Below are 55206 nucleotides of genomic sequence, written 5' to 3'. Positions count from 1 at the left end.
CGACGCCTGGGCCATACGGACAAGGTGAAGGGTATTCTGCAGCAGGTTATCAACCAGTATCCTGGCACCTCAGCCGCACAACTGGCACAGCGCGATCTGCAGAAGCTCTGAGCGTTACCGTTCGAAAGAAACCCGCGCCCGTCGCGGGTTTTTTCGTTAGACTCTGTGCCCTTTTTTCGTAAACACGCTGTCGCGGATAACGCCATGTCGAGTCCGTGACAGTGCCTGACGGAGGCGGTCAGCCTGTATAGCTGTCACGCCCGTGGCGATCATGCAAGACACATTACGCATCACCGAAGTCTTTTACTCTTTGCAGGGTGAAACACGCACGGCTGGGTTGCCCACCGTATTCGTGCGTCTCACCGGCTGCCCATTGCGGTGTCAGTACTGCGACAGCGCCTACGCATTCAGTGGCGGCACCGTACGCACTCTGGACGATATCCTGGAGCAGGTTGCCGGCTATCGTCCGCGCTATGTCTGCGTGACCGGCGGCGAACCTTTGGCTCAGCCCAATGCCCTGCCTCTGCTCAAGCGCCTGTGCGATGCCGGTTTCGAAGTTTCGCTGGAAACCAGCGGAGCGCTGGATATCTCGCAGGTGGATACCCGTGTCAGCCGCGTGGTCGACCTCAAGACTCCAGGCTCGCAGGAGGCTCATCGCAATCTCTATGCGAACATCGATCACCTCACGGCCAACGATCAGGTCAAGTTCGTGATCTGCTCGCGCGAGGACTATGACTGGGCCGTATCCAAGTTGATCCAGTACAACCTCGACCAACGCGTCAGTGAGGTGCTCTTTTCTCCAAGCCATCACCAAGTGAGCGCGACCGATCTGGCCGACTGGATCATCGCAGACAACCTGCCGGTTCGTTTCCAACTGCAATTGCACAAGTTGCTGTGGAATGACGAACCTGGACGCTGATCAAGAGAGTAAACGACATGACTGATAAACGCGCAGTGATCCTGCTGTCGGGCGGGCTGGACTCGGCCACGGTGGTCGCGATGGCCAAGGCTGACGGCTACAGCTGTTACACCATGAGCTTCGATTACGGCCAGCGCCACCGAGCCGAGCTCAACGCAGCGGCGCGCGTCGCCCGCGACCAAGGGGTGGTCGAGCACAAGATGATTGGCTTGAATCTCGATGGCATCGGCGGCTCGGCGCTCACCGACAGCAGTATCGATGTGCCCGAGGCGCCCACAGAAGGGATTCCGGTCACCTATGTGCCGGCGCGCAATACCGTCTTCCTCTCGCTGGCGTTGGGCTGGGCCGAAGTGTTGCAAGCGCGGGACATCTTCATTGGCGTCAATGCGGTGGACTATTCGGGTTACCCGGACTGTCGCCCCGAATTCGTCGAAGCGTTCGAGCGCATGGCCAATCTGGCTACCAAGGCTGGCGTTGAAGGGCAGGGATTCCGGATCCAGGCACCGCTGCAAAATTTGAGCAAGGCCCAGATCGTCCAGGCGGGTGTGGCGCGTGGTGTGGATTACAGCCTTACCGTGTCTTGCTATCAGGCTGACGACGACGGCCGCGCGTGCGGCAAGTGTGACAGTTGCCGCTTGCGTGCCGAGGGATTCAAGGCCGCAGGGGTCGCGGATCCGACACGTTATTTTTGAAAAAAATACGATGGGGTGTTGATTTCATGTGAGAAATCAGTAATATACGCGCCATCCAACGGGTCGTTAGCTCAGTTGGTAGAGCAGTTGGCTTTTAACCAATTGGTCGTAGGTTCGAATCCTACACGACCCACCATTTTCAAAGCGGTTGGTGAGAGACAGCGGAAAGGCGCAACCGTGCTGATGCCCATCTCGCATCCGGTGAGATTCATACGAGGAGCCCGCCCATTGGCGGGCTTTTTCGTGTCCGGCAATCCGTATTTCCCTCGGAGCGCTTCAAAACGGCATGGCCACCACCAACTGGCTATAGAGGTTGGTACCGCTGCCGCCCACCTGATTGCCGCCATCGTGCTCATCCTTGCGCGGCTGATACAGACCCACCAGCGGGGTGACGATCAAGTGATCGTTGATCGCCCATTCGACATACAGGTCCAGTTCCCTGGCTGCGAGGTTTGGTCGGTCGCGGGTGCGCAACGTATCGAACTCGAAGTACAGCGCGCCAACCGTCAGGTTACTCCTGGGCGTTGCCTTGAGCCCCAGATGATGCACGCCAGCATTGCTGTTGAAGGGACCGGCATAGTTTCCGGCGACTTCGCCTTGCAGCCAAGTGCCATAGCCGCTGGCCAGCCCGCTGAACAGCGAATCCCAGCCGGCTGAATAGCGGCTGTAGCGATAGGTGATCTGCGGCGTCCAAGGCAACTGGTCGAAGCCGTAGCCAGCCTGCAGATACCACGCCTGCTCAGCACCGCCGCGTGTGTTCTGGTGAGCGTACTCAAACGCGAAGTGGGCGTTGTCGATGCCCGCATTGCCTTCACCTCGAAGGCTGTACACGTCCATGTCCTTGCGAGCACTCTGTGAAACGCTGGCCCAGCGGTCGTCCACGTCGATGCCGTGAATCCAGGTCAGCCCCAGGGTGCCCAGTGCGTGGGTGTAGTCCAAGGTGCCGGCGGCCAATTCGGTATTGGCCTGGGCGCGATTGTCGGACTTCAGCCACAGCAGGCTGCCATGCAGGCCGTCATGACCGCCGATTCTGAGCCGAGCGGTGCGATCAAACGCGTGACGTGCCGCCAGGTAGTAAGCGCCACCACGGTTCAATGCCCCCTCGGCTGGGCCTTTGCCCAGGTTCGGACCGTCGTCGTTGATCAGAAAGCCGCTGCCCACGCGCAGGGTCTGGCGGCCTGCGGAGAAGTCGATGCCGTCCTTGCCCAGCGCAGGTAACAGGTCGCCCGAGCGCCAGCCCAGAAAAGCGTCCTCGATCTTGGTGGTGCGTTCGGACCCGTTCGTGTTCCCCGCAGCATCGCCATCACCCCAGGTGCCGGAGCTTACCCAGTTCAGGCTGCCATACAGCGCGCTCGTTGCGCCCAGGCGTTGGTCGGCGCTCAGGCCGTACTTGATGAACCCCTCTCGCCATGTGGAACCGCCCGACGTGCCGTCGTAGTTCTTGCGACTGTTGAACGTGCCCCACACGGCCGTGATGTCAGCGTTCACGTGACGATCTTCGTCGGCGTACAACTCAAGCGCCTGCACAGGGTGATTGGCGAGCAACACGGCGATGGCCACCGGCAGCATGCGTTGTGATCGGTTCATCTCTATTCCTGGGCGCGTCGGGCGCTTTTAGGGTCTGAACTGGGGCAGCATGCGTTTGAGGACGTCATCGCAGCGTCCCCAATGGTGGAAGGCCGCAGCGGCGATGTGCAGCGCGACCACGACCCAGGCCACCCATTTACCGAGGAAATGGTGGATGACATCCAAGGGCGCTTCGAACGCTTCGTAGCTCAGATCGAAAGTCTTGCTGATCCAGGCGAACAGTGCCGTGCTGTCGAAGCCGGTCACGCTGAACAGGCCGAAGTCTGTGGGCGCCCCCGTGCCGAGATAGCCGGTCAGCGGCAGTACGATCATCAGGCTGTAAAGGCCGCAATGCGCCACGTGGGCAAGCCGATGCTCGAGTTTGGAGCCGGGTGGCTCTTGGGGCTGGATTTCCAGTAGCCGCCAGAGCAGCCGCGGGAGTACGAGAAATCCGATCAGCAGGCCCAGCGCCCAATGGATGTTGAGGACCGGCAAGGATTCTTCGGACGTGTCGTCCATGAACCAGATCACGTAGTACACGACGATGTAGGCTGCGATGAAGGCCGCAGCGATCGTCCAGTGGAAGAATTTGGCCAGCACGCCAAAGCCCGTTGCGGTGTTACGCCATTGCATCGTAGGTACCTCGTGAGTCGACAGGACTAGGCAGTCTTCAGTGGGCCTTGAGCCCAGTGAGCAGACGCTCCAGTTCCTGAAGGGCCTGGGTCAGGCGCGGCTGTTGATCATCCTCGACCTCGGCGATCCAGAAGGATGCCTCCGTGACGGCGCCATAGAGCATGCGCGCAGTGACCTCCGTATGCAGCGCAGCGACGGTGCCGTCAGCCACCAGCACATCCAGCGAGGCCCGTAACGCTGCAATGCCGACTGACTGCGCCGCCTGTGGAACATCGCCGAACACGGCACGCGCATCTTGCAGGATGATGCGGCGAATCTCCGGCTCCACCGACAACTCCAGGTAAGTGCAGCAGCGCCGGCGAAAGCTTTCCCAGGGGGTGGGCGCCGCGTCCGCAACGGCCTGCAAGCGCTCGGCGACCTCAGCCTCGATTTGCTCGATGACGGCCAGCAGGAGGCCTTCCTTGTTGCCGAAGTGGTGGTAGAGCGCGCCGCGGGTCAGCCCGGCTTCAGCAGTGAAGTCATCCATGGAGGTGTGGGCGAAACCCTTGGTGGCGAACGCCAGGCGCGCCGTTTCCAGCAGCTTGGCGCGGGTTTGCTCGATCATCGTGGCGCGAGTGCGCCGTGTCTGTGGCGGCATGGAGCGTGCCTCGGTCATTGACATACGCGACGTATGCTATTTTGCATGCGCTGCGTATGTCAATGCTGGCACTGGGGATTGGCGACAGCGTCGCGGCACTACGGCCTGTTCAAGAGCCCGCTGAACACTCGGCGTATTTGCTGATTGCCAGCATCCACCAAGTGATTGTCATCGAAATAAAGGGGCACGCCGTCCTTCGAGCCGAGGCATTCGCCGTCAGGGCACAGGTAAGGCACGGGGTCGAGGGCGATGACATTGCAGTGCGCCGTGGCTGTCTCGATAGCCTTGAGTGCCAGCCGATTACGCTCGAAGTAGTCCTCCAAGGGCGCTGAGATATCCGTGCTGTCGCCAAAGATGCGCTTGTGCAGGTTCAGGCCCTTGAACACGTTGAACGGCATTTCTGGAACCGGTTTGAGCACATACACCGGGCGCTGTTTGGCCAGGCTGCAGACGGTATCGGTGTAGGCCTGGATGAACGATCGTTCGTAGTCCGGCGCTTTCTGATGTGTGTTCCCAGCGAAGTACAGGCTGTAGCCGCTGGGGCGGCGTTGGTCCGAGTACAGCCCGGCGCGACTGAACAGAAAGAGCGGCACGCCTGGGTAAGCCTGTTCAAGTTGAGAGAACTTGTCGGCATTGAAGCGTTTGCATTGCTCTTCGACCTCTTTGTTGCCCATCTGGAAGTCGAGCAGGGTCGGACAGCCTGCACGCGCCCAGCCGAGCGCAGCACCTGGGTTTTCCAGCATCAATGCGGCAGCGGTGGACTGGGCGTGACTGTCGCCGAGGATGATGGCGTTGATCCTTCCTTCGCCCAGCACGCACTCATCGGCGCCGAAGGCGTTGCTGTTGCAGTGCTGGGTGTAGAGCACGCTTTTATAGTGCGGTTGCTCTTCGTCTTGCACCCAGCGCAGAGCAGGTTGGTGTTTGATGACCGAGCCCGTGATCACCGCGATCGCGGTGACCAGCACGCCGATGCCTGCGTACCTCAGCAATCCCAGTGCGGGACGGGTAAGTGGGCGGGTCCTGGCCTCGACGGCGTGATAGGACAGTGCGCCGAGCGCGAGCGTCAGCAGGATCGCACAACCGACGGCCGTCGTGCTGTCGAGCAGGCCGCAGGTGTAGAGCACTACCACCAGCGGCCAGTGCCACAGGTAAACGGAATAGGAAATCTTGCCGAGATACTGCAGAGGGGGCGTAACGGCGAAGGCGCTGTTGGCGTTGGCCTGGATAACCAATGCTGCGCCGATCACGGGCAGTAGCGCCATGTAACCCGGCCACGCCGTGTCTGTCGATAGCACAATCATCGACCCGGCAATGACGAGAAGCCCTGCACTTTCGCAGACGCTTTTGCCGCGGGGCGAAAGGCTCAGTGGAAACAGGAATACCAGGCCGCCGGCGATCATTTCCCAGGCCCGCGTGGGCAGAAAGAAGAATGAGGCCACGGGATGGCTGAAGCTGTAGACAGATGACAGGGCTAACGAACAGACGCCCAGCACCGCGACCAGCCACTTCAGTGTGTGCATCGCGCAGCATTTGGCCAGCGCCATCAGAATCAGCGGGTAAAGCAGGTAGAACTGCCATTCCACCGATAATGACCAGGTATGCAGCAACCAGTTTTCATGCAAGGGCGCATCGAAGTAGCTGCCGTCCCGGGCGAAATAATGGTTTGAAGAGAACAGCAGACTTTCCTTGATGGTGCGCAGCAGTTCTCGATAGTCGTCGGTGGCGAGGAAGAAGTACCCGAGAAGGGTCAGCGTCAGACACAGCAGTGCCAGCGCGGGAATGATCCTTCGGGCTCTGGCCGCATAGAAGGCGATCAGGGAAAAGCGTTCGGCCTGCAATCCGCCGATGATCAAGCGGGTCATGAGGAAGCCGGAAATCACGAAGAACAGGTCGACCCCGATGAAGCCAGCGTCGAAACCGGGAATCTTGAAGTGATAAAGAACGACGAACACTACGGCCAGGGCGCGTAGCGAGCTGATGCTCTTGTAGAACGGCATGAGTGGGGAGTCCTGATCTGACCTGGGCCTTGAGGCCCCGCTTCCTTCGAGCTGACAGCCGATTTCACACCGGCGCGCGCGGCGCAGAGTAGCACATTGCCAAAGCCTGCCCGTGGAAGAAGGACGCTCGCTCGGCGCTCCAGATCAGCGGCGCTGGCCGCCATTGAGCTCACCTCTGCTCAGGCTGTCCACGCTGTTGCCCAGTGCGTCCCGGGTTTGAAGGTCAGCGCCGTGCTCGGTCAGAGCCTGCAGCAGGTCCTGACGGTTGAACAAGGCGGCATACATGGCTGCGGTCTGGCCGGCGCCGTTGCGTTGGTCTGTGCTGCACGGCGCTTCGATCAGACGCCGAGCGATGCGGACTTCGCCCTTGAAGATCGCGCCCATCAATGCCGTGTTGCCGCGCGTATCCTGCGTGCACGGGTTGGCGCCGGCGTCTATCAGTTGCTCGACCGCCGCCAGGTGGCCATGGTAGGCGGCAAGAATCAGCGCGGTGTAGCCGGTGCTGTCCTGCACATCGAGGTCATAGTGCGCCTTGACGAACGCCTCGAGCATGGCCTGGTCGCCGCGCCGGGCAGCGTCCAGGAAATACTCGCGCAGTTGATCCTGTACCGGCGGCGGGTCGCCGGCTTGAGCGCACAGCGCGCACAGGGACAGGCACAGTGCAGTGGTCCATTTGAGCATGATGGGGCTCCTGCAAGCATTGAAGGCCAGCCCGGCCAATCGCCAGGGCTGGCGCCTGAGGTCAGTCCTTCAACTGCGCTGCCAGGTCGCGCACGCGCTGCACATCGGCTTTGGCCACTTTGGCCAGGCCCGTGCCGTAGTCACTGTCGGCTTTGTAGAAGTAAGAGAGCATGATGTAGCGGCTTTGCTCATCGGTGATCGCCAAGGCCTCGCCGAGGCTCTGGATCAGGTCCTCACGGTCTTTCTTGCTGTAGGAGCGGAACAATTCACCGGTCTGCTTGAAGTTCTGCTCGCGCTGGATCTTCGCCTGCTGGGTGCTACCGTTCAGTGGCGTCTGCACGGCGCGGGCGCTGGCTTGTTCGTCCCGCGGTTGCAGACGGCTGGGTTGGTAGTTGACGCCGCTCTGGGTGTGGCCGGCATTCATCGCACCGTCCTGGTTGACGGTATTGACGTCGCTACGCGGGCGGTTGACCGGCAGGCTCAGGCCGTTGGCGCCAATGCGGTACATCTGGGTATCGGCATAGGCGAACAGGCGCCCCTGCAGCAGACGGTCTTCGGAGGGCTCGATGCCAGGCACCAGGTTCGACGGCGCCATGGCCACCTGTTCGGTTTCCTGGAAGAAGTTTTCGACATTGCGGTTGAGCACCATCTGGCCCACCTTGCGCTCGGGCACGTCAGGCCAGATCTTGGTGGCGTCCAGCGGGTCGAAGTCGAACTTGGCCAGGTCCTCGGACTTGAGCACCTGGATGTACAAGTCCCACTTGGGGTAGTTGCCCTTGCCGATCGCCGTCACCAGATCATGGGTCATGTGGCTGTAGTCGCGGGCCTGGATTTCGGCCACCTGCCGTGGGTCAAGGTTCTTCTGGCCTTGCAGGCTCTTCCAGTGGAACTTCACGTAATGCACGTCGCCCTTGGCGTTGACCAGTTTATAGGCGTGCACGCTGTTGCCATCCATCTCACGGTAGCTGGCCGGTGTGCCCTCATTGGAGTACAGCAGGGTCAGCGTACGCGTGGCCTCTGGTACGTGGGAGAAGAAGTCGAAGCGACGCGAGTCGTCGTCCAAGTTGGTGCGAGGATCGGGCTTGAAGGCGTGGACCATGTCGGGAAACTTGATCGCATCGCGAATGAAGAAGGTCGGGAAGTTGTTGCCGACCAAGTCCCAGTTGCCGTCAGCGGTATAGAACTTGGTGGCGAAACCGCGTGGATCGCGCAGCGTTTCCGGCGAGTGGTTGCCATGCACAACACTTGAGAAGCGCACGAATACCGGGGTGTGCTCACCTTGGCGGAAGACTTTCGCCGAGGTCAGGTCGCTGATGTCGGCGCTGGCCGTGAACTCGCCGTGGGCGCCAGTACCGCGGGCATGCACCACACGTTCTGGAATGCGCTCGCGGTCGAAGCGTTGCAGCTTTTGCAGCAGCTGTACGTCCTGCAGCAGTACCGGGCCATTGGCACCGGCGGTCTGTGAGTTCTGGTTGTCACCCACCGGCGCGCCGTTATCGCGGGTCAGCGGGGTGGCCTGGGCAGCGCTGCAGAACAGGCTGGCGCAGAAACTGGCTGTCAACAGCAGGCGGCTGGCGGGGTAGGGGGACGTCACGGGCTTCATGGCAGACACTCCTCAGGGTCATGGTCGTTGTTATGCAACGGCAACCTTAGGCAGCAGCGGTCAAGAAGCTAAATTGATTAAGCCAACCTTGGCGATAGATTTTTTTCATGTTGCGGTGTGATCTCAGGTGGTGCCTCACATTTCAACAACAAAAACTGCGCTGCCTCACACCGTTTCGTTTACCGGGAATGCTACCCTTTGCGACCAGCGCGACTCGCGCACCTTCCCAGCCCTATGGACAGCAAACGGTTCTATTCATGAAGAAATCAGTAGGCATTCTCTCCGGCCTGGCCGTCGCCATCGCCGTCGTCACTACCGCCGGCGCCTGGTACACCGGCAAGCAACTGCCCGCCGAGCTGGAGCAATCCATCGCGCGCGGCAATGCGGAGCTGCAGAAGGCCCTGGTAGGCACCGGTGGCACCATGACCATCGAACTGGTCTCGCTGGAGCAGCACCTGTTCACCAGTCAGGCCCAGTACCGCCTCAAGGCCAATGACCTGCGCCTGAACGAAGGTGAGCCGGTGAGCTTCGAGGTGGGTGTCAATGACCACATCGAGCATGGCCCCTTCCCCTGGTCGCGGGTCAAGGTGCTCAAGCTGCTACCCGTGATGGCCGTGAGCAATAGCCAACTGCAGAAGGACGACACGACTGCACCCTGGTTCGCCGCCGCCAGCGACAAATCGCCGGTCGTCGGTCAGGTCACTCTGGGGTATGGCGGTGGCGTGCAGAGCGATATCCAGCTGGCGCCAGCCAAGCTCGACGAGGGCGACGGCAACGTCATGGACTTCGGTGGCATGCAACTGCTGCTCAAGGGTGACAAGGAAGGCAAGGACCTCGAGATCCACGGCGAGTCCCAGCGTCTGGACATGACGCTGGTGGGCGATGACCACCCGCCGTTGAAGCTGCAGATGAGCGGCTTCAAGATGGGCGGCGAGCTCGGCAAGTCCGATCACGACATGCTCTATCTGGGCCATCTGGACCTGTATCTGGCCAATCTGCAAGCCACCCTCGGGCCCAAGCAGGAGGTGCTGGTGCTCAAGGGGCTGGAGCAGAACAGCCTGTCCACCGCCGAGGGCAAGGATCGCGTGGGCGGGCGCGTGGAGTACAAGGTGTCCGATATCACCTATGCCGGTCGCCAGGTGGGCAGTGGCCAGATGGTCATGAGCATGAAGTCGATCAACATGGCAGCGGCGCAGGCACTGCTCGAGTGGTACCAGAGCAAGTTGCCGGAGCTTCAGGCAGCCGCTGCCCAGGGCGAAGGGCAAATGGCGCCGCAGATGACCCCCGAAGAAGAGGCCAAGGTGAAGGCCGATCTGCAGAAGCTGCTGGCCGACAAGCCTCAGTTCGCGCTGGAGGAACTGTCGTTCAAGACAGCCAATGGCCAGAGTCGCTTCAATCTGAGCATGGACTTCGCCAACCCCACCTCCTTCGACCTGCCGCCTGATCAACTGATCAAGCAACTGGTCTCGCGCCTGCAGAGCAAGTTGACGGTGTCGAAGGCGATGGTCAGCGACCTCACCACCCTACAGGCGCTGCTCGACGGTCAGACCGACGCCCAGGCGATCGCCATGCAGTCCAGCCAGGCCGGCGAGATGCTTGGGGTGATGGCGTTGCAGAGCGGCATGGCCACTGTCGAGGGCAATGACGTGGTGTCGAGCCTGAACTACGCCGACGGCATGGTCGACTTCAACGGCAAGAAGATGCCGGTCGAGGAATTCGTCATGATGATGAGCGCGCAACTGGCAGTACTGTCGCCTCAAGGCTGATCGCTCAGGCGTTGTCTGGCGAGTCGCCTGTCCCCTACGGTGCAATGCCGCAGGGGGTGGGCGATTCAGCTGTCTGAAAAAGCGCTTTTGCATTGCCCCGATTGCCTGTAGCCTTCGCCGTCCGAATAACAATCCGTGCCCGCAGGTGGGCCGCGATGACCCGCCATCTGGGGTCTGCGGCACCTTTAGCCGATCTGCCAGGGCCGGGTGATACACTCGATCGACGCGCATGCAGGTCCAGCGATCATGACCCAGATTTCCGAACGTCTCCTGGTTCAAGCCCATCTTGACGCCAAGCAGCCCCATCCGCTGACGCCCGAGCAAGAGGCCGATTACCGTGCGGCCATCGCTGCCGAACTCAAGGCGCAGAACGCGGTGCTGGTCGCCCATTTCTATTGCGATCCCGTGATTCAGGCGCTGGCCGAAGAAACCGGTGGTTGCGTTTCCGACTCCCTTGAAATGGCCCGCTTCGGCAACAACCATCCGGCCGACACCGTGGTGGTGGCTGGGGTACGTTTCATGGGCGAGACGGCGAAAATCCTCACCCCGGAAAAGCGCATCCTGATGCCCACCCTCGAGGCGACCTGCTCGCTGGACCTGGGTTGCCCCGTGGAAGAGTTCTCGGCGTTCTGCGACCAGCATCCCGAGCGAACCGTGGTGGTCTACGCCAACACCTCGGCGGCGGTGAAAGCGCGCGCGGACTGGGTGGTGACGTCCAGTTGCGCCCTGGAAATCGTCGAGAGCCTGATGGACAACGGCGAGACGCTGATCTGGGGGCCGGACCAGCACCTGGGGCGCTACATCCAGAAGCAGACGGGCGCCGACATGCTGCTGTGGGACGGTGCCTGCATCGTCCACGAAGAGTTCAAGTCGCGGCAACTGGCCGATATGAAAGCGCTGTATCCGGACGCAGCGGTGCTGGTGCACCCGGAGTCGCCAGAGTCGGTGATCGAGCTGGCCGATGCGGTGGGCTCCACCAGCCAGTTGATCAAGGCTGCGCAGACCTTGCCCAATACCACCTTCATCGTCGCCACCGATCGCGGCATCTTCTACAAGATGCAGCAGTTGTGTCCGGACAAAGTCTTCATCGAAGCGCCGACCGCGGGTAACGGCGCAGCCTGCCGCAGTTGCGCGCACTGTCCGTGGATGGCGATGAACACCCTGGAGCGCACGCTGGACTGCCTGCGTCAGGGCAGCAACGAAATCTTCGTGGAGCCGGCGCTGATTCCCCGTGCGATCAAGCCGCTCAAGCGCATGCTGGACTTTACCCAGGCGGCGCGGATGAAGCTTTCCGGCAACGCCTGAGCAGACGTGAAAAGGGCCGCTGAGCGGCCCTTTTCGTTGATCAGCGCATCATCTCCTTGACCATGCGCTGCTGCTCCATGATCTCCCGCTGCCGCTGGTCGATCTGCGAAGCCAGTGGGAAGTTGGTGCCCGCCCGGCGCTTGGCGAAGTCCAGTTGCTGAATCGCCTGGTCGAAATCTCCGACCAAGGTGAAGTATTCGGCCCGCGCCCGGTGCAGGCCAATGGTATTGCCCGACAGCCCACGCACCTCGGCCACGTCGTACCAGACATCCGGATCGTCCGGACGATTCTTCACCAGATCGTCCAGCACCTTTTCCGCTTCGGCCGGTTTGCTCTGCTTGACCAACAGGTCGGCGCGTACTTGTTTGAGCGGGTAGTTCCCCGGATACAGGCCCTGCATGCGTTCGGCGCGCTGCTGGGCGTCGGCCAGGCGGTTGTTGGTGATGTCCAGGTCGATCTGCGCGAGGTTGTAGGTGATGTCGTTGGGTGCCTTGGCCAGCAGCGGCTTGAGGTTCTCGCGCGCTTCGTTGAGCTGGCCGCCCTTGATTTGCGCCAGCGCCAGGCCATAGCGGGCGGCATCGAGGTTGGGGTTTTCATCGAGCTGGGCGCGGAAACGCTTGGCTGCAAGCCCTGGGGTACCTTCGTAGGTCAGGGCGACGCGGGCGCGAATCAGTTGATAGCGCATGCTGTCTTCGACGCCGCCCTTGGGCGCCTGTTCGGCGCGGTTGCGGGTGTCGGCGATGCGCGATTCGGTGACCGGGTGGGTCAGCAGGAATTCCGGGGGCTTGGCATCGTAGCGGTATTGCCGGGCCAGGCGCTCGAACATGCTCGGCATGTTGCGTGGGTCATAACCGGCCTTTTCCAGATTGAGGATGCCGATGCGGTCGGCTTCCTGCTCGTTCTGCCGGGAAAAGCGTCGTTGTTCCTGCATGGCGGCCGCCTGGGTGCCGGCGATCACGCCGATGCCAGCATCGCCGCCACCGCCCGCGGCCAGCACGATACCGGCCAGGAGCGCGGCCATCATCGGCAACTGCATGCGCTGCTGGGCTTCCACGCCGCGGGCGAAGTGGCGTTGCGACAGGTGCGCCAATTCGTGGGCCAGCACCGAGGCATACTCGCCCTCGGTCTGGGCGTTGAGGAACAATCCGCCGTTGACTCCGACGATGCCGCCGGGCGCGGCGAAGGCGTTGAGCTCGCGGCTGTCGATGAGGATGAATTCCAGGCGGCGGTCCTGCAACTGGCTGGTTTCGGCCAGCTTGTACACGCTGGTCTCGACGTAGTCCTTGAGTTGTGGATCGTTGAGCTGATTGACCTGGCCACGCAGCAGACTCAACCAAGCGCGACCGAGCTGGTGTTCCTGCTGCGGCGAAACGATGGCGGAGCTGGCATCACCCAGCGACGGCAGGTCGTCGGCGTGGCCAGGAAGGGCCATCAGGCAGGCCAGCGTCAGCAGGGTGGGGCGCAGTAGGTTCATGCACGAAGCTCGCGTCGATCAAAGCGTTTACTGTAGCCCGCTCGCACCGCGCAGACCAGTGCAGGTATCCTAGCGGCCCTGCCTGTCGTCACACCCTGGAGCCCGCGCGATGACCGATACCCCGACCTGCGACGCCGAACTCGATGCCTGTGGGCTGAACTGCCCGCTGCCGCTACTCAAGGCCAAGATGGCGCTCAATCGACTGGACAGTGGCGCAGTGCTCAAGGTGGTGGCGACCGACGCCGGTTCGCAGCGCGATTTCCGCACCTTTGCCCAGCTGTCCGGTCACAGCTTGCTGGCCGAGGCTGCCGAGTCCGGTGTCTACACCTATTGGCTGCGCAAGGCCTGAGTCTTTTTCTGCAAGGATCGTCAATGTTCAAGGTGCTTCGTGATTGGATGCAGCGCTACTTTTCCGATGAGGAAGCGGTGGTGTTGGCGGTCTTGCTGTTTCTCGCTTTCACGGTGGTCCTCACCCTCGGCGGCATGCTCGCGCCCGTGCTGGCGGGCATGGTGCTGGCGTTCCTGATGCAGGGGCTGGTCAATGCCCTGGAGCGCTTCAGGGTGCCCACGCGTGCGGCGGTGTGGCTGGTGTTTGCGCTGTTCCTCGGGGCGCTGGCGGTGGTTCTGCTGGTGCTGGTGCCGTTGCTGTGGCATCAGTTGATCACCTTGTTCAACGAACTGCCGGGCATGCTCGGCAAATGGCAGTCATTGTTGCTGCTGCTACCCGAGCGCTACCCGCATCTGGTCTCCGACGAGCAAGTGCTGCGGGCCATCGAGTCGGTGCGTGGCGAAATCGGCAAGTTCGGTCAATGGGCGTTGACCTTCTCGTTGTCGAGCCTGCCGCTGTTGGTCAATGCCATGATCTACCTGGTGCTGGTGCCTATCCTGGTGTTCTTCTTCCTCAAGGACCGCGAGCTGATCGCCCGCTGGGTCAGCGGCTACCTGCCACGTGAGCGGCGATTGCTGACCCGGGTGGGTGATGAAATGAACCGGCAGATCGCCAACTACATCCGTGGCAAGGGCATCGAGATCCTGATCTGCGGCAGCGCCACTTACATCGCCTTCATTACCTTGGGGCTCAACTATGCCGCGCTGTTGGCGTTGTTGGTGGGGTTATCGGTGGTGGTGCCCTATGTGGGGGCGGTGGTGGTGACCGTGCCGGTCACGCTGATCGCACTGTTCCAGTGGGGCTGGGGCGATCAGTTCATCTACCTGATGGCGGTTTACGCGATCATCCAGGCGCTGGACGGCAACGTGCTGGTGCCGCTGCTGTTTTCCGAAGCGGTGAGCCTGCACCCGGTGGCGATCATCTGCGCGGTACTGCTGTTTGGCGGGCTATGGGGTTTTTGGGGGATCTTCTTCGCCATTCCGCTGGCGACCCTGTTCAAGGCGGTACTCGACGCCTGGCCGCGGCAGGAGCCTACGGTGGCGCCGATGCTCTAGGTTCGGGGGGCCGGGTGACGGGTTCACCCACCACCTGTGCAAGCTGCTCTTACGCCTTGCTCAGTGCCTGCGCGGCCGCCAGCACGGCATCCACGTGCCCGGGCACCTTGACCCCGCGCCACTCCTGCCGCAGCACGCCGTGCTGGTCGATCAGGAAGGTGCTGCGATCGACGCCCAGGTATTCCTTGCCGTAGAGCTTCTTCAGTTTGATCACGTCGAAGAGCTGGCACAGCGCTTCGTCCTTGTCACTGATCAGCTCGAAGGTGAAGCCCTGCTTGGCCTTGAAGTTCTCGTGCGATTTGATGCCATCTCGCGAGACGCCGAAGATCACCGTGTTGGCGGCCTCGAATGCCGGCTGCTGGTCGCGGAAACCCTGGCCTTCGGTCGTGCAGCCCGGCGTGCTGTCCTTGGGGTAGAAATACAGCACCACCTGTTTGCCTTGAAGTTCGGACAACGTGACGGTGCGACCGCCTGTGGCCTGGGCCTGGAAGTCGGTGACGGGTTGATCGAGGGCTACGGCCATGGGCATGACTCCTTAGACAGGGTTCTGTGGGCGCCAGGGTTCGATCAGCGCATCCAGGTTCAAGGCGTCGGCGAAGTCCAGGAACTGGTCGCGCAGCCAGCTGATCTGCGTGCCGGCTGGCAGGATCACGGTGAACTGGGCATTGAGCATGCTGCTGCCCGTCTGCGGCGCCAGGTAGGTGTCGCAGGTCATGGCGTCGAGTTCGACGCGGTGATCGAGGAAGAACTGGCACAGTTCATTGACGATGTCCGGGCGGTAGGCGGCGCTGACGTAGGCGACGTAGGGCAGGGCTTGAGGGCGGACCTCCTGCTCGGCGCTGCGCACCACATCGAGGGTCAGGCCATGCTTCTTGCCCAGACCTGGCAAGGTCGTTTCAAGGCGAGCCAGGGCATCCCAGCTGCCGCCGACCTGCAGCACCAGGGCGCTGGTTTCGCCGTGGCGCGACAGGCGCGAGGTGACCACCGCGCAGCGGTTTTCAAAAGCTGCGCGGCTGAGGACATTGGCAAGCTCCATGGGATTGGGGCCCAGGGCACTGATGACGAGGAACTGTTCGCGGGGAGCGGTGGACATGCAGCATTCCTAAAGCGATGAGCGGTCGGCGCAGGACGACGGCAGGCCTGCTCGTGGTCGGTGTGGGTAGCGCCCGAGGACGCTGAAACACCGACTGAAGGCACCGTCGACAGCCCGGCGGGCTGCACTGCGCCGATCAAAGGGTCAAGGGTAGCGAAAAGCGGCGCCGAGGGGAATGCTCCGCCCGCCAGCTTCGCTTGTGCAAGGTCGATGGCGCCAGTACCATTACCGCTCTCTTTTTCCGGCAGGAGCAGGTTCATGATCGCGGGCAGTATGGTGGCACTCGTCACACCCATGGATGCACAAGGGCGTCTGGATTGGGAAAGCCTCGATAAACTGGTCGACTTCCACCTGGAAAAAGGCACTCACGCGATCGTTGCCGTCGGCACCACCGGCGAATCCGCCACCCTCGACGTCGAAGAACACATCCTGGTCATCAAGCACGTGGTCGAGCGCGTCAAGCGCAGCCCGCGCCGCATCCCGGTGATCGCCGGCACCGGCGCCAACTCGACGGCCGAGGCCGTGCACCTCACGCAGAATGCCAAAAGCGCCGGAGCCGATGCCTGCCTGCTGGTCGTGCCGTACTACAACAAGCCGACCCAGGAAGGCCTGTACCAGCACTTCAAGCACATCGCCGAAGCCGTCGATATCCCGCAGATTCTGTACAACGTGCCCGGCCGCACCTCCTGCGACATGCAGGCCGAGACCGTGATCCGCCTGTCGAGCGTCAAGAACATCATCGGCATCAAGGAAGCCACGGGCGACCTGGCCCGTGCCAAGGCGATCATCGAAGGCGTCGACAAAGAGTTCCTGGTGCTGTCCGGCGATGATCCGACCGCTGCCGAACTGATCCTGCTGGGCGGCAAGGGCAATATTTCCGTCACTGCCAACGTCGCTCCGCGCGAAATGGCCGATCTGTGCGAGGCCGCCCTTGCGGGCAATGCCGAGAAGGCCCGCGAGATCAACGATCGACTCATGCCGCTGCACAAGAACCTGTTCTGCGAAGCCAACCCGATCCCGGTGAAATGGGCGATGGTTGAAATGGGTTTGATGCACAAAGGTATTCGCCTGCCGCTCACCTGGCTGAGCCAGGGTTGTCACGAACAAGTCCGTACTGCCTTGCGCCAGTCCGGCGTACTGGTTTAATCGAGGAAGTACACCGCATGAAGCGACTGGCTGGTCTTTCCGCTCTCGCCCTGATCATCTCCAGCACCAGTGGGTGCGGCTGGCTCTGGGGCGAAGATGGCTATTTCCGCGACCGCGGCAGCGATTACCTGCAGGCGCACTCCACTGCGCCCATGCAGCTGCCGCCGGACGCCACGCATGTCAAACGCATGGATCCGCTGCTGCCGATCCCGCGCAACGTGGCCGACGACACCGCCACCGGCGAGTTCGAGGTGCCTCGTCCGCAGCCGCTGTCGGCCAGCGCCGACGTCAGCGAGTTCACCCTGCAGCGCAGTGGCGCCAATCGTTGGGTGCTGGCTCAGCGCTCGCCCGCCGAGGTCTGGCCGGTTACCCGCCAGTACTTCGAGGACAACGGCTTCCGCATTGCCGAAGAGCGCCCGCAGACTGGCGAATTCAATACCACCTGGCAGCGTTTCGATGAGCTGTCCGCCTCGCTCGGCCAGCGTCTGGCCAGCACCTCCAGCAGCCCGAACAGCGAAGTACGTGTACGGGTGCGCATGGAGCCGGGTGTGCAACGCAACACCTCCGAAGTCTACGTGGTCAGCGTCGAGCGTCCGGCCGGCAGCAGTGCCGAGCCCGATTTCCCGAGCACGTCGAGCAACACGGGCGTCGATGCACTGCTGGTCGACGAACTGCTGGCCAGCATGAACCGCAGCGCCGAGAAGGGTGGTTCGGTGTCGTTGCTCGCCGAGCGCGACTTCGACGTGCCCAGCCAGGTCAGCCTGACCGAAGACGGCAGCGGCAACCCAGTGCTGTTCCTCGGTTCCGACCTGGACCGCGCCTGGTCGGGCGTGGGTCGTGCGCTGGAGCAGGGCGAGTGGCGCGTCGAGGACATCAACCGCAGCCTGGGCCTGTACTACATCAACCTGTCCGAGAAACCCGAAGACAAGAACGATCAGCCCGGCTTCTTCAGTCGCCTGTTCGGCAGTGCGCCGAGCAAGGAAGAACGTGAAGCTCGCGCCGAGCGTTATCAGGTCCGCCTGAGCAAGGTGGGTGAGAACGTTCAGGTCACCGTCGAGAAGAACATCAACACCGTGGCACCGGCCGATGTGGCCCGTCGCGTGCTGAGCGCCATCCAGGACCGACTGGGCTAAGTGCGCTTCGCGGTACTGGGAAGCGGCAGCCAGGGAAATGGCACGCTGATCGCCAGCGACGACACGTTCGTCCTGGTCGACTGCGGCTTCTCCCTGCGCGAAACCGAGCGGCGCCTGGCGCTGCTCGGGGTGTCGGCCGCACAGCTGAGCGCTGTGCTGGTGACCCACGAACATGCCGACCACGTGCATGGCGTTGGGTTGCTGGCGCGGCGCTACAATGTACCGGTGTACCTCAGCCAGGGCACGCTGCGCGGCATGCGCAAGCCGGTGGAGGTCGCCGGCTTTCTCGGTTGTGGCGACGTGCTGGAGGTCGGCAGCCTGCAGGTCAGCGCGGCGCGGGTCGAGCATGACGCGCAGGAGCCGCTGCAGTATGTGGTCAGCGACGGTCGCCGCCGCTTCGGCATGCTCACCGACCTGGGTAGCTACGACATGCGCCTGTTGCAACGCTACGAAGGCCTCGACGCCTTGCTGATCGAAGCCAACCACTGCCGTGATCTGCTGGCGCGCGGGCACTATCCGTACTTTCTCAAGCAACGGGTCGGCGGCAATCAGGGCCATCTGAACAACCATCAGGCCGCCAACCTGGTGGCCGAGCTGGGTTGGCGACACCTGCAGCATCTGGTGTTGGCCCACCTGAGCAGCAAGAACAACCTGCCACAACTGGCGCGTCAGTGCTTCGTCGACACCTTGGGGTGCGATCCGGACTGGCTCCAGGTGGCGAATCAGGAACACGGGCTCGACTGGCGCGAAATCGCCTAGCCCAACCATTCAAGCAAGCGGAGCCCATCATGGAAAAACGCGACGAACTTTACCGCGGCAAGGCCAAATCGGTGTACAAGACCGACGACGCCGACCGCCTGATCCTGCTGTTCCGTAACGATACCTCGGCGTTCGACGGCAAGCGCATCGAGCAGCTCGATCGTAAAGGCATGGTCAACAACAAGTTCAACGCCTTCATCATGCAGAAGCTCGAAGAAGCGGGCGTGCCGACCCAGTTCGACAAGCTGCTGGGCGACAACGAGTGCCTGGTCAAGAAGCTGGACATGATTCCGGTCGAGTGCGTGGTGCGCAACTATGCTGCCGGCAGCCTGGTCAAGCGCCTAGGCGTGGAGGAGGGCATCAAACTCGAGCCTTCCACCTTCGAGCTGTTTCTGAAGAACGATGAGAAGGGCGACCCCTTCATCAATGAATCTCACGTGGTGGCATTCGGCTGGGGCACCGCCGAGCAACTGGTGGAGATGAAGAAGCTGTCGCTGAAGGTCAACGACGTGCTGAGCAATCTGTTCGACGACGCTGGCCTGCTGCTGGTCGACTTCAAGCTGGAATTCGGCGTTTTCCACGGCCAGATCGTACTGGGCGACGAGTTCAGCCCTGACGGCTGCCGTCTGTGGGACAAGGAAACCCGCAAGAAGATGGACAAGGACCGCTTCCGCCAGGGCCTGGGTGATGTCATCGAGGCGTACGAAGAAGTCGCCAAGCGTCTGGGCGTGCCGTTGTAATCGGCGCCCTCACGCAAGCGCCTGATACCACGCGAATTTTTTCAAAAAAAGTTTGCTAGAAACGAAAACGCTGGTATGATGCGCGCCACTGGAGAGATGCCGGAGTGGTCGAACGGGACGGATTCGAAATCCGTTGTACTGGCAACAGTACCTAGGGTTCAAATCCCTATCTCTCCGCCATATTTAGAAAACCCCGAGTTGCTAATAGCACTCGGGGTTTTTTATTGGCTGAAATTTGATGAGGCACGAATCCTGCCTTTCCCATGATCTGCCCATCTTCGCCACGGCCAGGCCTCGAAAGGTGTCGGCGAGGTGCTCCATTGCGCTGATGGGCGACTCCAGCTATTGCCAGCATTGGCGCTTGCGCATTGCCCACGCGAGTGGAGCATCAGCGGAGCTGGTTCTGTCACTGCGGGTGATAGCTGCTATCGGGAGAACTAATTAGTTTTGTCCGACTTGCCTCTTTACGCTTTGTACTTTAAAGCGGCCGTTGCTCTGTCCGCGAGGGTAGCGGTTCACAGCCGCGTGCATTGGCGTACAAGAAGTTTTGAACCGCAGTGTATTGCTTCCCTCGCCGGATGGTTGCCATTCGGACATCGCTGTGTCGATCTTGTGGGGAAACATGAACAAACTGTCCGAGATGCAAAGTTTCGTCAGTGCGGTGGACAGCGGCAGTTTCGCTGACGCCGCACGTCGAATGGGAATTGCCAAATCCGTTATCAGCCAGCGCATTCGCCAGATGGAAATGCGGTTGCACTGCATTCTGCTCGAGCGTGGCAGACAACTGACCTTGACCGAGGCGGGCCAGACCTTCTACAGCCAGTGCGTGCGTATCCTCGAGGATGTCGCCCGCGCCGAGGATTCGATCTCGCTGCGTAGCACTCAACTGACCGGTAACCTGCGCTTGTCCGCGCCCATGGTCTTCAGTTGTGGCCACTTGGCCTCGATCATGGCGCAGTTCGCGAGCCTGTATCCGGCGCTGAATCTGGACATCGAGTTCGACGACCGCCATTTGCGTCTGCAAGAGCATGACTTCGACGCGGCTATTCGCATCGGTCAGGTGCAGTACAACACGTTGATCAGTAGAACCCTGGCACCCAATCGCCATGTGATCTGCGCCAGCCCCGACTATCTGGGTCGTCACGGCACTCCACGCAAGCCCGAAGACTTGGTGGACCACCATGCGATGCTTTATCTCAATCGCGAGCCCCATGGCATGTGGACCCTTGCGGTGAACGGCGAACTGAAGTCATTCCGAGTTCGCAGTCGACTACGCACCGACAATGGCTTTCAGTTGCTCGAATGCGCCAAGGCGGGCATGGGCCTGGCCATTCTCCCGACCTTCCTCGCAGCAACGGCGATCGCGTCTGGGCAGTTGCAGGTGGTATTGGCCGATCACCCGCCACCGGGTGGACACTTTTCGCTGGTCTATCGACCCTCCCGGCGCGATTCGCCCAAAATCAAAGCGCTCGCCACCTTCCTTTCGCAACAGATCAGCGAGCCCTCGCCGTGGGACAGCATGATCCTCGATGCCGACCGCCCATTACAGGAGGGTTCGGCCTAGACGAATCGACCGTTTGGTTTTCGCCGTCTTATGAGTCCTGCGTCTCTCTCCTAAAGTACCGGCTGTCCGTAGGTGAAACGATTGAGGATTTAGATATGACGGCAGAGATGGAAAATGCCATCGCGGACCGATGTGTGACAGATCCCCGCAGCGGCCGAATCCATTGCGACGTCGTCGGCGCCAGGGCTGTGCTTCTGCGGCGACTCAGCGAGAGGGGGAGGGGGCATGCGCTGTCGGTGGCGACGGGTCATTCATTCGATTTGGATCGGTGTCCGCCTCCCCTGGGCACCTCCCACCCTCCTACCTCGACCGTACCGGTGTGAACCCTGGCACTCCACCGCCTGTGGCCAATCCGCAGGCTCGTGTCAGTGGCCTTGAGGGACTGAGCGCGGTCGACCTTCCATTCTGTCTGACGTTCCGTCAGTAGCCACCACTATCACGGTGATCGCTCCGGCCGAGAAAATTGCCACGCTTTACGAGGGTAAGGAGTAGTACGGGTATGCAACCCATGATTGCTTTCAACTGGATCGACGGTGACTGGGTCGACAGTGAACAACAAAAGATGTCGATTGATCCTGCAACTTCAGAGTGCATTGGGCGCTACGCCGACGGCAGCCGTGAAGAGGCGAGGCTGTCTATCGAAGCCGCGCGCCGGGTGTTCAGGGGCAGCGCCTGGAAAGATGATCGGCTGCTGCGCGCGCGGGTGCTGTTGGAATTGGCCGATGCGTTCGAGCGCAATGCCCAGCCGTTGATCAGTTTGCTGGCGTTGGAGAATGGCAAGCTCAAGTCTCAAGCCGAGTTCGAGGTCTCGATGGTGCCGTCCAAGCTGCGCTATTACGCCTCGGCAGCCCGAACCGAGTATGGCCGCAGCGCTGAGCCTGCGCCTGGCAAGCTGTCGCTGATGATCCGCCAGCCGGTCGGCGTGGCCGGAATCATCGTGCCTTGGAACTCACCGGTAGTGCTGCTGATACGCTCCCTGGCCCCTGCACTGGCTGCAGGGTGCACCACGGTGATCAAGATGCCTGGGCAGACAGCACAGACCAACGCCTTGATCGCCCGCATCCTGTCCCAGTCCAAGTCGCTGCCCAAAGGCGTGATCAACCTGTTCAGCGAGTTGGGCATGGAGGGTTCCAAGTTGCTGGTGGAATCGCCCAAGGTTCCGGTTATCAGTTTTACCGGCAGCACGGCGACAGGACGGGCGATCTCGGCGGTCGGCGCGGCTCACCTGAAACGCTTCGGTCTCGAGCTGGGTGGCAAGACGCCAATGGTGGTGTTCGCCGATGCTGATCTCGATGCCGTGGTTCCGACCTTGGTGCAGGCACTGATCGTGTTCGCCGGGCAGTTCTGCATGACCGGTTCGCGTCTGCTGGTGCACCGCGATATCGCCACGGCGCTGATCGAGCGATTGGCGGCTGCGCTGCAGGCGATCAAGGTGGGGCCAGCAACGGACCCGGCCAGTGAAATGGGGCCGCTGATCGACAAACAGAATGTTCTGCGCGTCGAGCGTTTGGTCGAGGCGGCGATCGCCAGCGGCGCCAAAGTGATTGTGCGTGGTGGTGCGGTGACCGAGGGCCCTCTGAGCAAAGGTGCCTTCTATCGCCCGACGCTGCTTCAGGTCGACGACCCGGCGCTGCCTATCGTCCATCAAGAGGTATTCGGGCCAGTGCTGACCGTTCAACTGTTCGGTTGCGAGCCTGAGGCGATCGAATTGGCCAACGACAGCGAGTATGGCCTGGCGGCCAGCGTCTGGACGCGAGATGTCGACCTGGCCATGCGCGCGGCGCGTGACATCGAAGCCGGGACTGTGTGGATCAACGACTGGGCGGTGGTGTATGACGAGTTCGAAGAGGGTGGCTACAAGCAATCGGGTAAAGGGCGGCTCAACGGGCTAGCGGCGCTGGATGATTTCCTTGAGCACAAGCACATAGCGCTCAATCCAGGCGTGCGTCGCTGACGTGCCTGCCTCACCTAAACGACCCGGGCCGCGTCTGCGGGCTGTCCTGGTCGCCTCGAGCCTTTCGCTCTGCGCGGTACCCTTCCCGGTCCTGGCGTGTGAAGGACCTCGCGCGGTCGAATCTTCCTGCTGGAGCAGTTCGATGAATCAAGATACGCTTTATGACGCTTTGCTCGATGCGCTGTACGCAACGTTCGGTCAGCATCCGGGCTTTCGTGTCGCGCATGCCAAGGGCTTATTGCTCAGCGGTACTTTCGTTGCCAGTACACAGGCACGTACCCTCAGCCGCGCCGCGCATCTGCAAGACGAGCCGGTTGCAGTGATGGCGCGGTTTTCCAACTTCAGCGGCCTGCCGGGCACGGCGGACGGCGATCCCATGGCCAGCCCCCATGGTTTGGCCATACGCTTCGCGTTGCCCGACGGCAGCTCGACAGACATCGTCAGTCATTCCTTCAACGGTTTTCCAGTCGCGACACCCCAGGCGTTTCTGGCCTTTTTACGCGGGATCGCAGCCAATGGCGGCTCGACCCCCGATGAGCGTCCGCTGCAAGCGTTTTTGGCCACCCATGCCCAGGCCAGAGCGTTTCTCGAGACGCCCAAGCCGGCGCCACGCAGTTATGCCGGGATTGCCTACTACGGCGTCAATGCGTTTCAGTTCATCAATGATGAGGGGCAGTTGCACGTGGGGCGCTACCGCATCGAACCGATGCTGGCCTCAGGTGTACTCAGCCCGTCACAGGCCGCTGCGATGCCTGAGGACTACCTTCAGGAGGAGCTGGCCGCACGCTTGGCCGCCGGGCCGATTCGCCTTCGCCTGGTGTTGCAACTGGCCACCGCGCGCGACAACAGCGCCGATGGGTCGATCGCCTGGCCAGCCAGCAACCCACAGTTGGAGCTGGGTGAGATCACGCTCGAACGCCTGGTACCTGCTGCCGATCAGCTGCAGCGACAGCAGCGGATGGGGTTCAATCCAGGCAATCTGCCTGATGGTATCTCACCGAGCGCTGACCCCATGATCAAAGCGCGCCAGGGCATCTACCAGCGCGCACTGCTGCGCCGAGGCGTCACATCCCCTGCAGATGACTGACGCCTCGCCACGTGCTCATCCGTTCACGATTTGCGCGGCAGTTCCAGGGCGTTGCGCAAGTCCTGCAATCCTGCATGGAACAACTCCGCGAAAGCATGCCTGAGCGTATCCGTCTCTTTCGCACTTGCGCGAAATTCGCAGCTCCAGGTCACCAGAGTCGCATCCGGGCCGGATGCGGTAGCGCTCAAGGTGGCTTCATAGGCCTCTACTTGAAACGGTGCCGAGGTGATGGTGTAGCTGTAGAAACGATTTTTTTCCGAGTAGCCAAGAAGCCGTTCGACCACGCTGTCACCGTCTCGGGTCTGCAAGTAGCGATACAGCCCGTCGTCGGACAAGTGGCAGGTATTCACGCTGGAGCACCATGAGGCCAATGAGCCGAAGCCTGCGATTTTCTCCCAGACTTTATCCGTGGGTGCCCAGATGAGCAGTTGCGCATTGACTGTGGACATGAGGGGTACCTCGCCAGGGGGCAACCGCCGCCTGGCTCAGGGGAATGATTGGAAGGGGCTGACGGTGCGTCAGCCCAAGATGACGGCGCCTATCAACTGAAGCGAATGTCCAGCGAGCGGAGGTAGGTCTGCAGACCGGCGTCCTGGATTGGGATCAGGTAGGCATCCTGGTCCTTGGACTCGTTGTAGTGCGCGTGCCAGTAGCCAGGCGGGGTGACGAAGGCCAGGCCAGGCTCCCAGTCGACTCGGGTCGGGTTGACGATCTGACCGTTGTCGTCCAACGCGGTACCCACGAGGGTGTAGCAGCCAGGTGGGCAGTCGATGATGAAGTCCAACGCCACGGATTGGTGACGGTGCGGTTTCTGCACCGCACCGGAAGGCACGATGCCGTACATGGCCCAGAGCACGTGGGTCACGGTACGGGTCTGAGGGAAATGTTTGTTGCCCAGTAGGATACTGACCCGGCTACGGTCAGATGCACGCGGGTCGTTCGCAGCTTCCTGAAGCTTGGCATTGGCCACTTCGGCCGGGTAGAGCGTCGGGGTGAAGCGTTCGCTGGCGCTCTTGACTCCGAGGTAGCGCAGCAGCGGCTCGTCATGCACGTAGTACAACCGCGCGTCCTGGGTGGCTTTGAGAACGGTGTCGCGCAAGCCCGGCATGGTGATGAAGCTGCCACGGTCCCAGTCGAAGGATTCGTTGCCATAGGTGAAGCTGCCAGCACCTTCGATGACATAGAGCACTTGAGACGTGGCATTGGGTTGCAGCGTCAAGCTGTCGCCGGCATTGAGACGGATGAAGTTGGCGCTCAGCCCCGGGCTGGTGGCAGGGCCTTCGGTGCCCAGGCGCTCGCTCAGGTCCAGTGCCACGATTCGGCTCGGGCCGTCGCTGTAGAGCGAGCTGGGAAAGGTCTGGAAGGGAACCTGGGAAATCAGCTTGGCGGCGATGGGGTTGGCGGCCTTGCTGTACTCGAAGTACTCGGCGTCCTGTACCGGAGTCTGGGAAACAGGGAGATTATGGACAGTGCTCATGGTCTTTTCCTCATCAGGGGTGGGTCAGTTCGATGTTGCACGTTGGGGGCCGGGTTTGGCCGGACTACCAGGCTCGAGTGCCAGCACGTTGACCCGCTGGCCACGCGTTGAGCCTTTGTTTGGAGAAGCGTAGGAGACGTAGAACGCCAGGCCGACGAAAACGATGCCGCCCACGGCGTTGCCTAGCAGGACGCTGGACAGGTTGGCCAGTACCTGGCCAACGCTCAGGTCGCCGGCGAACAGCGCCGCCGACAGCAGGAACATGTTGGCGACCACGTGCTGGAAGCCGATGGCGGCGAAGGCCATGATCGGGAACCAGATGCCGAGGATCTTGCCGGTCATGTCCCGAGCGACATAGGACATCCATACCGCCAGGCACACCAACCAGTTGCAGCCGATGGCCGAGACGAAGGTCGGCACGAACGTCGGTTCAACTTTGCCGTGGGCGGCGTGCAGGGTGTGCTCCAGGTAGATCCCTTCGCTCAGGCCCACCACGTAGCCAAAGGCGTAGGCGACGAACATCGCGCCGAGGGCATTGGACAGACCGACGATCAGCCAGTTGCGGATCAAGTGCCTGAGGGTGATGCGCCGCGCAAGGCGGGCCAGGAACACGCTCATCAGGTTGCCGGTGAGCAGTTCGCCACCGGCGAGGATGATCAGGACCAGGCCGACCGGAAAAACGGCCGCGCCCAGAAGCGTCGCCAGCGACGCCCACTGCTCGGGGATCACCGTGCTGACCCGGATGGAGAGCAGATAAGCCATGCCCACCAGCGCACCCGCCATGAAACCCAGGATCAGCATTTTGTGCACAGGCAGATGGGCTTTCTTGACACCGGATTCGATCAACGCTGCAAGCGTTTGCTGAGGCGTGTTCAGGCTCATGTCATGACTTCCTGTTCAGACGGTTGAGTGCGATGTCACCGGCATCGCGTATGTGTGAGTCTTCCTGCCAACCGCCGCCCAAGGCCTTGTACAGGTTGACTTCGCTGGTCAGTTGCGAAAGACGTTCCAGAATCAGCGCCTGCTGCGCGCCGAACAGGCTGCGCTGGGCGTCGAGGAACACCAGGTGGTTATCCACGCCCAGGCGATAGCGTTGCTCGGCCAACTCATAATAGGTGCGGGTTTCACCGACCAGGTCGCGTTGGGCCCGCAACTGCGCCGCATAGGTAGTGCGTGCCGCCAGCCCGTCGGCCACTTCCTGGAAGGCGGTCTGGATAGTCTTCTCGTAGCGGGCGATGTCGATGTTCTTCTGGATCTTGGCGTAATCCAGATTGGCCTTCAGGCGGCCTGCGGTGAAGATCGGCAGGTTGATGTGCGGTTGGAACAGCCAGGTGCCCGATCCGCCCTTGAACAGCCCACCCATATCCGGGCTCAATGTGCCGGCATTGGCGGTCAGACTGATGCTCGGGAAGAATGCCGCGCGTGCCGCGCCGATATTGGCATTGGCGGCTTGCAGCAGGTGTTCTGCCTGGAGGATATCGGGGCGTCGAGTCAACAGGTCCGAAGGCAGACCCGCCGGTACCTGCGCTATTTGAGCGGCCTCCAGCTCCAAAGGCTTGGCGAGGTCGTCCGGGATGCCGGTACCCAGAAGTAGCGCGAGCTGATTGCGGTCCTGTGCAACCTGGCGCTGGTATTTCGAGTAACTGGCGCGGGCGCTTTCGACGGAGGTCTTCGCCTGGCTGACATCCAGTGCCGTTGCGGTGCCGATGTCATGGCTCTGGCGGGTTAGCTCGAAGCTTTCCTGGTAGGACTGCAGGGTGTCCTGGGTCAGCGCGAGCAGAGCCTGGTCGGCCTGCCAAGTGAAATAGGCGTTGGCGACGCTGGCGACCAGCGATATCTGGATGGAGCGGCGGGCTTGTTCGGAGGACAGGTAGGTCTGCAGGGCCTCTTCGCTGAGGCTGCGCACCCGACCGAACAGATCCAGCTCATAAGCGCTGACACCCAAGGTAACCGCGTACTGACTGTCGATGCCGGCGTTGCCGCTGTCCCTTACCCGCGCAGACAGTCGTTGACGGCTACCATTGGCGTTGGCCGAGACCTGTGGCACCTGTTCGGCGCGCTGGATGCGGTACTGGGCGCGATAGGCCTGGATGTTCAAGGCGGCCACGCGCAGATCGCGGTTGTTGAGCAGCGCGGTCTGGATCAACTGCTTAAGTGCCGGATCCTGAAACACCTGGCGCCAGCCTTGTTCGGCCGCCGCCACCTGCGCTGCTGCGGCTGGCGAGTCAGCCGGGCCTTGCGGCCATTGGGTAGCGACGGGCGTCTCGGGCCGGTGGTACTCGGGAATCAGTGAGCAACCGCTCAGGATGAAGGCTGTCAGGCCCACGGACAGCAGTGATCGTTTCATGGCGAATCTCGCTCGAAAATGGAATGCCAGGTCTGCTCTCGGCGGTGAGGGCAGGTATCGGTCAGGCGGCAGGTTGGTCGCTCATCAGTTGGGTGAGCGCATCGGCGAATTTCTCTGGGCGCCCCAGGTAACGGCCCAGAGGCAGCACCTGCAATTGCCCATCGCGCTCAAGGGCGAAGGTCGGAAATCCGCTGGCGGCCAGCGCTCGGAGCTGGGCGTTGCTGGCATCGATGTGCATTTCGACCCGATCACCCAGTAACCGATCCAGGGCGTCGCCAAACGCTTTGGGCTCCAGGCCAATCGCTTGCGCGGCTTCGAGCAGGACTTCGCGCTCGGCAATGGCGCGGCCTTGCTGGTAGTACATATGCTGTAATTGCTTGACCATCTCGACGCCTTGGTCGGACAACTGCTCGGCAGCCAGCATCGCGGCGATCGGCGGTGTGGAGTCCAAGTGGATATCGGTGCGCATCTGCACGCCGTCGACGTAGGGCGCTCCGAAGGTCTGGCCGCTCAGGGCGGTGATTCGCTGTTCGTGGGGTCTGACGAAGTCGCGCCATTGCGCGCTCATGTCGATGGCTTGATCGCCCGAGAGCATGCCCACGCCGTGGGGCTGCACGGTCAAGCCGTCGATGGCCTGGGCGGCGCTGACCATCGGGGCGGCGGCGTAGCACCAGCCGCAGAAGGGATCGTAGAAATAATGGAGAGTCGAAGGCTTCATCAGGTGTGCTCCACAAAGATTCGATGGCATCGACGAGGCGGTAGCATCTGGCTATCCGCCGCGTCTTCGGTATGAATCAACTTTATGGCTTTTGCCCCGCCCTGATAATCCGGTTAAATAGCGAAGCATCTATGCGTACAACGCACAGACCCCTCTCACTGTATGGATCGGCCTCATGGATACCTTCGCTGCGATCAAAGCATTTGTCACCACTGTCGAGCATGGTGGGTTCGCGCCTGCCGCTCGCCATCTGAAAGTGGCCACATCGTCGGTCATCCGCCAGGTCGACAGCCTGGAGCGCCACTTGGCGACCTTCCTGCTACATCGCACTACACGCAAGGTGTCGCTGACCGCGGCAGGGGAGGTGTACTACGAGCATGCGCAGCGTCTGCTCACGGACCTGGAAAGCGCACACCGCGAGGTCGCCGAAGCCGACGGCCCGCCCACTGGCCTGTTGCGCGTGAGCTTGCCGGTAGCGTTCGGACAATTGCATGTCTCGCCGATCTTGCACCGGTTCATCGAGCGATACCCCGGTATCAGCCTGGATATCGACCTCAATGACCAAGTGGTCGACCTGGCTGCCCAGCGCTTGGACCTGTCCATTCGCCTGGGTGGGATCAATGCGACCAACGTCATTGCCCACCGCCTGGCGCCTCATACCCGTCTGTTGTGCGCCAGCCCGGCGTACCTGCTCAAACATGGTATTCCTGAGAACCCTGTGGATCTCGAGCAGCACCAGTGTCTGCGGTTTTCGTACAGCACTGGCGGCCAGGTCTGGCAGTTCACCAATGGGCACGTTGAGTCGGTCAAGGTCTCTGGGCCGCTGCGTGCCAACAATTCGCAGATGCTGCGTGAGGCCGCGCTCAATGGTCTGGGTATCATTCTCATGCCGAGTTGGCTGGTGGGCGAAGATATTCGCGCCGGACGCCTGGTGCAGGTACTGGGGCAGTGGCGTGCGGGGATCGACAACGACGATGAGTCGGTGCATGCCCTGTACCTGCCGACTCGTCGAGGTTCGAAGAAGGTTCGCGCCTTCATCGATTTTCTCGCCGAGCAATTCGGAGATCCGCCTTATTGGGAATGCAAGGATACTCAGGGCTGAACGCACAGCGCGCCGGTCGATAGACTGGCGCGCTGTGCGTACGCTTGGGTAACAGGCCGCCCTTGCGGTCAGGTGTACAGACTCGCGTCTTCCAGCTCGCGTTCACGCTGCGACTTGTGCCCGCCATTGTGGTCGACGGCGATGAACGAGTAGGTCACCGGCACCACGAACAGGGTGAAGAGGGTGCCGACCAGCATGCCGAACACCAATACCACACCCAGGTCGTGCCGGCTGTGGGAGCCCGCGCCACTGGCGAAGATCAGTGGAATGAGCCCGACCACCATAGCAGCCGTGGTCATCAGGATGGGCCGCAGCCGTACCTTGGCGGCTTCGATCACGGCCTGCACCTTGCCCATGCGCTGCTCGTGCTGCAGCTCATTGGCGAACTCCACCATCAGAATGCCGTGCTTGCTCACCAGGCCGATCAACGTGACCAGGCCGATCTGGGTGTAGATGTTGATGGTGCCCATTCCCAGTGCCAGCGGCACCAGTGCCCCGAACACCGACAGCGGCACGCTGATGAGGATGATCAATGGGTCACGCAGGCTTTCATACTGAGCGCTGAGCACCAGATAGATGACGATCAGCGCGAACACGAATGCCAGGCTCAGCGAACCCCCTTCATATTTGTACTGGCGGGCGTCGGACAACCAGTCATAGCTGTAGCCTGGGGGCAGCTGAGTTTTCATGTACTGTTCGAGGAAATCCACGGCTTGGCCGATGGTGACGCCGGGGGCTGGCACCGCCTGGAAGGTCGAAGCGTTCATCTGATCGTACTGGGTCAGTTTGTTGGGCGCAGTGAAGTACGAAATGCTCACCAGGTTTGACAGCGGCACTTGGCCGCCGAAGCTGCTCTTGACGTAGTAACCGGTCAGCGACTCAGCGGTCAGGCGCTGCTCACGGACCGCCTGGGGAATCACGTCGTAGCTGCGGCCCTGCATCTGGAAGCGGGTGATGTAGTCTTCGCCGACCAGCACCGACAAGGTGTCGCCAATGTCCTGCATGGTGACGCCCAAGCGGTTGGCTTTGGTCCGGTCGATGTCGAGCCTGACCATGGCGTTGTTGAAGTCCAGGTCGCTGTCGACGACCGCGAACAGTCCGCTGGCGCGGGCGGCTTCCTTCATCGACTCCATCACCTTGTACACCGCCTGGTGATCGGCTGGGCCCTTGACCACGGTCTGCACCGGCAGCCCGCCCGTGGATCCAGGCAACGGTGGCAATTGGAAGGAGAACACGTTATTGCCCTCAATGCTCCCCACGCGCTCCTGCATGTCGGCCTGGATCTGCCCGGCTTCGCGGTGACGCTTGGACCAGTCCACCAGGTTCACGCCGCCGATGCTGTTGGAGATCCCGTCGCTGCCGTTGATGAGCCAGGTGAAATCGCCTTCGGGAATATCTTTGAGGGCATCGTTCCATTTACGCGAGAAGGCTTCGACGTAGTCGATGTTGGCGTTCTGCGGCGATTTGACCATGGTGAATACGATGGCCTGGTCTTCGACCGGTGCCAGTTCGGTCTTGATGTGGCTGAGCAAGACCGGCAGCGAGGCAATCAGCGCTGCGGTGAACACTACCGTGATCCAGCGGTGGCGCAGCGAATGCTGAATGATGCGCTCATAGCCTGTGCTCAGGGTGTGGAAGAAGGACTCTGAGATTCGCGACACGAAGCTTTGTTGGCCGTGGGCTTTGAGCAGGTAGGAGCTCATCACCGGAGAAAGGGTCAGCGCAATGAAACCGGACACGATGACCGAGGAGGCCAGCGTGAAGGCGAATTCCTTGAACAGCTCGCCTGTCAGGCCTCCCATGAATCCGATGGGCGCGTAGACGGCGGCCAGGGTCAGGGTCATGCCGATCACCGGTTTGGCCACTTCGCGGGCACCGATCAACGCAGCAATGGTGGGCGATTTACCTTCCTCGATATGACGGTGCACGTTCTCCACGATGATGATCGCGTCATCCACCACCAGACCGATTGCCAGCACCATGGCCAGCAGGGTCAGAAGGTTGATGCTGAAGCCCAGCGCGACCATGAAGATGGTGGCGCCAAGCATTGACAGCGGAATGGTGACCACGGGCACCAGTACCGCTCGCAGGTTGCCCAGACTCAGGTAAATGACCAGGATGACGATCACGATGGCCTCGATCAGGGTGTGCTGCACCTGATCGATCGAGGCACTGATGAAGCGCGCCTGTTCGTAGGGAATGGCAATGGTCATCCCGGCGGGCGCACTGGCCTTGATGCTGGGCAGAGCCTGGTTGACATCGGCTACGATATCCAGCGGGTTGGCGCTGGGCGCTGCGTTCAGGCCGATGTAGACCGCGTTTTCGCCGTCCATCAGCGCGCTGCTGTCCACCGACGCTGAACCCAATTCGACCTTGGAGATGTCACGCAGGTGGATGATCCCTTCGGGTGTATTCTTGACCACCATGTCGCGGAAGTCGTCGACCGATTTCAACTCGGTGTTGACGCTGATGTCGTTGACCGTGAAGTAACCCTTGGCGCGGCCAGGCGCGGCTTGCACGTTGTTGGCCTTCAGCGCGTCGGACAACTCGCTGGCCGAGATGCCATGGGCCGACATGCGGTCGGCATCGAGCCAGATGCGCATGGCCATTTTCTGCGAGCCGGGCATGATCACGCTGCCCACGCCTTTGATCGAAGACAACTGCGGTTTGACCTCGCGCTCGATGTAGTCGGAAATCTCGGCGGTGGTCATGGTCTTGCTGGCGAAGCCGACGTAGATCACTGCCAACGCTTCACCGGCGCTCTTCTCGATCACAGGGTCGTAGGCTGCCTGCGGTAACCGGTATTTGACCTCGCTGACTTTGGCCATCACCTGGGTCATGGCCTTGTTCGAATCGGCGTTGAGCTTCAGGCGAATGGAGATCAGACTCTGGCCCTGGATCGAGCTCGAGGTCATGTAGTCGATGTCTTCCACGGTCGCCACCGATTGGGCGATGGTCTGGGTCACGAACGCTTGCATGGTGTCCGGCGAGGCGCCGGGGAACTTGGTGGTGATCGTCAGCGTGGCGCTGCTGATCGCCGGGTATTGCCGGATGGGCAGTTTGCTGGCGGCGACCAGGCCCAACAACAGCACCAGTAGGCTCAGCACCAGCGACACCACAGGGCGTCGGACGAAGATGTCTGTGAATTTCATGGGGGACTTTTCCTGGTCGCCGAACTATTGGAGGGAACGCTTGGCATCGCTCTGGGCGATCGAGACGATATCGCTGGGCAGCACCTCGACCTTGGCTTTGTCGTACAGGCGCAGTTGTCCGGAGGTCACCAGTTCCTGGCCCTCCTCGATGCCATCGAGCAACTCGACCTTGCCGTCGAAGTGCTCACCCACCTTGACGCCGCTGACTTTCCTGACCTGCGGTGGGGTCTGGCTGCGGTCGACGACAAAGACGTAATCGCCGTAGCTGCTGTAGCCTATGGCCGTATCCGGCGCTGTGATCACGCTGTAGCGTTGGGCCTTGGTGATGACACCGTTGACATACAGTCCCGGCCGCAATGCCCGGTCGGAGTTATCGAAGGTGGCCTGGACTTTGATTGTGCGCGTTTGGGGGTCGATCATCGATTCGACAGTGGTCAGCACGCCGTTGAAGATCTTCCCTGGGTACGCGTCGCTGCGCACCGCAACCTGTTGCCCCACCGTCAGATCGGCGAGCACCGCCTCGGGCATGATGAGGTTGGCGTACATGGTGTTCGGGTTGACCAGAGAGACGATGGGTGCGCCGGATCCGACGTATTCACCCAAATTCACGCGGCGCACGCCCAATTGACCGTCGAAAGGTGCGCGGATCTGTTTCTGATCGATGCTGGCCTGGATGTTACGGATGTCGCCCTGGAGCTGCTGGTATTCGGCTTTCTTCTGCTCCAGGTCTTCGACGGTCGAAGCGCTCAGCGCCTGCAAACGCACTGCGCGGTCGTAGCGGTTCTTGGCATTGGGCAGGCGCGCTTGGAGACTGGTCAGTTGACCTTGTTCGGGCGCATCATTGAGCTGGATCAGCAGGTCGCCTTTTTTCACCGTGTCGCCGGCCTTGAACAGGATGCGTGTTACCTTGCCGCCGGTTTCAGCCGTGATCAGCACCTGTTGCGCGGCCTCGATTTCACCGATCCCGCTGCGCTGTACGAAACGCTGTTCGCGCGTGGCGGGCGCAACGGCGACCTTGAGCGGGGCGATCAGGGCCGGCGTCGAGTCGCCTGCGCCAAACAGGCCGTTGGGAATCGTCAGTTTCAAGGCGACGGCGATCACGCCGAGTGCCACGATCGACGATAAGGCTATTTTCTGTGATCTGTTCATGACTGCATCTCATCAGGGGAATCGGGAGCGGGCGCTGGCGATTGCGAGCGTCCTCGTGATGGATTCAATGGTATGGAAGCGGCAATAGCCTGATAAGCGAGGGGATACGGCTAACAGCGTTGCGCGTTATGCATAGATTCCCTTGAGAATTGCCACCCGTAGAAGGCGCGTGACCTGTTGGGCGGTGCATGGAAACACCATCGGCCAAACGTCTGGGCAGTCGTTTGGCCGAAAGTGGGCAGCTTGAGCGGGGGGCGCGCGCAGGCGCCAAGCACATCTAAGCGGTGATGTTCATGATCCGATTACCCATGTCGATACCCCAGTCACTCATTGCTGTGCCCTCCTGCAGTGCGCTGACTTCCCAGCGTTTCAGGGCTGTGCTCAGGTCGTCGTGGCCCGCCAGTGCTTTGGCCAGGCTCACGGCGTTATGCGCCGCTTTGGCGGTGCTGCCTGCAGTGTGCGGGCGCGGGATGAATGCAGCATCGCCCAGCAGCAGCACGCGGTCGAACACCATGCGTGGGACTTTGAGGTCGAGGATCGACTGCACGAAAATGTCTTCGGTCAGTTCGATCAACTCCAGGAAGGCCGGGTTGATCTGTTCACGCGCGCGCTCGATGAACCGGCGGGCCTGCTCGGGAGCGATGGCGCCCGGTGGGATGGAATGTTCACGACGGCACCCGTTCTTGTCGGTGAGAATGGCATCGAGTTCGGGGCCAGGTGCCGCCTTCAGGTACCACAGCCAGTTGAAGCGGCGGCGCTGTACGTCGCTCGCGCCATCGACACCAGGGACCATGTACTCGAGCATCAGCGACTCCGCGTCTGGCTGGAACACGAAGTCCTCGTAGATCAGCGCCTTGGACGTTTCGGAGAGTCGCGGTTCTTCGACCAGCCCCCGCCACACCACGTATCCGGAGTAGCTCGGCACCACTCCCGGCAGTACCTGCTGACGTACTTGCGAGTGGCCGCCGTCCGCGCCGATCAGTAGATCGCCACGCACGCTCGTGCCGTCCTGGAAATACGCGACCACGGTGTCCCCATCCTGCTCGAAGTGGGTGAAGGTCTTGCCTCGGTGATAGTGATGCTCGGGCAACGCCTGATAGAGGTGGTGGTAGATGGTGTTCCACGAGGTCTGGGTTTGTGGGGCGTACTGCTTGCTCCGCGTATCACCGCGGCGGTTGAGTACGGTGCGGTTATGGGATCGCACGCCTACTGCCTGGTCCGGTTCGATGCCGGAGAATTTGAAGGCCGTGAGCACTTCAGGTTGCAGCACCACGCCACCACCGCGGCTGTCCAGCGCGGCAGGCGAGCGCTCGTAAATATCCACGTTCCATCCGATCGAGCGCAAAGTGTTGGCGACGAAAAGGCCGCTGAGCGAGCCTCCGATGATGATAGCGTTGGGTTGCTGTGCAGGGGTCATGCGGTGTTCCTCCAATTCGTCCGGCGAGGCCTGATCCAGGCGTGGCGTTCAAGCGTGATCAACGGCCATTTGCAAGGCATGCAGGAAAGCTTCCGGAGCCTGTGCGCCGCTGATCACGCCGGTGCCGATCTCGACCAGTGGCACGCTGCGTACCTGGCGTTCGCGCGCTTGGCGGTCCAACTCGAAAATGCGGTCGCGTCCCTCGTCACTGCGCAGGTAATCAGCGGCCTGTTCGGCGTTCAGGCCGACTTCTCCGGCCAGCGCGGCCAGTACCGCCACATCGCCGATATCGCGGCCTTGTTCGAAGTAGGCGCTGAAAATGGCGCCGGCCAGCGCATGGGCCTGGCCCTGAGCATCGGCCCAGAGCATCAGGCGGTGCGCGGCCAGCGTGCTGGGGGTACGGCGCATCGCCGGATAGTTGAAGGTCAGCGCATCGCCTTTGGCGGCGGCGACCGTTTGCGCGTCGAGCATCTGGCTGCGTTCCCAACTACCGAACTTGTTCGAGCGGTAGACCTTGCGGTCCATGCCTTCGGCCGGCATGTCAGGGTTGAGCAGATAAGGACGCCACTGATACTGCACCTCGGGTTTTTCCTCAAGGCTGTCCAGCGCCTGTTGCAGGCGGCGCTCGGCGACGAAGCACCACGGGCAGATGAAGTCGGAGGTCAAGGTAATGGTTAGATTCATGGCGTACACTCCATAGCGTTTTTGAGGTGAGTCGATGTTGGCACGGACCCCAGTGCCTGATAACAGGGGGGCATCGCTATTGAGCTTTGCGTGTTGCGCAATGCTTGGTTTAGAACTCGGGATCGACGGCGGTTTCTCGCATGACGGCTTCAGGCGTGCGATAGCGCTCGGCCATGGTGCGTTCCATGTCGCTCAGCAGCTGTGCTTGCATGTAGGCGCCCAAATGGCGCGCGTGCTGCACGATTGCTGCGCCATAGGGCGTACGACGCTGGCTGTACGACGCCAGTGCAGCGCTCACATCGGCCGTGCTAGCCAACGCGTTGACCAACTCCATGGCATCCCCGGCGGCTTTCGCCACGCCCATCCCGCAGTGCGGTCGAGCGACGAAGGCCGCATCGCCCAGCAGCGCGATTCGGCCGTGATTCATGCGCGGCACTTGCAGGTCATAGATCGGTTGGAACAGTGGTTGCGAGGTCTTCTCCACCACCTCGGTGAATGCTGGTGCCAGCAACCGATGTGCTGCCTGTCTCATGTCTTGAATGACCTGGCGGCGGATGAGTCCAGGTGGAATTCCATCGGGCCAGCGTTTTCCATGCTCGTCGGTCAGCATGTCGGCCAGTGCCTGCTGTTCATCGGTGGCGCGATACCAGACGAAGTTATAGCGTCGCTGGCCCACGCGCGTGCTGTCGAGTGCGCCAGCCACTGGGTAACCGAGGATTTGCTCGTGCGGTGGCAGGCAGAAGGCGAAGCGGTCGAACAGCGTTTGGCGCGTGGTGTCCGAAAGGTCCTGTTCCTCGACCAGGCCGCGCCAGGCGACATAGCCGGCATACTGCAACTGAGCCTCGGGCATCAGTTGTTGGCGGATTCGCGAGCGCAGTCCGTCAGCAGCGACCACCAGATCAGCCTCATGGACGCTGTTGTCATCGAGGATCACCCGCGCCCGGTCCGGTAAGTGCTGGACTGCACGTACGCTGCGTCCGGTCAGGTAGTGCTCGGCCGGCAGCGCCTGGTGCAGTACGTGGTACATCCTGCTCCAGGCCGTGAGTAGTTGCGGTAGCTCGTGTTCGGCCTCCACGGTGCCATCCTGGTGCAAGGTGACGCGGGTCGATACTCGTACCCCAAGGTCGTCGTCTACTTTCACGCCGGCCTTGAGCAGCCCATCGAGTAGTTGCGGATGGGTCACGATCCCCGCGCCGCGGCCTGTCAGGGCATCGGCTACACGCTCGAACACTTGCACTTGCCAGCCGTTGCGCAGCAGCAGATTGGCGGTGAACAGGCCGCCGAGTGAGCCGCCGACGATGATTGCGCGACGAGATGCTGAAGTCGTGTTCATGGGTATTTCTCCTTGGCGTTGAGCGGATCAGCGAGGCGTGTCGAGGCCAGCCGCTATCGCTTCGCTGGCTGGGAAGTTGAGTTCGAGGGTCACGCCGGAGGGGTCTTCGACGAACAGTTGATGCAGACCCAGGCTGGGAACCAGACGATCGCGCCAACGGTGACCGGCTGCCTTCAGTCGCTGGTGGAAGCCCTGCAGGTCGGTGGCCAGGAAGGCGATATGGTCCAGGGTTCCGGTACCTTCTGCCTGATCGCTTGCTCCGCCTAGATAGTCCAACAGACCGTGTGGATTGTCGGCGTCGATACCGATGATGTGCACCACGCCGAATTGCTGTTCGTCGTCTCCCAGGTACAGCCATACGCCTGGAAAATCGAACGGCGGGCGATAGCCCTCGCGCAGCCCCATCACGTCGATGTAAAACCGTCTGGAGGCTTGGAGGTCGGCGGTGCGAATCGAATAGTGAGCCAGTGTGTGCAAGGCCATGACGGGTGTCTCCGAAAAGGACGCCGACCGCTGCAGTTACCTGAATCGGCAAGCGTTGGCGTGTAGCCGGTTCAGGGGTGCAAGGGATAGTCGGTGTAGCCGCAGGCGTCGCCGCCGAAGAATGACTCTGGGCTGGGTGCGTTCAAGGCGAGTCCCTCGCGGATGCGCCGTGGCAGATCAGGGTTGGCCAGGAACGCCCGGCCGAAGGCGATCATGTCGGCGCGCCCGCTGGCCAAAGCCTGCTCGGCGCTTTGCGGGTCATAACCGCCGGCGACGATAAGTGTCCCCAGCCATGACTCGCGCATGAGTGACATCATTTTGTCCCAGGCAGGGTCATGCTCCTCTGCCCGGGTAGTCCCCACTACGGCGGGCTCTACCAGATGCAGGTAGGCCAGCGGCCAGCGGTTGAGTTGACGCGCGGCGTAGGTGAAGGTGGCTTCGGGCGTTTCGTCGCCCATGCCCATGAAGCGCCCCATGGGCGTCATGCGTACGCCGACCCGCTCGGCGCCAATCTCGCCAACGACCGCCTCGACGACCTCCAGCAGAAGCCGCACGCGCGAAATGATGCTCCCGCCATAGCGATCATTGCGCTGATTGCTGCTGCTGTTGATGAACTGGTCGAGCAGGTAGCCGTTACCGGCATGGATCTCTACGCCGTCCATTCCGGCACGTAAGGCGTTGCGTGCGGCGACGCGATAGTCGTGGATGATGGCGGCGATCTCCTCGATCGTCAGTTCGCGTGGCACGGGAATGTCGGCCCAGGTTCCATTGCCGTTGGCGTCGAGGATGAATGTCTGGCCGGGCACCGGTAGAGCGCTGGGACCGACCGGACGGCCGTTGTACGGTTGAAAGCAGGGATGGGACACGCGCCCCACATGCCAGAGCTGCATGAAGATCAGCCCCTTCTCCTGGTGAACGGCTTGGCTCACCGCACGCCAGCAGTGGACCTGCTTTTCTGTGTAGATGCCCGGCGTCCAGGCATAACCCTGGCCCTGCTGCGAAATTTGCGTGGCTTCGGTGATGAGTAGCGCCGCACTGGCTCGCTGACGATAATATTCAACGTTGAGTGGGCCTGGCGCCGCTGTGTGTCGATCAGCCCGGGAGCGCGTGAGCGGGGCCATGGCGATGCGGTGGGGGAGCATGAACGGGCCAAGTTGCAAAGGGCGTAATAGATGCTGGGTCACGGTAGCGATCTCTGGGGTGTGACAGCAGGGATTTGCCCGAATCCGCGAGCGCAGAACGAGCGCTTTTTATGACTCCACGCTAATTGAATTCAGGTTTGCTGATAATCCTGGTATAGAGCGAAGAATCTTTGCGTTTTTTGCGTAGAGTCTCGGCCTGCTTATTGCGTGAGTGCTTGGCCGTGGGCGGATCCAAAGGCCGTCGCGATATGGCTAAACCGCTACTAGGACCAAAAATCCAGCCAAGTCTTTGATTTGGCGGGCCCTCTTTCCTTGCCCGATTGTGCCGCCCGTCCGCCAGGTATAGACTTTGCACACTTTCACCAAAGGTCCCCTTTGGTCCTCGCGACCGCCAGCCAGCATGAAACCGATCCAGTTGCCCCTGGGTGTGCGCCTGCGCGATGACGCCACCTTCATCAACTACTATCCGGGCGCCAATGCCGCAGCATTGGGCTATGTCGAGCGGCTGTGCGAAGCGGACGCTGGCTGGACCGAGAGTCTCATCTATTTGTGGGGCAAGCAGGGGGCAGGGCGCACGCACCTTTTGCAGGCTGCCACTCACCGCTTCCAGCAACTCGGCGAGCCGGCGGTGTACCTGCCGCTGGCGCAATTGCTCGAGCGTGGCGTGGAGTTGCTCGATCACCTGGAACAGTACGAGCTGGTGTGCATCGACGACCTGCATGTGATCGCCGGCAAGGCCGATTGGGAAGAGGCGATGTTCCACCTGTTCAATCGCTTGCGCGACAGCGGCAGGCGTCTTTTGCTGGCGGCTTCCAGTTCGCCGCGCGAGCTGCCGATCAAACTGGCCGATCTCAAATCGCGACTCACCTTGGCGCTGGTGTTCCAGATGCGCGCCTTGTCCGACGAAGACAAGCTGCGCGCTTTGCAATTGCGTGCCTCGCGCCGCGGTCTGCACCTGACCGACGAAGTCGGACACTTCATTCTGACCCGTGGCACGCGCAGCATGAGTGCATTGTTCGATCTGCTCGAACGTCTCGATCAGGCCTCTTTGCAGGCCCAGCGCAAGCTGACCATCCCCTTCCTTAAAGAGACGCTTGGCTGGTAGTTCTGGAGGTCGCCGACGCCTTAGAACACAGAAGTCACATTTTCTTCGATAAAATTTGCAAATGATTCCGATAGAAGGCATAGTTTCCCCCTTCCAACGGATCCCAGACACGGTCGTGCCCATGCTGAAGCGCTTCGCACCCCTCGTGCCCCTCGCACTCGTGACCCTGCTTTTTGGCTGCGCGGCCCAAGGCCCAGTTTCCCAGCCCCAGGATCGCCCCTCGGTGACCGCGCAGAGCGCGGCCAAAGCCAAGGCTTCGCACTCGTCGGTGTTCGACGAGGAAGACCTGGCCACCGAAGAAGACCTCCAGGCCTTTTCCCGCAATAGCAAACCCTACGAGCTCCCGGTGCTGGCTGACAGCATTCTCGAGCGTGGCATGGCGCTGATCGGCACCCGCTACCGCTTCGGTGGGACCTCGGAGCAGTCCGGTTTCGACTGCAGCGGCTTCATCGGCTACCTGTTCCGCGAAGAGGCGGGCATGAACCTGCCGCGCTCCACCCGCGAGATGATCAACGTTGACGCCCCCAAAGTGGCGCGCAACAAGCTCAAGCCAGGCGACCTGCTGTTCTTCAGCACCAATGGCCGTGGCCGTGTCAGCCACGCCGGCATCTACCTGGGCGACAACCAGTTCATCCACTCCAGCAGCCGCCGCAGCGGTGGCGTGCGCATCGACAGCCTCGGTGATCGCTACTGGAGCAAGACCTTCCTCGAAGCCAAGCGCGCCTTGGCCATGGCACCGACCACCACGTTGTCACGAAACTAATAGCACTTTGCTGTACTCTCAACACGGCGACTGGCTGAAAAGCGAGTCGCCGTGCGCATTTACGAATAGCGTCTAATCTAAATTCTCAACTCTTTCATCGGCTGCGGCCGATCGGTTTCAGACAGGTTCTGACCCATGGCGATCATGACGCGCTTCGCATTCCTCTCGATGGTGGCCCTGCTCGCCGCCTGTTCCAGCCGTGCCCCCACTCCGCCACCCGCCGTCAAGCCGCCGGTGGTCTTCGTCGATCAACCGTCCTCTTCGCCAGTGGCCGACGATGTGCTGATCCGTGCCATCGGCCTGGTCGGCACGCCCTACCGCTGGGGCGGCAATACCCCGGACTCGGGCTTCGATTGCAGTGGTCTGATCGGCTATGTGTATCGCGATGCGGCAAACATCAGCCTGCCGCGTTCGACCCGCGAGATGATCGTCATGCGCGCGCCGACGGTGAACATCAACGCGCTGCAGTCGGGCGATCTGGTGTTCTTCGCCACCGCGGGCGGTTCCCGGGTGAGCCATGCCGGCATCTATGTGGGCGAGGGGCGGTTCGTGCATGCGCCGTCCAGCGGTGGCACCGTGCGCCTGGACTACCTGTCCAACAGCTACTGGTCCAGGGCCTACCTTCAGGCCAAACGAGTGCTCAATCCCTCGGGCCATCTGGCACAGAATCCCTAGCGGGCGGACGTGGGGCCGCTGACCGGCCCCTAGTGCTTCACGCCTGCTTGATCAACACCGCCACACCCGGGTGATACTGCCCTGCTTCGTTGTGCAGCTTGCGATAAGCGTAAGGGAAGTACCAGGCGATGGCGCAGGCCGTGTGCTTGCTCAGGTCGTCGACCATGTCCTGCAACTCTTCCGGGCTGGCATGCTGGCCGGCCTTCCACGGACTGATGAACAGAGCCCCCGCCTTGAACTGGCTGGGGTAGACCGACAGGCGCGCCAGTGCGGCGGTTTCTTGCAGGGCGGTGGCGAGGTCCAGTCGGGCGATCTTTGGCCAACGCTGCGCGGTAATCAAATGCAGGGATTGTTCGGCATCGGCGATGCACAGGTCGCAACGTCCCTCGCGGTCACCTTCGTCACGTTGTTTCTTGCCCTGATACTGCTGCAGCGCGACACGCTCGGCCTGCCAGGCGGCAGCGGCCAGCAGGCCGGCATTGGCCTGGGCGCCATGCCAGTAGGGGGCGTCGCTTTCACCGTGGATCTGATTGAAGCGGTCGATGCATTCGACCCAGCGCTCGAATACCGGTCGCAGGAACTCCAGGTGCGGGTTGTGGATGATCAAGCCTTGCATGACGCGTTCTCCTTTTATTTATGATCGCGTTCAGCCGATTGATGGCTATGTGATATCACTGCCTTGTTCTTCAGACAAGCGCCCTGAAGACTCGTTCGCCATCCGTGTTCAATTGACGCTCCCGGTGCAACCCTCTAACCTTCGCCGCGTGTTTCAGGTGCTCTGCGGACAGCCTCCGGCAGAGTGAAACTGGGAAGCCGGTGGGCGCCGCAGGGCGCGAGTCCGGCGCTGCCCCCGCAACGGTAGGTGAGTCAAGGCCGCGCATGGCCACTGGGCAGAGTCCGGGAAGGCGCGCGGTTTCGGGCCAGAGCCCAACTCATGAGCCCGGAGACCGGCCTGTCACTGCCAACGGCATCACGGAGGGTGATGCGCGCGGTCCCGTGGTCTGTCCGCGGCCATTGCGTGCTCCCGTCTGCGCCTGCCTGCCTTGATTACCTGTCGCTGCCTGGTGCCCACCCGCGAGTGCCCGACCGGCGCGTCGACAGCTTGCGGAGTACCCACATGAGCGAATCCCCCGAACGCGACGAACGCCACCTGGCGCGCATGCAGCGCAAGAAGGCGGTGATCGACGAACGCATCGCCAACTCCCCCAACGAATGCGGCCTGCTGTTGGTGCTCACCGGCAACGGCAAGGGCAAGAGCAGCTCGGCGTTCGGTATGCTCGCCCGCGCCATGGGCCACGGCATGCAGTGCGGTGTGGTGCAGTTCATCAAGGGCCGTAACAGCACCGGCGAAGAGCTGTTCTTCCGGCGGTTCCCCGAGCAGGTGCGTTATCACGTGATGGGTGAGGGCTTCACTTGGGAAACCCAGGACCGTCAGCGTGACATCGCTGCCGCCGAAGCCGCCTGGGAGGTGTCACGCGCGCTGCTGCAAGACCCTGGCGTGCAGTTCGTGGTGCTCGATGAACTCAACATCGCCCTCAAGCACGGCTATCTGGAGCTGGATCAGGTCCTGTCCGATATCCAGGCACGGCCACCGATGCAGCATGTCATCGTCACCGGCCGCGGCGCCAAGCCGGAAATGATCGAACTGGCCGATACCGTCACCGAGATGGGTATGCTCAAGCACGCCTTCCAGGCAGGAATCCGCGCGCAAAAGGGCGTCGAGCTGTGACCCCAGGCACTCGGCAATGCCCGGCGGTGCTGATCGCAGCCCCTGCCTCCGGCCAGGGCAAGACCACCGTCACCGCCGCCCTGGCGCGTCTGCACCGCAACCTTGGACGCCGGGTGCGAGTTTTCAAGTGCGGGCCTGACTTTCTTGATCCTATGATCCACGAGCGGGCCAGCGGCGCGCCGGTATATCAGTTGGACATGTGGATGATCGGCGAGGCCGAAAGCCGTCGCCTGTTGTGGGAGGCGGCTGCCGAGGCCGACCTGATCCTGATCGAAGGTGTGATGGGCCTGTTCGACGGCACGCCCTCGAGCGCCGATCTGGCGCGACATTTCGGCGTGCCGGTGCTGGCGGTGATCGACGGCACTGCCATGGCCCAGACCTTTGGCGCCCTGGCCTTGGGCCTGGCGCGCTATCAGCCCGACCTGCCGTTTGCCGGCGTGTTGGCCAACCGCGTAGGCAGCCTGCGTCATGCGCAACTGCTCGAAGGCAGCCTGACCGAAGGCCTGCGTTGGTACGGTGGGCTTTCCCGCGAGCGCGGCATCGAGCTGCCCAGCCGTCATCTGGGGCTGGTCCAGGCCAGCGAGCTGAACGACCTGGACGCACGCCTGGATGCCGCTGCCGAGGCGCTGGGCGCCAGTTGCGATGCAGCCCTGCCGCCACCGGTGAGTTTCGTCGAACCGCCGGCCCAGCGGCGGCAGGCCAGCCTGGCCGGCGTGCGCATCGGCGTGGCCCGCGACGAGGCTTTCGCCTTCCTCTATGGCGCCAACCTCGATTTACTGCGCGAACAGGGCGCCGAACTGGTGTTCTTTTCGCCGCTGCATGATAGCCAGTTGCCGATGGTCGACAGTCTGTATCTGCCAGGTGGCTACCCCGAGCTCCATCACCTTGCCCTGGCAGCCAACACGCCGATGTGCCAGGCGATCCGTGCGCATCATGCGCAGGGCAAGCCGTTGCTCGCCGAATGTGGTGGCATGCTTTATCTACTCGAGACCTTGACCGACGTGTCCGGCGAGCGCGCCGAGCTGCTCGGCCTGCTGCCAGGCGAAGCGGTGATGCAGAAGCGTCTGGCCGCACTGGCGCTGCAGACGGTCGAGTTGCCCGAGGGTGCGCTGCGTGGCCACACCTACCATCACTCGCTGACCAGCACCGACCTGGTTCCCATCGCCCGGGGCCAGAGTCCCAACGGTGGACGCGGCAACGAAGCAGTCTATCGACAGGGCCGGCTGACGGCCTCTTACGTGCACTTCTATTTTCCTTCCAATCCAGAGGCGGCGGCGGCGCTGTTGCGACCATGAACCCACATGCCTTCAGTGCGGCCGAGCGCGCGGCGGTCTATCGCGTCATTGGCGAGCGTCGCGACATGCGTCACTTCATCGGCGGCGAGGTGGCGCCGACGCTGCTCGCCCGGCTATTGGCGGCCGCGCATCAGGCACCCAGTGTCGGTCTGATGCAGCCGTGGCGTTTCATCCGCATCAGCCAGCCCACGCTCCGCGCGCGCATCCAGGCACTGGTCGAGCAGGAGCGAGTGCTCACCGCAGAGGCGCTCGGCGAGCGCTCCGACGACTTCATGAAGCTCAAGGTCGAGGGCATCGGCGAGTGCGCTGAAGTGCTGGTCGCGGCCTTGATGGATCAGCGTGAGCCGCACATCTTTGGCCGTCGCACGCTGCCGGAAATGGACTTGGCCTCGATCGCCTGCGCCATCCAGAACCTGTGGCTGGCCGCCCGCGCCGAGGGGCTGGGCATGGGCTGGGTGTCGCTGTTCGACCCGCAGGCGCTGGCCGAACTGCTGGGCATGCCGGCCGGTGCCCAGCCGGTGGCCGTGCTGTGCCTAGGCCCGGTGGCGCAGTTCTACGAGGCGCCGATGCTGGTGCTGGAGGACTGGGCCCACGAACGCCCGTTGAGCGAGATGCTCTACGAGAACCAGTGGGGGACGCCGGCATGAGCATTGCCTTGCTGACCGTGGCGGGCGTCGCGCTGGACGCGCTGCTGGGCGAGCCGCAGCGACGCCATCCATTGGTGGCCTTCGGCAACTTCGCCGCCCGTTTGGAGCAGCGCCTGAACGCCGGCGGACGGGGGTGGCGCAGCCACGGGGTCAGCGCCTGGTTCCTGGCGGTGGTGCCGCTGACCCTGCTGGCGCTGATCCTGTCCTGGCTGCCGGTCATCGGCTGGCTGGTGGAAGCCTTGGCATTGTACTGCGCGCTGGGCATGCGCAGCCTGGGCGAGCACGTGCTGCCAGTGGCCCAGGCCCTGCGCCAGGGTGACCTGGACGAAGCGCGGCGGCGCGTGGGCTACCTGGTCAGCCGGGAAACCGCCGAGCTGGATGCTCCCGCCGTGGCCCGCGCCGCCACCGAATCGGTGCTGGAAAATGGTAGTGATGCGGTGTTCGCCGCGCTGTTCTGGTTCGTCGTGGCCGGTGCGCCCGGTGTGGTGCTGTATCGCCTGAGCAATACCCTGGATGCTATGTGGGGCTACCGCACGGCGCGCTTCGAGCGCTTTGGCTGGGCGGCGGCGCGCATCGACGATGTCCTGAACTATGTGCCCGCTCGTTTGGTGGCGCTGACCTACGCGCTGCTCGGCAAGACCCGTCTGGCGCTGCGCTGCTGGCGCAACCAGGCGCCGCACTGGGACAGCCCCAATGCCGGCCCGGTGATGGCCGCCGGCGCCGGCGCCCTGGGTGTCGAGTTGGGTGGCCCGGCGGTGTATCACGGCGAGCTGCACGACCGTGCGCGGCTGGGCGAAGGGCTGGCGGCCGACGCCGACGCCATCGAGCGTGGCTGGAGCTTGGTGCAGCGCGGTGTCTGGCTGTGGTTGCTGGTGATCTGCCTGGGAGCCTGGCTGTATGCTTGAACACGGTGGACGTTTGTTGCGCGCGGTACGCGAATACGGCATCGCGCGTCAGGACTGGCTCGACCTGTCCAGCGGCATCGCGCCGTGGTCATTCCCCATTCCTGAAGTCCCGGCGCAGGCCTGGGCGCGGCTGCCCGAAGTCGAGGACGGCTTGGAGCAGGCGGCGCGCAGCTACTACGACGTGGCGCAACTGCTTGCCGTGGCCGGTTCGCAGGCGGCGATCCAGGCGCTGCCGCAACTGCGCCCGCGAGGTCGGGTCGGCGTGCTCTGGCCCTGTTACGCGGAGCATACACAGGCTTGGCGCCAGGCCGGACATCGCCTGCTGGAGCTCGACGAAACCCAGGTCGAGGACGCCCTGGACAGCCTCGATGTGCTGGTGCTGGTCAACCCCAACAACCCGACCGGACGCTGTGTGTCGCGCGAGCAGTTGCTCGACTGGCATGCGCGTCTGGCCCGGCGCGGCGGTTGGCTGGTGGTGGACGAAGCGTTCATGGACAACACGCCGGCCCTCAGCGTGGTCGATCAGGCCGGGCGCGCCGGGCTGATCGTGTTGCGCTCGTTCGGCAAATTCTTCGGCCTGGCCGGTGTGCGGCTGGGTTTCGTGATGGCCGAAGCACCGCTGCTGCAAGCACTGGCCCACGCGTTGGGGCCGTGGACGGTCAGTGGCCCGGCCCGTATCGTCGGCCAGGCCTGCCTGGACGACGTCGAGCAGCAACGGGCGCAGATCGAGCGCTGTGCTCAGGCCAGCGCGCGACTCGCCACGCTGCTCGAGGGCTGCGCGTTGCCGGTCAGCGGCGGTTGCGACCTGTTCCAGTACCTGCGCCATCCATGCGCCGCGCAGTTGCAGGACTTCCTCGCCCGTCGCGGTATTCTCGTGCGCCTGTTCGAGACGCCCTCGGCGCTGCGCTTCGGCTTGCCTGCCGATGCGGCGGACGAACAGCGCCTGCGTCAGGCCTTGCAGGCTTATCACAAGGAATCGGCATGACGACCCTCATGGTGCAAGGCACCACTTCCGATGCTGGCAAGAGCACGTTAGTCACCGCGCTGTGCCGCTGGCTGCTGCGCCAGGGCGTCGCCGTGGTGCCCTTCAAGCCACAGAACATGGCCCTCAACAGCGCCGTGACCGCCGACGGCGGCGAGATCGGCCGGGCCCAGGCGGTGCAGGCCCAGGCCTGCAACCTGGCGCCGCACACCGACATGAATCCGGTGCTGCTCAAGCCCAACAGCGATACCGGCGCGCAGGTGATCGTCCATGGCCGCGCGGTGACCAGCATGAACGCGGTCGCCTACCACGACTACAAAGCCATCGCTCTGCAAGCGGTACTGGCTTCGCACCAACGCCTGAGTGCGGCCTATCCCGTGGTGATGGTCGAAGGTGCCGGCTCGCCGGCCGAGATCAACCTGCGGGCCGGCGACATCGCCAACATGGGCTTCGCCGAGGCGGTGGACTGCCCGGTGATTCTGGTCGCCGACATCAACCGCGGCGGGGTCTTCGCCCATTTGGTCGGCACCTTGGAACTGCTTTCTCCGAGCGAGCAGGCGCGGGTGAAGGGGTTCGTCATCAACCGCTTTCGCGGTGACATCGCCTTGTTGCAGCCGGGGCTGGACTGGTTGGAGAAGCGCACCGGCAAGCCGGTACTGGGGGTGTTGCCCTACGTCACCGACCTGCACTTGGAAGCCGAGGACGGCATCGATCGACGCCAGTCGACCAAGGGCGATCGGCTGCTCAAGGTGATCGTGCCGGTGCTGCCGCGCATCAGCAATCACACCGACTTCGACCCGTTGCGCCTGCACCCGCAGGTGGACGTGCAGTTCATCGGCCCCGGCCAACCGATTCCGCCGGCCGACCTGATCATCCTGCCCGGCTCCAAGAGCGTACGTGGCGACCTCGCCCAGTTGCGTGCGTGTGGCTGGGAGCGCGCCATCGCCCGTCATTTGCGCTACGGCGGCAAGCTGATCGGCATCTGTGGCGGTTTGCAGATGCTCGGCCGGCACGTGCACGATCCGCTGGGCCTGGAAGGTCCGGCCGGGAGCAGCGAAGGCCTGGGTTTGTTCGACTACGCGACGGTGCTGGAAGCCGACAAGCAGTTGCGCAACGTCAGCGGCGTGCTGAGCCTGGAGCAGGCGGCGGTGAGCGGCTACGAGATCCATGCCGGCGTCACCCAGGGCCCGGCGCTGGAGCAGCCTGCACTACGGCTGGCCGATGGCCGCGCCGACGGTGCCCTGAGTGCGGACGGACAGATACTGGCCACCTACCTGCATGGCCTGTTCGAGGGCAGCGATTCGTGCGCGGCGTTGCTGCGCTGGGCCGGGCTCGAGGCGGTCGAGCGCGTCGACTACCACGCCTTGCGCGAGCGCGACATCGAGCGTCTGGCCGACCTGGTCGAACAGCATTTGGATACTGCGCATCTGCGTGCACTGTGTGGAGTCGCCTGACATGCGTAACCTGATTCTCGGCGGTGCCCGCTCGGGCAAGAGTCGCCTGGCCGAACAACTGGCCGTGGCCAGCGGCCTGCCGGTCACCTACATCGCCACCAGCGAGCCGCTGGACGGTGAGATGAACGAGCGCGTGCGCCTGCACCGCGAGCGTCGCCCGGCCGACTGGGGGCTGATCGAGGAGCCTTTGGCGCTGGCGCAGGTGTTGCGCGCCGAGGCGGCCGAAGGGCGCTGTTTGCTGGTGGACTGCCTGACCCTGTGGTTGACCAATCTGCTGATGCTCGACGATGCCCAGCGCCTGGCCCAGGAGCGCGACGCCCTGCTCGATGGCCTCGCCAGCCTGCCGGGCACGTTGATTCTGGTCAGCAACGAAAGCGGCTTGGGCGTAGTGCCCATGGGCGAGCTGACTCGTCGTTACGTCGACCTGGCCGGCTGGCTGCACCAGGCCGTGGCCGAGCGCTGCGAGCGTGTCGTGCTCACGGTCGCTGGCCTTCCTCTCACGCTTAAAGGACCTGCCCTATGACTTCCTCCTGGTGGCTCGAAGCCTGCCAACCCCTCGACCCTGACGCCATGGAGCAGGCGCGCGCCCGTCAGCAGCAATTGACCAAGCCGGCCGGCTCGCTGGGCCAACTGGAAACCTTGGCGGTCACCCTGGCCGGTCTGCAAGGCTGCGAGCGGCCGAGCCTGGAACACGTGGCAATCAGCCTCTTCGCCGGTGACCATGGTGTGGTGGAGGAGGGCACCTCCGCCTATCCACAAGCCGTGACCGGGCAGATGCTGCGTAACTTCGTCGGTGGAGGCGCGGCGATCAGCGTACTGGCGCGCGAACTGCGCGCGACGCTGGAGGTGATCGACCTAGGTACTGTCGATCCCACCCTGCACCTACCGGGCGTGCATCACCTGCGCCTGGGCGCTGGCACGGCCAACTTCGCCCGCCAGCCGGCGATGAGCGAGGCGCAATTGCAGGCGGCATTAGGCGCTGGCCGCGACAGCGCCCTGCGCGCCGCCAAGCAGGGCGCCCAGTTGTTCATCGGTGGTGAGATGGGCATCGGCAACACCACGGCCGCGGCAGCCGTGGCCAGCGCCTTGCTGGGCTGCGCGGCCAACCTGTTGAGCGGTCCGGGTACAGGCTTGGACAGCGCAGGCGTGCAACACAAAGCCGAGGTGATCCAGCGCGCGCTGGCGCTGCATGCGCTGTCTGGCGATGAGCCGTTGCGTGTCTTGGCCTGCGTCGGCGGCTTCGAGATCGCGGCATTGACTGGAGCCTATCTGGCCTGTGCCCAGCAGGGCGTGGCGGTGCTGGTGGACGGCTTCATCTGCAGTGTCGCCGCGCTGCTGGCCGTGCGCCTCAACCCGCAATGCCAGCCATGGCTGCTGTTCGCCCACCAGGGCGCGGAGCCAGGCCACCGCGCCGTGCTCGAAGCACTGCAGGCCCAGCCGCTGCTGGCCCTCGGTCTGCGCCTGGGTGAAGGCAGCGGTGCGGCGCTGGCGGTGCCGCTGATGCGTCTGGCATGCGCGCTGCACGGGCAGATGGCGACTTTCGCCGAAGCGGCCGTGGCGGATCGCCCGGCATGATCCTCGACCTGCTGCGCCATGGCGAAACCGAATGCGGTGGTGGGCTGCGGGGCAGCCTGGACGATGCCCTGACCGCCCAGGGCTGGGCGCAGATGCGCGCTGCGGTGAGCGAGGGTGGTCCCTGGGACGTGCTGGTCAGCTCGCCCTTGCAGCGCTGCGCACGCTTCGCCGAGGAACTGGGCGAGCGCCTGGCGCTGCCGGTGCAGGTGGAGGCGGGAGTGCGCGAATTGCATTTCGGCGAGTGGGAGGGGCGCAGCGCGGCGCAGATCATGCAGACCGAAGCCGATCTGCTCGGGCGTTTCTGGGCCGATCCCTACGGCTGCACCCCGCCCGGCGGTGAGCCGGTCAGCCATTTCGCCGAGCGCGTGCAGCGCAGCGTCGATCAGTTGGTGCGTCGATATGCGGGTCAGCGTGTGCTGCTGGTGACCCATGGCGGCGTCATGCGCCTGTTGTTGGCGCGCGCGCGTGGCTTGCCACGCGAGCACCTGCTGCAGGTCGAGGTGGGGCACGGAGCGTTGCGGCGTCTGGACGTGGCGGCCGATGGCCAGTTGACGGAGCGGGCGTGATGCTGCCGTTCTGGATTGCCTTGCAGTTTTTGAGCAGCCTGCCGGTGACGCTGGCGGGCATGCCCGAGCCGCGGCAGATGGGACGTTCGCTGCTGTTCTACCCTGCAGTCGGGGCGTTGTTCGGCGTGTTGCTGTGGGCGGCCAGCGCGTTGTTGCACAGCACGCCGGCGCCGCTGCAGGCTGCCTTGCTGCTAGCGCTCTGGGTGCTGCTCAGCGGCGCGCTGCACCTCGATGGTCTGGCCGACAGCGCCGACGCCTGGCTGGGCGGCTTCGGCGATCGCGAGCGCACCTTGCAGATCATGAAGGATCCGCGCAGCGGGCCGATCGCTGTGGTCACACTGATGCTGGTGCTGCTGCTCAAGTTCTGTGCCCTGTGGGTGCTGGTCGAGCGGGGAGCGGGTGCCTGGCTGATGCTGGCGCCGATCCTGGGGCGCACGGCCTTGCTCGGGCTGTTCCTGTGCACGCCTTATGTGCGGGCTGGCGGTCTGGGGGCGGCCTTGGCGGAACACCTGCCTCGGCGCGAGGCGCGCGGAGTGCTAGCGGGAAGCGTGGCCGTCTGTGTAGTGCTTGGTGGCTGGACGGCGATAGGAGTGGCCCTGTTGGCGCTGCTGGTGTTCGTCGGGCTGCGTCGGCAGATGTGCCGGCGTCTGGGCGGCACCACGGGCGATACCGCTGGGGCTCTGCTGGAGTTGATCGAGTTGGCCGTCGTAGTCGGTTTGGCGCTGGCGGGCTGATCGGTCTGGAGGCGTCAGTTCGGAATCGCCCTTCATGCATAGCAGATACTTCCCGTGATTAGCGAGGCTAGGCTCGGTGCTCTTCGACTCATCAGGACACCCGCCATGCGTGACCGACTGCTCGCCAGCTTGCTGGCCCTGACCCCGCTTCCGGCGTTGGCCGCCGATCTGATCGCGTTCTGGGACGAACCGCGCCACGGCGCCAACAGCTTCAATCGACTGCCGCCGGATCAAGCCTATTTCGACGCCTTGAAGGGCTACGGTGCGTCCTGGGTGCGATTGTCCTATGACAAGTGGCAGCCCGCAGGAAGGGATTTCCTGCTGGGAGATGCCGATGAATACGCGGGTTTGACTCAGGCCGATCTGCAGACCTTGGTAGCGGTGCTGGATCGTGCGCATCGCTCGGGCCTGAAGGTGGTCATCGCGCCCCTGTCGTTGCCGGGCATGCGCTGGGCGCAGAACAACCAGAACCAATTTGACGATCGTCTATGGCAGGACAAGCGCTACTGGGAGCAATCCGCGGCTTTTTGGCGCGATCTGGCCAAGGCGCTGAAGGATCATCCAGCGGTGGCTGCATTCAATCTGGTCAATGAACCAGCCCCTGAAAAGCGCGGCGGTCTGGCCGAGCATGCCGCGCTGGCTGACATGCAGCGCTGGTATGACCAAGTCCAAGGCAGTGCCAGGGATCTGCCCGCGTTGTCGGCCATGCTCTTGGAGGCTATCCGCACCGTGGACGACAAGACACCGGTGATGGTCGACGCTGGCTGGTACGCGGCGGCCGACGCTTTTGGCTATTGGCCCACGCCGTTGGCAGATAGCCGGGTGCTGTACAGCGTGCACATGTACGAACCTTACGTGGCCACGTACGCGCCGAGTATCACAGGCGATCGTGCATACGCGTATCCGGGCACCGTACCCTTCGCTGCGGGGACCGAGCGCTGGGACAAGCAACGCGTAGCCGACTACCTTCAGCAGCCCGTACGCTGGGCGCAGCAGCATGAATTGCCGATATCACGACTGGTGGTGGGCGAGTTTGGCTGCATGCGCCGCTTGGCGGGCTGTGGCGCTTACCTGGAGGACGTGCTGGCGGCGCTCGATCGCTATCGCCTGCATTGGGCGTTTTATGCCTTTCGCGAAGATGCCTGGGATGGAATGGACTACGAGCTGGGTACGGACAAAGTTTCGTGGCGTTACTGGCAGGCAGTCGAGGAGGGTAAGCCGGACCCGTTATCGCGACACCCGGGGCCATTGTTCCAGCCGATCCTGCAGCGCCTGGGCCCAGGCCCCCAATAGAAAACGCTTGCACGCCCCGATCAGTCGGTATAAACGCTTGAGGCTGATACAGGGCGCTCACGTTGTGTCGTTGGGCTGCACAGCGCGGCGCACGATGACCTCGACGAATCGGCACTAGACCTGGGCGCCCGCCTTTCGTGATGCCTGGAGATAACAACAATGACTTCCCTCTGGCGAACCAGTGGCTGGGTGCTGCTTGGCGCTGCGTTGATCCTGGCGCTGTCGCTTGGCGTGCGCCACGGTTTCGGTTTGTTCCTGGCGCCGATGAGCACCGACTTCGGCTGGGGCCGTGAAGTCTTCGCCTTCGCCATTGCCTTGCAGAACCTGATCTGGGGCTTGGCCCAGCCTTTAGCCGGTGCCTTGGCCGACCGCCTGGGCGCGGCGCGCGTGGTGATCGTCGGTGGCATTCTCTATGCCCTGGGGCTGGTGCTGATGGGTATGGCCGACTCGCTGTGGTCGTTGTCGCTCAGCGCTGGGCTGCTGATCGGTATCGGTCTTTCGGGCACCTCGTTCTCGGTGATCCTGGGCGTGGTGGGCCGCGCGGTAGCCCCTCAGCAGCGCAGTCTGGCCATGGGCATCGCCAGCGCGGCGGGATCGTTCGGTCAGTTCGTCATGCTGCCCGGCACGCTTGGCCTGATCCAATGGTTGGGCTGGTCGGCGGCGCTGCTGGTGCTGGGTTTGCTGGTGGCGTTGATCGTGCCCTTGGTCAGTATGCTGCGTGACCGTCCGCTGCCTCGCCTGGATGGCGAACAGACTTTGGGTCAGGCACTGCGCGAGGCCTGCTCGCATTCGGGCTTCTGGCTACTGGCGCTGGGCTTCTTCGTCTGCGGGTTCCAGGTGGTGTTCATCGGCGTTCATCTGCCGGCCTATCTGGTCGACCAGCATCTGCCGGCAAGTACCGGGACTACGGTGCTGGCGCTGGTCGGGCTGTTCAATATCGTCGGCACCTACACGGCCGGTTGGCTCGGCGGGCGGCTGTCCAAGCCGCGTCTGCTGACCAGTCTTTATCTGCTCAGGGCCGTGGTCATCGGGTTGTTCCTGTTGGCGCCGGTGACTACGTTCAGCGCTTACCTATTCGGTATTGCCATGGGATTGCTGTGGCTGTCGACGGTGCCGCTGACCAATGGCACCGTGGCGACTGTGTTTGGGGTCCGCAACTTGTCCATGCTCGGTGGCATCGTGTTCCTGTTCCATCAACTAGGGGCATTCCTGGGAGGCTGGATGGGGGGTGTGGTGTACGACCGCACGGGCAGCTACGACGTGGTCTGGCAGATTTCCATCCTGCTCAGTGTGCTGGCGGCGGCGCTCAATTGGCCGGTGCGCGAGCGGCCGGTCGCGCGTCTGCAGGAGGCTGCGGCGTGAGGCGCTGTGGCTTGCGTGGCTGGCTAGCAGCGGGAGCCCTGTTGTTACTGGCGTTGGCGTGGTGGGGCTGGCAGCGCGGGGGACTGGCGCTCATGCAATTGGGCATGGGAGTCTGTTAGGCGCTAACCTGCTAGGTTAACGAAACGTCTTGCAGGAGTATCAGACTATGCGCCTTCGCTGGCTTGCAGTGCCCTTGGCCTTTACGGCTGTCGCCTCCAGTTGGGCGGCCGACTGTCCAGCGTTGTTGCAGGGTAGCCTGCCGGAATTGCGGGGCAAGGGGCAGGTGGATCTTTGCCAGCGCTATGCGGGCAAACCGCTGGTGGTGATCAATACGGCCAGCTATTGCGGGTTCGCTCCGCAGTTCGAAGGATTGGAGGCGACCTATAAGGCCTATCATGAACAGGGTTTGGAAATGCTGGGAGTGCCCTCCAATGATTTCAAACAGGAAGACGCTGATAGCGAGAAAACGGCCAAGGTGTGTTATGCCAACTATGGCGTGACCTTTACCATGACCAAGACTCAGGCGGTGCGGGGGGATGATGCCATTCCGTTATTTGCTGAGTTGGCCAGGCAGAGTAGTGCGCCGAAGTGGAATTTCTATAAGTATGTGGTGGATCGTCGGGGGAAGGTGATTGGGCAGTTTTCCAGTCTGACTAAACCGGATGATCCGGCGTTTGTTGGGGCTATTGAGAAGGCGATTGGGTCTAGGCCTTAGTTTGGGTTTTGGGTTTTGGGTTTGAGTGAATATCCGTTGGCTTTGGTGAGGCTTAGTCACCTTTTCGCCTTTACGGCGACCCCCTTAATGAGATGGTCACCCCGGCACCCTACGAGGCGTACGCTTTCGTAGGGTGTTTTTACTTCGGAGACCGTCATCATGAGCAACGTGACCCTGATCGGCATCGACATCGGCAAACATACCTTCCAC

The 55206-nt window shown here is 62.7% G+C and carries 53 protein-coding genes, 2 tRNA genes and 1 riboswitch (1 of these 56 only partly in view); of the genes, 33 read left to right on the top strand and 22 right to left on the bottom strand.

Annotated features, from left to right (window positions below; genetic code table 11):
- The 4 genes from ybgF to Q6A47_RS06140 all read left to right on the top strand — a co-directional run.
- Positions 1-111, top strand: partial view of a tol-pal system protein YbgF gene (ybgF, locus tag Q6A47_RS06155; protein WP_039579477.1) — the 3' end only. The gene continues 702 nt to the left of window position 1, outside the view; 111 of the gene's 813 nt are visible here — the last part of the coding sequence; the start codon falls outside the window, past its left edge; the stop codon is at positions 109-111.
- Positions 112-271: 160 nt separating this feature from the next.
- A complete protein-coding gene (queE, locus tag Q6A47_RS06150; protein WP_029611889.1) occupies positions 272-919 on the top strand; it encodes a 7-carboxy-7-deazaguanine synthase QueE in 648 nt (215 codons plus the stop codon).
- Between the two features lie 17 nt (positions 920-936).
- Entirely contained in the window at positions 937-1611 is a 675-nt protein-coding gene (queC, locus tag Q6A47_RS06145) for a 7-cyano-7-deazaguanine synthase QueC (RefSeq protein WP_304483573.1), read from the top strand.
- 60 nt (positions 1612-1671) lie between these two features.
- Positions 1672-1747 (top strand) — tRNA-Lys (locus tag Q6A47_RS06140).
- A 140-nt stretch (positions 1748-1887) separates the two neighbouring features.
- Here the strand turns inward: Q6A47_RS06140 and Q6A47_RS06135 are convergent.
- From Q6A47_RS06135 to katB, 6 genes are all read right to left on the bottom strand, one after another.
- Complete coding sequence (locus Q6A47_RS06135; protein ID WP_369811430.1) at positions 1888-3180, bottom strand: alginate export family protein; 1293 nt, start codon at positions 3178-3180, stop codon at positions 1888-1890.
- 45 nt (positions 3181-3225) lie between these two features.
- On the bottom strand, positions 3226-3810 hold the full coding sequence (locus Q6A47_RS06130) for a cytochrome b (RefSeq protein ID WP_304483570.1): 585 nt from the start codon (positions 3808-3810) through the stop codon (positions 3226-3228).
- A 37-nt stretch (positions 3811-3847) separates the two neighbouring features.
- A complete protein-coding gene (locus Q6A47_RS06125) occupies positions 3848-4447 on the bottom strand; it encodes a TetR/AcrR family transcriptional regulator (RefSeq protein ID WP_029611885.1) in 600 nt (199 codons plus the stop codon).
- A 98-nt stretch (positions 4448-4545) separates the two neighbouring features.
- The gene (locus Q6A47_RS06120; protein WP_304483567.1) at positions 4546-6444 is read right to left on the bottom strand and encodes an acyltransferase family protein; all 1899 of its coding nucleotides are present in this window, start codon (positions 6442-6444) and stop codon (positions 4546-4548) included.
- Positions 6445-6588: 144 nt separating this feature from the next.
- Entirely contained in the window at positions 6589-7125 is a 537-nt protein-coding gene (locus Q6A47_RS06115; protein WP_029611883.1) for an ankyrin repeat domain-containing protein, read from the bottom strand.
- A gap of 61 nt (positions 7126-7186) precedes the next feature.
- On the bottom strand, positions 7187-8728 hold the full coding sequence (katB, locus tag Q6A47_RS06110) for a catalase KatB (protein WP_304483566.1): 1542 nt from the start codon (positions 8726-8728) through the stop codon (positions 7187-7189).
- A 257-nt stretch (positions 8729-8985) separates the two neighbouring features.
- On the opposite strand from katB, the gene Q6A47_RS06105 reads away from it, so the two are divergent.
- Together Q6A47_RS06105 and nadA are read left to right on the top strand one after the other, a co-directional pair.
- On the top strand, positions 8986-10494 hold the full coding sequence (locus Q6A47_RS06105) for a YdgA family protein (protein ID WP_304483565.1): 1509 nt from the start codon (positions 8986-8988) through the stop codon (positions 10492-10494).
- Positions 10495-10740: 246 nt separating this feature from the next.
- A complete protein-coding gene (nadA, locus tag Q6A47_RS06100) occupies positions 10741-11799 on the top strand; it encodes a quinolinate synthase NadA (RefSeq protein ID WP_029611882.1) in 1059 nt (352 codons plus the stop codon).
- Between the two features lie 40 nt (positions 11800-11839).
- On the opposite strand, the gene Q6A47_RS06095 is transcribed toward nadA, so the two are convergent.
- Positions 11840-13273, bottom strand: a complete 1434-nt coding sequence (locus tag Q6A47_RS06095) for a M48 family metalloprotease (RefSeq protein ID WP_039579459.1) — start codon at positions 13271-13273, stop codon at positions 11840-11842.
- A 109-nt stretch (positions 13274-13382) separates the two neighbouring features.
- Here Q6A47_RS06095 and Q6A47_RS06090 point away from each other — a divergent pair, with 109 nt between their 5' ends.
- Both Q6A47_RS06090 and Q6A47_RS06085 read left to right on the top strand, forming a co-directional pair.
- On the top strand, positions 13383-13622 hold the full coding sequence (locus tag Q6A47_RS06090; RefSeq protein WP_029611879.1) for a sulfurtransferase TusA family protein: 240 nt from the start codon (positions 13383-13385) through the stop codon (positions 13620-13622).
- Positions 13623-13645: 23 nt separating this feature from the next.
- Positions 13646-14716 carry an AI-2E family transporter gene (locus tag Q6A47_RS06085; protein ID WP_039579457.1) on the top strand — a complete coding sequence of 357 codons (1071 nt, stop codon included), beginning with the start codon at positions 13646-13648 and terminating at the stop codon, positions 14714-14716.
- A gap of 49 nt (positions 14717-14765) precedes the next feature.
- On the opposite strand, the gene Q6A47_RS06080 is transcribed toward Q6A47_RS06085, so the two are convergent.
- Both Q6A47_RS06080 and Q6A47_RS06075 read right to left on the bottom strand, forming a co-directional pair.
- The gene (locus tag Q6A47_RS06080; protein ID WP_116888765.1) at positions 14766-15239 is read right to left on the bottom strand and encodes a peroxiredoxin; all 474 of its coding nucleotides are present in this window, start codon (positions 15237-15239) and stop codon (positions 14766-14768) included.
- Between the two features lie 12 nt (positions 15240-15251).
- Positions 15252-15809, bottom strand: a complete 558-nt coding sequence (locus Q6A47_RS06075) for a glycine cleavage system transcriptional repressor (protein WP_029611876.1) — start codon at positions 15807-15809, stop codon at positions 15252-15254.
- Between the two features lie 258 nt (positions 15810-16067).
- Here Q6A47_RS06075 and dapA point away from each other — a divergent pair, with 258 nt between their 5' ends.
- The 8 genes from dapA (at position 16068) to Q6A47_RS06035 (ending at position 24192) form a co-directional block, all read left to right on the top strand.
- Positions 16068-16955 carry a 4-hydroxy-tetrahydrodipicolinate synthase gene (dapA, locus tag Q6A47_RS06070; protein ID WP_039579451.1) on the top strand — a complete coding sequence of 296 codons (888 nt, stop codon included), beginning with the start codon at positions 16068-16070 and terminating at the stop codon, positions 16953-16955.
- Positions 16956-16972: 17 nt separating this feature from the next.
- Entirely contained in the window at positions 16973-18088 is a 1116-nt protein-coding gene (bamC, locus tag Q6A47_RS06065) for an NlpB/DapX family lipoprotein (protein WP_029611874.1), read from the top strand.
- Positions 18089-18847 (top strand): MBL fold metallo-hydrolase, encoded by a 759-nt coding sequence (locus Q6A47_RS06060; protein WP_039579447.1) that lies wholly within the window; start codon positions 18089-18091, stop codon positions 18845-18847.
- 29 nt (positions 18848-18876) lie between these two features.
- Positions 18877-19587 (top strand): phosphoribosylaminoimidazolesuccinocarboxamide synthase, encoded by a 711-nt coding sequence (gene purC, locus Q6A47_RS06055; protein WP_304483562.1) that lies wholly within the window; start codon positions 18877-18879, stop codon positions 19585-19587.
- Positions 19588-19677: 90 nt separating this feature from the next.
- A tRNA-Ser gene (locus Q6A47_RS06050) sits at positions 19678-19767 on the top strand.
- 442 nt (positions 19768-20209) lie between these two features.
- On the top strand, positions 20210-21151 hold the full coding sequence (locus Q6A47_RS06045) for a LysR family transcriptional regulator (RefSeq protein ID WP_304483561.1): 942 nt from the start codon (positions 20210-20212) through the stop codon (positions 21149-21151).
- A gap of 499 nt (positions 21152-21650) precedes the next feature.
- Positions 21651-23105, top strand: coding sequence for an aldehyde dehydrogenase family protein (locus tag Q6A47_RS06040; protein WP_304483560.1), 1455 nt, complete (start codon positions 21651-21653; stop codon positions 23103-23105).
- A 142-nt stretch (positions 23106-23247) separates the two neighbouring features.
- A complete protein-coding gene (locus Q6A47_RS06035) occupies positions 23248-24192 on the top strand; it encodes a catalase family peroxidase (protein ID WP_304483558.1) in 945 nt (314 codons plus the stop codon).
- 23 nt (positions 24193-24215) lie between these two features.
- Here Q6A47_RS06035 and Q6A47_RS06030 read toward each other — a convergent pair whose 3' ends face one another.
- The 5 genes from Q6A47_RS06030 to Q6A47_RS06010 all read right to left on the bottom strand — a co-directional run bounded on the left by Q6A47_RS06030 (position 24216) and on the right by Q6A47_RS06010 (position 28734).
- The gene (locus Q6A47_RS06030; RefSeq protein ID WP_304483556.1) at positions 24216-24641 is read right to left on the bottom strand and encodes an SRPBCC family protein; all 426 of its coding nucleotides are present in this window, start codon (positions 24639-24641) and stop codon (positions 24216-24218) included.
- Positions 24642-24733: 92 nt separating this feature from the next.
- Positions 24734-25669 (bottom strand): cupin domain-containing protein, encoded by a 936-nt coding sequence (locus Q6A47_RS06025; protein WP_304483554.1) that lies wholly within the window; start codon positions 25667-25669, stop codon positions 24734-24736.
- Positions 25670-25693: 24 nt separating this feature from the next.
- Positions 25694-26551, bottom strand: coding sequence for a formate/nitrite transporter family protein (locus Q6A47_RS06020; protein ID WP_304483553.1), 858 nt, complete (start codon positions 26549-26551; stop codon positions 25694-25696).
- Between the two features lies 1 nt (position 26552).
- Positions 26553-28016 carry an AdeC/AdeK/OprM family multidrug efflux complex outer membrane factor gene (gene adeC / locus Q6A47_RS06015; RefSeq protein WP_304483551.1) on the bottom strand — a complete coding sequence of 488 codons (1464 nt, stop codon included), beginning with the start codon at positions 28014-28016 and terminating at the stop codon, positions 26553-26555.
- Positions 28017-28077: 61 nt separating this feature from the next.
- Entirely contained in the window at positions 28078-28734 is a 657-nt protein-coding gene (locus Q6A47_RS06010; protein ID WP_304483550.1) for a DsbA family protein, read from the bottom strand.
- A gap of 175 nt (positions 28735-28909) precedes the next feature.
- Between Q6A47_RS06010 and Q6A47_RS06005 the strand changes: the two genes are divergently transcribed.
- Positions 28910-29836 (top strand): LysR family transcriptional regulator, encoded by a 927-nt coding sequence (locus Q6A47_RS06005; protein WP_304483548.1) that lies wholly within the window; start codon positions 28910-28912, stop codon positions 29834-29836.
- 68 nt (positions 29837-29904) lie between these two features.
- Here Q6A47_RS06005 and Q6A47_RS06000 read toward each other — a convergent pair whose 3' ends face one another.
- The 7 genes from Q6A47_RS06000 to Q6A47_RS05970 all read right to left on the bottom strand — a co-directional run bounded on the left by Q6A47_RS06000 (position 29905) and on the right by Q6A47_RS05970 (position 39238).
- A complete protein-coding gene (locus Q6A47_RS06000; protein WP_304483547.1) occupies positions 29905-32988 on the bottom strand; it encodes an efflux RND transporter permease subunit in 3084 nt (1027 codons plus the stop codon).
- Between the two features lie 24 nt (positions 32989-33012).
- A complete protein-coding gene (locus tag Q6A47_RS05995; protein ID WP_304483546.1) occupies positions 33013-34137 on the bottom strand; it encodes an efflux RND transporter periplasmic adaptor subunit in 1125 nt (374 codons plus the stop codon).
- A gap of 277 nt (positions 34138-34414) precedes the next feature.
- Entirely contained in the window at positions 34415-35554 is a 1140-nt protein-coding gene (locus Q6A47_RS05990) for an FAD binding domain-containing protein (protein WP_304483545.1), read from the bottom strand.
- 48 nt (positions 35555-35602) lie between these two features.
- Positions 35603-36238: a DsbA family oxidoreductase gene (locus Q6A47_RS05985; RefSeq protein WP_304483544.1), complete on the bottom strand. Its 636-nt coding sequence runs from the start codon at positions 36236-36238 to the stop codon at positions 35603-35605.
- A 109-nt stretch (positions 36239-36347) separates the two neighbouring features.
- On the bottom strand, positions 36348-37571 hold the full coding sequence (locus Q6A47_RS05980) for an FAD binding domain-containing protein (protein WP_304483543.1): 1224 nt from the start codon (positions 37569-37571) through the stop codon (positions 36348-36350).
- 27 nt (positions 37572-37598) lie between these two features.
- Entirely contained in the window at positions 37599-38054 is a 456-nt protein-coding gene (locus Q6A47_RS05975; RefSeq protein ID WP_304483542.1) for a VOC family protein, read from the bottom strand.
- A gap of 71 nt (positions 38055-38125) precedes the next feature.
- The gene (locus Q6A47_RS05970; protein WP_304483540.1) at positions 38126-39238 is read right to left on the bottom strand and encodes an alkene reductase; all 1113 of its coding nucleotides are present in this window, start codon (positions 39236-39238) and stop codon (positions 38126-38128) included.
- A gap of 358 nt (positions 39239-39596) precedes the next feature.
- Here Q6A47_RS05970 and hda point away from each other — a divergent pair, with 358 nt between their 5' ends.
- The 3 genes from hda (at position 39597) to Q6A47_RS05955 (ending at position 41739) form a co-directional block, all read left to right on the top strand.
- The gene (hda, locus tag Q6A47_RS05965; RefSeq protein WP_304483539.1) at positions 39597-40301 is read left to right on the top strand and encodes a DnaA regulatory inactivator Hda; all 705 of its coding nucleotides are present in this window, start codon (positions 39597-39599) and stop codon (positions 40299-40301) included.
- A 121-nt stretch (positions 40302-40422) separates the two neighbouring features.
- Positions 40423-41064: a C40 family peptidase gene (locus Q6A47_RS05960; protein ID WP_039579442.1), complete on the top strand. Its 642-nt coding sequence runs from the start codon at positions 40423-40425 to the stop codon at positions 41062-41064.
- Positions 41065-41199: 135 nt separating this feature from the next.
- Positions 41200-41739, top strand: a complete 540-nt coding sequence (locus Q6A47_RS05955) for a C40 family peptidase (protein WP_304483537.1) — start codon at positions 41200-41202, stop codon at positions 41737-41739.
- A 37-nt stretch (positions 41740-41776) separates the two neighbouring features.
- Here the strand turns inward: Q6A47_RS05955 and Q6A47_RS05950 are convergent, their stop codons facing one another.
- Positions 41777-42355: a hypothetical protein gene (locus Q6A47_RS05950; RefSeq protein ID WP_304483535.1), complete on the bottom strand. Its 579-nt coding sequence runs from the start codon at positions 42353-42355 to the stop codon at positions 41777-41779.
- A 138-nt stretch (positions 42356-42493) separates the two neighbouring features.
- Positions 42494-42709: riboswitch (cobalamin riboswitch) on the top strand.
- A gap of 147 nt (positions 42710-42856) precedes the next feature.
- Here Q6A47_RS05950 and cobO point away from each other — a divergent pair.
- From cobO to Q6A47_RS05885, 13 genes are all read left to right on the top strand, one after another.
- Positions 42857-43468, top strand: coding sequence for a cob(I)yrinic acid a,c-diamide adenosyltransferase (gene cobO, locus Q6A47_RS05945; RefSeq protein WP_029611860.1), 612 nt, complete (start codon positions 42857-42859; stop codon positions 43466-43468).
- Positions 43465-44763 carry a cobyrinic acid a,c-diamide synthase CobB gene (locus Q6A47_RS05940; RefSeq protein WP_304483533.1) on the top strand — a complete coding sequence of 433 codons (1299 nt, stop codon included), beginning with the start codon at positions 43465-43467 and terminating at the stop codon, positions 44761-44763. Before cobO ends, Q6A47_RS05940 begins: the two co-directional genes overlap by 4 nt.
- The gene (bluB, locus tag Q6A47_RS05935) at positions 44760-45410 is read left to right on the top strand and encodes a 5,6-dimethylbenzimidazole synthase (RefSeq protein ID WP_116888755.1); all 651 of its coding nucleotides are present in this window, start codon (positions 44760-44762) and stop codon (positions 45408-45410) included. Before Q6A47_RS05940 ends, bluB begins: the two co-directional genes overlap by 4 nt.
- Positions 45407-46315 carry an adenosylcobinamide-phosphate synthase CbiB gene (gene cbiB / locus Q6A47_RS05930; RefSeq protein WP_304483531.1) on the top strand — a complete coding sequence of 303 codons (909 nt, stop codon included), beginning with the start codon at positions 45407-45409 and terminating at the stop codon, positions 46313-46315. Before bluB ends, cbiB begins: the two co-directional genes overlap by 4 nt.
- Positions 46308-47300: a threonine-phosphate decarboxylase CobD gene (gene cobD, locus Q6A47_RS05925; RefSeq protein WP_304483529.1), complete on the top strand. Its 993-nt coding sequence runs from the start codon at positions 46308-46310 to the stop codon at positions 47298-47300. The genes cbiB and cobD overlap by 8 nt, the downstream gene beginning before the upstream one ends.
- Positions 47297-48751, top strand: a complete 1455-nt coding sequence (locus Q6A47_RS05920; protein WP_304483528.1) for a cobyric acid synthase — start codon at positions 47297-47299, stop codon at positions 48749-48751. The genes cobD and Q6A47_RS05920 overlap by 4 nt, the downstream gene beginning before the upstream one ends.
- Before the next feature lies 1 nt (position 48752).
- Entirely contained in the window at positions 48753-49274 is a 522-nt protein-coding gene (gene cobU / locus Q6A47_RS05915) for a bifunctional adenosylcobinamide kinase/adenosylcobinamide-phosphate guanylyltransferase (RefSeq protein WP_029611855.1), read from the top strand.
- Positions 49271-50326 (top strand): nicotinate-nucleotide--dimethylbenzimidazole phosphoribosyltransferase, encoded by a 1056-nt coding sequence (cobT, locus tag Q6A47_RS05910; protein WP_304483527.1) that lies wholly within the window; start codon positions 49271-49273, stop codon positions 50324-50326. Before cobU ends, cobT begins: the two co-directional genes overlap by 4 nt.
- The gene (cobC, locus tag Q6A47_RS05905; protein ID WP_116888747.1) at positions 50323-50892 is read left to right on the top strand and encodes an alpha-ribazole phosphatase family protein; all 570 of its coding nucleotides are present in this window, start codon (positions 50323-50325) and stop codon (positions 50890-50892) included. The genes cobT and cobC overlap by 4 nt, the downstream gene beginning before the upstream one ends.
- Positions 50892-51626 (top strand): adenosylcobinamide-GDP ribazoletransferase, encoded by a 735-nt coding sequence (locus Q6A47_RS05900; protein ID WP_304483526.1) that lies wholly within the window; start codon positions 50892-50894, stop codon positions 51624-51626. The genes cobC and Q6A47_RS05900 overlap by 1 nt, the downstream gene beginning before the upstream one ends.
- A gap of 105 nt (positions 51627-51731) precedes the next feature.
- Positions 51732-52919, top strand: a complete 1188-nt coding sequence (locus tag Q6A47_RS05895; protein WP_304483525.1) for a glycoside hydrolase family 5 protein — start codon at positions 51732-51734, stop codon at positions 52917-52919.
- A 159-nt stretch (positions 52920-53078) separates the two neighbouring features.
- Entirely contained in the window at positions 53079-54281 is a 1203-nt protein-coding gene (locus tag Q6A47_RS05890; protein WP_304483524.1) for an MFS transporter, read from the top strand.
- Positions 54282-54447: 166 nt separating this feature from the next.
- Positions 54448-54996, top strand: a complete 549-nt coding sequence (locus Q6A47_RS05885; protein WP_304483523.1) for a glutathione peroxidase — start codon at positions 54448-54450, stop codon at positions 54994-54996.
- Positions 54997-55206 lie beyond the last annotated feature (210 nt).

Origin of the sequence: Pseudomonas boreofloridensis, assembly GCF_030580795.1 — a bacterium.
In the GTDB taxonomy this organism is placed as follows: Bacteria; Pseudomonadota; Gammaproteobacteria; order Pseudomonadales; family Pseudomonadaceae; genus Aquipseudomonas; species Aquipseudomonas boreofloridensis.
Note: the sequence above shows the minus strand (reverse complement) of the source record. Positions and strands in the feature narration are given on the sequence as shown.

What these genes read in the sequence shown, in the direction of transcription:
- Q6A47_RS06090 (WP_029611879.1), top strand. Translation starts at nt 13,383, where the DNA reads ATGACCGATACCCCGACCTGCGACGCCGAACTCGATGCCTGTGGGCTG.
- Q6A47_RS05895 (WP_304483525.1), top strand. Translation starts at nt 51,732, where the DNA reads ATGCGTGACCGACTGCTCGCCAGCTTGCTGGCCCTGACCCCGCTTCCG.
- Q6A47_RS05885 (WP_304483523.1), top strand. Translation starts at nt 54,448, where the DNA reads ATGCGCCTTCGCTGGCTTGCAGTGCCCTTGGCCTTTACGGCTGTCGCC.
- Q6A47_RS06045 (WP_304483561.1), top strand. Translation starts at nt 20,210, where the DNA reads ATGAACAAACTGTCCGAGATGCAAAGTTTCGTCAGTGCGGTGGACAGC.
- bluB (WP_116888755.1), top strand. Translation starts at nt 44,760, where the DNA reads ATGAACCCACATGCCTTCAGTGCGGCCGAGCGCGCGGCGGTCTATCGC.
- Q6A47_RS05890 (WP_304483524.1), top strand. Translation starts at nt 53,079, where the DNA reads ATGACTTCCCTCTGGCGAACCAGTGGCTGGGTGCTGCTTGGCGCTGCG.
- Q6A47_RS05990 (WP_304483545.1), bottom strand. Translation starts at nt 35,554, where the DNA reads ATGACCCCTGCACAGCAACCCAACGCTATCATCATCGGAGGCTCGCTC.
- Q6A47_RS06105 (WP_304483565.1), top strand. Translation starts at nt 8,986, where the DNA reads ATGAAGAAATCAGTAGGCATTCTCTCCGGCCTGGCCGTCGCCATCGCC.
- cobU (WP_029611855.1), top strand. Translation starts at nt 48,753, where the DNA reads ATGCGTAACCTGATTCTCGGCGGTGCCCGCTCGGGCAAGAGTCGCCTG.
- Q6A47_RS06040 (WP_304483560.1), top strand. Translation starts at nt 21,651, where the DNA reads ATGCAACCCATGATTGCTTTCAACTGGATCGACGGTGACTGGGTCGAC.
- cbiB (WP_304483531.1), top strand. Translation starts at nt 45,407, where the DNA reads ATGAGCATTGCCTTGCTGACCGTGGCGGGCGTCGCGCTGGACGCGCTG.
- dapA (WP_039579451.1), top strand. Translation starts at nt 16,068, where the DNA reads ATGATCGCGGGCAGTATGGTGGCACTCGTCACACCCATGGATGCACAA.
- Q6A47_RS06120 (WP_304483567.1), bottom strand. Translation starts at nt 6,444, where the DNA reads ATGCCGTTCTACAAGAGCATCAGCTCGCTACGCGCCCTGGCCGTAGTG.
- cobD (WP_304483529.1), top strand. Translation starts at nt 46,308, where the DNA reads ATGCTTGAACACGGTGGACGTTTGTTGCGCGCGGTACGCGAATACGGC.
- Q6A47_RS06020 (WP_304483553.1), bottom strand. Translation starts at nt 26,551, where the DNA reads ATGAGCCTGAACACGCCTCAGCAAACGCTTGCAGCGTTGATCGAATCC.
- Q6A47_RS06080 (WP_116888765.1), bottom strand. Translation starts at nt 15,239, where the DNA reads ATGGCCGTAGCCCTCGATCAACCCGTCACCGACTTCCAGGCCCAGGCC.
- Q6A47_RS05950 (WP_304483535.1), bottom strand. Translation starts at nt 42,355, where the DNA reads ATGCAAGGCTTGATCATCCACAACCCGCACCTGGAGTTCCTGCGACCG.
- Q6A47_RS05955 (WP_304483537.1), top strand. Translation starts at nt 41,200, where the DNA reads ATGGCGATCATGACGCGCTTCGCATTCCTCTCGATGGTGGCCCTGCTC.
- bamC (WP_029611874.1), top strand. Translation starts at nt 16,973, where the DNA reads ATGAAGCGACTGGCTGGTCTTTCCGCTCTCGCCCTGATCATCTCCAGC.
- cobC (WP_116888747.1), top strand. Translation starts at nt 50,323, where the DNA reads ATGATCCTCGACCTGCTGCGCCATGGCGAAACCGAATGCGGTGGTGGG.
- katB (WP_304483566.1), bottom strand. Translation starts at nt 8,728, where the DNA reads ATGAAGCCCGTGACGTCCCCCTACCCCGCCAGCCGCCTGCTGTTGACA.
- Q6A47_RS06010 (WP_304483550.1), bottom strand. Translation starts at nt 28,734, where the DNA reads ATGAAGCCTTCGACTCTCCATTATTTCTACGATCCCTTCTGCGGCTGG.
- Q6A47_RS06085 (WP_039579457.1), top strand. Translation starts at nt 13,646, where the DNA reads ATGTTCAAGGTGCTTCGTGATTGGATGCAGCGCTACTTTTCCGATGAG.
- hda (WP_304483539.1), top strand. Translation starts at nt 39,597, where the DNA reads ATGAAACCGATCCAGTTGCCCCTGGGTGTGCGCCTGCGCGATGACGCC.
- queC (WP_304483573.1), top strand. Translation starts at nt 937, where the DNA reads ATGACTGATAAACGCGCAGTGATCCTGCTGTCGGGCGGGCTGGACTCG.
- Q6A47_RS05900 (WP_304483526.1), top strand. Translation starts at nt 50,892, where the DNA reads ATGCTGCCGTTCTGGATTGCCTTGCAGTTTTTGAGCAGCCTGCCGGTG.
- Q6A47_RS06005 (WP_304483548.1), top strand. Translation starts at nt 28,910, where the DNA reads ATGGATACCTTCGCTGCGATCAAAGCATTTGTCACCACTGTCGAGCAT.
- Q6A47_RS05980 (WP_304483543.1), bottom strand. Translation starts at nt 37,571, where the DNA reads ATGAACACGACTTCAGCATCTCGTCGCGCAATCATCGTCGGCGGCTCA.
- Q6A47_RS05995 (WP_304483546.1), bottom strand. Translation starts at nt 34,137, where the DNA reads ATGAACAGATCACAGAAAATAGCCTTATCGTCGATCGTGGCACTCGGC.
- queE (WP_029611889.1), top strand. Translation starts at nt 272, where the DNA reads ATGCAAGACACATTACGCATCACCGAAGTCTTTTACTCTTTGCAGGGT.
- nadA (WP_029611882.1), top strand. Translation starts at nt 10,741, where the DNA reads ATGACCCAGATTTCCGAACGTCTCCTGGTTCAAGCCCATCTTGACGCC.
- Q6A47_RS06125 (WP_029611885.1), bottom strand. Translation starts at nt 4,447, where the DNA reads ATGCCGCCACAGACACGGCGCACTCGCGCCACGATGATCGAGCAAACC.
- Q6A47_RS06075 (WP_029611876.1), bottom strand. Translation starts at nt 15,809, where the DNA reads ATGTCCACCGCTCCCCGCGAACAGTTCCTCGTCATCAGTGCCCTGGGC.
- Q6A47_RS06135 (WP_369811430.1), bottom strand. Translation starts at nt 3,180, where the DNA reads ATGCTGCCGGTGGCCATCGCCGTGTTGCTCGCCAATCACCCTGTGCAG.
- Q6A47_RS06000 (WP_304483547.1), bottom strand. Translation starts at nt 32,988, where the DNA reads ATGAAATTCACAGACATCTTCGTCCGACGCCCTGTGGTGTCGCTGGTG.
- Q6A47_RS05975 (WP_304483542.1), bottom strand. Translation starts at nt 38,054, where the DNA reads ATGGCCTTGCACACACTGGCTCACTATTCGATTCGCACCGCCGACCTC.
- Q6A47_RS06025 (WP_304483554.1), bottom strand. Translation starts at nt 25,669, where the DNA reads ATGAGCACTGTCCATAATCTCCCTGTTTCCCAGACTCCGGTACAGGAC.
- Q6A47_RS06035 (WP_304483558.1), top strand. Translation starts at nt 23,248, where the DNA reads ATGAATCAAGATACGCTTTATGACGCTTTGCTCGATGCGCTGTACGCA.
- Q6A47_RS06130 (WP_304483570.1), bottom strand. Translation starts at nt 3,810, where the DNA reads ATGCAATGGCGTAACACCGCAACGGGCTTTGGCGTGCTGGCCAAATTC.
- purC (WP_304483562.1), top strand. Translation starts at nt 18,877, where the DNA reads ATGGAAAAACGCGACGAACTTTACCGCGGCAAGGCCAAATCGGTGTAC.
- Q6A47_RS06030 (WP_304483556.1), bottom strand. Translation starts at nt 24,641, where the DNA reads ATGTCCACAGTCAATGCGCAACTGCTCATCTGGGCACCCACGGATAAA.
- adeC (WP_304483551.1), bottom strand. Translation starts at nt 28,016, where the DNA reads ATGAAACGATCACTGCTGTCCGTGGGCCTGACAGCCTTCATCCTGAGC.
- cobT (WP_304483527.1), top strand. Translation starts at nt 49,271, where the DNA reads ATGACTTCCTCCTGGTGGCTCGAAGCCTGCCAACCCCTCGACCCTGAC.
- Q6A47_RS05920 (WP_304483528.1), top strand. Translation starts at nt 47,297, where the DNA reads ATGACGACCCTCATGGTGCAAGGCACCACTTCCGATGCTGGCAAGAGC.
- Q6A47_RS06115 (WP_029611883.1), bottom strand. Translation starts at nt 7,125, where the DNA reads ATGCTCAAATGGACCACTGCACTGTGCCTGTCCCTGTGCGCGCTGTGC.
- Q6A47_RS05960 (WP_039579442.1), top strand. Translation starts at nt 40,423, where the DNA reads ATGCTGAAGCGCTTCGCACCCCTCGTGCCCCTCGCACTCGTGACCCTG.
- cobO (WP_029611860.1), top strand. Translation starts at nt 42,857, where the DNA reads ATGAGCGAATCCCCCGAACGCGACGAACGCCACCTGGCGCGCATGCAG.
- Q6A47_RS05985 (WP_304483544.1), bottom strand. Translation starts at nt 36,238, where the DNA reads ATGAATCTAACCATTACCTTGACCTCCGACTTCATCTGCCCGTGGTGC.
- Q6A47_RS06095 (WP_039579459.1), bottom strand. Translation starts at nt 13,273, where the DNA reads ATGAACCTACTGCGCCCCACCCTGCTGACGCTGGCCTGCCTGATGGCC.